The sequence below is a fragment of the Parapedobacter luteus genome, assembly GCF_900168055.1.
Lineage (GTDB): Bacteria > Bacteroidota > Bacteroidia > Sphingobacteriales > Sphingobacteriaceae > Parapedobacter > Parapedobacter luteus.
Window position 1 is genome coordinate 1 of record NZ_FUYS01000009.1, and the last position, 57671, is coordinate 57671.

Here is a 57671-nt window from a genome sequence, read left to right on the forward strand (position 1 = left end):
CAGTTGGGGCGTCAGTGCCGCCTGAGCATCTCCATCGCCGTTGACGATAAAAAAATCCTCCTGCGGGACAACGGGCACAAAGATGATTGTGGTATCTCCCCTTTGCCTCACTTTTGCGGCATCCCACAGGGGCAAGGCCCCCTTTTTATACCTGTAGCTCACACCCATGGTGTCTATCGGCTGTGGGTGTCCTTTTCTGTCGAAAAAGCCCCTTGCTTCGACTATAGGATCGGTATCCGAGGAAATATTTGGGGTTTCATCCTTATTGCAGGCGAAAGCCAATACAATGAGCGCCCAACACAACATGTTTTTCCAGTTCAGAGCGGAGTGATTCTTTTCCATAATTATCTATCGTGGTTAGTTGGATATGGGCAGTATGTTCACAAGCAAAATCGCATTTTCTTCGCAAAACGCCAAAAATTTTTCGGGAATAACGAGAATTTTTACGTAAATCCGCAAAAACAGGGGAAGATCACACATTGTCGGCAAGATGCTATGGCCGAGTTGACCAATCCGACAAGGAGTTTAAGGGATGAATAGTGAACAGTGATGGTGGCCTACCGACTATCTAAACGAACCCAAGGTTTGACGCTGCCGTCGATGTACGGTTCTTGAAATTGCTTAAGCGCCTTTAGGTACCGCTGCATTTGCTCCTCGCTGACAGCTGCATAATGTTGTTGAATTGCCAAGGGCCAAGCCAGCACGGTCTTATTACGTACTGGCTCGTGCTCCATCTTGCCCTTCCACTCGGGTGAACCGAAATAGCGCTTGACTGAATCCATATGGCTTTTCATCTTATTTTTCCATTCCGATGAATCAAAGTAAGCCCTAAGGGAATCAGCCTGGCTCCGCATTTGTGCCGTCATATCGCGCAATTGCTCGTCTGACAATTTCAGCGCCTCCATTTTCGCTTTCCATTCGGTCGAGTTGAAATAGGCCCTTATTGAATCGGTTTGCTTCCGTACCTGCGCCGTCATGTTGCGTAGCTGATCATCCGATAATTTCAGCGCTTCTATTTCCGTTTTCCATGCCGGCGAATTGAAGTAAGCTTTCAGGGAATCAGCTTGTTTCTGTACCGTTGCCGTCATGTTGTGCAGTTGCTCGTCTGACAATTTCATTTTTTCCACCTTGGCCTTCCATTCGGGTGAGTCAAAGTACGCCTTTAGCGAATCGGCTTGTATCCGTGCCTGCGCCGTCATGGTGCGTACCTGCTCGTCCGACAATTTGAACCCTTCTATTCTCGCCTTCCATTCAGGCGAATTAAAATAAGTCTTGATGGAATCGGTTTGACGGCGCATGGCCTCCACTTTTATTTTCAAGCTATCCGGGAGCTCATCGTAACTTTCGTAGGCGAATACCTCTCCATCCGTCATGACAACGTGCTGTTTTTCCCGGTTCGGCAATGTATCCCCTGCCGCTACATGCGACGCCATCGCCAGGGAATCCGTCGCAACCCCTACCTGCGTATCGATAGTAACGGATGACAACAACGATGTATCAATTGGCGCTGCATCCCGTACGAGCGGCTTCACCCAGGCAAGCGACGCGATGCAACCAAGCATCAAGGTCAGGATAGCCAGTTTGTGCTTGGCGTTCAAATAATTTTTTTCCATGTTGGTTATTCGTTGGATACGGTGTAACAATTGTTTTTTCTTATCGATGGCCTGCATAGCCAGGCTGTGGCTTGGCAGCTGCCGTTGCTCTTCCAACCACAGGAGCGTCCGTGCGTATTGTACAGGCCGCCCCATGAGCCCCACCACCACATCATCGCAGGCGTTTTCCCTTTCCACCTCCAGCATCCTGCCGATAAGCCACACAAAGGGGTTGAAGAACAGCAATGTTTCCGTTAGGGTTTTGACAAGGTTCATGAAATAATCACTCCGTTTGATGTGTGCCAGCTCGTGGATAAGTACCGCCTCCACCTGATCCATGCGCATACCCGTATAAAGCGCCATGGGAAATAAAATGATGGGTTTTAGATGCCCGATGACCATGGGGACGTCTACCAGCGTGGAAAGATGGAACGCGATAGGCCTGTGGAGCCCGAGTTGTTGTTTTGTACTGGCAAACAGCGTTTTCCACGAATCAGGCACTTCCAGCAGGCCCGCTTTCCGGATGACATGCAATTTCCGGAAGCCGTTGACGACCAATACCGATTGTAAAAACACACCGAGGATATAAAACGCGGCAACCACAGGAAAATAACGCTCCATATGTGATTGTATAGACACCGTGCTGTCGTAATCAATCAATTGGAGCAGGGCAATATCGCTGCCTGTGACCGTTATGGGCTGGCTGGACAAGATGCGATTAATCAAATCGTAAAAAAACGTTAGGCAAAAAAACGTCAACAACACCGACAGTGCCGCCGCCAGCAGTGACGCCTTTGTCTTGGCCCGCCAGTTGCTTAGCTGGAATACCAGCATCAACAAACCGTAAAGGACGGCCCCCATCCAAAGCGAATGAAAGATCGCCCACCCCAGCCCGTTAAAAATCAATGGTGCAAAATTTTCCATGACCGTTACTTTTCTAAATTATCGAGGTACTTTTTTATTTCCGCTATTTCTTCCGCACTAGCCGTATTGTTGCCCAATGCATGCATAACCAACCGCGCAGCCGATCCATTGAACACATTGGCAATCATCCTGTCAAGCAAATGTTGCTGCGTCGATTCCCGGCTCACATTGGCGCTATAGATATGCGTCCTTGCTGAACTATCCCTGTTTACCAGTCCCTTCTCGTGCATGATCTGCATCATCTTCAACGTGGTTGTATAACCCACATCTTTGTTTTTTACCAAAATTTCATGAACCTCCCGCACGCTGGCTTCACCTTTCTCCCATAGAATCTGTAAAATTTCCAACTCGCTTTCCGTTGGTTTTATATGCGCCATATTTTATATACGATTTATTTCGTATTTCAAAAGTACGAAGTTATTCGTAATATCAAAATATTTTTAATGTTTTTTGTTTCTGGCAGCGTGGCACGTTCTGTTTAGTGCTCCCTGCATGGTGAAGGCCAGCGCTTGTTTGGCGAAGATTGTTATCTTTGGGTGAAGAAAAGTGATTACCGATGGCCAGCATGCTAACGACCCACATCAAAACTGCACTTCGAAGCCTCAAACGGCGTAAATATTACACGGCCATCCACATCGTTGGTTTAGGTTTGGCCATTGCGTGCGGCCTGTTTATCTACCGGTACACCAGCTACCACCTGAGCTATGACACGCACCACCGACACGCCAACACCACGTACCGCATTGTGTACGATCTCCACCTTGAAAAAACCGAGCACTATGGCGGGGTATCCTACGCCATCTACCAGGCACTGAAAAACGACATCGCGGGGATCGACCATGCCGCATACGCCATGGTCAACCAAGATTTTACCCTCCGCGTCGGCGACCGGATTTTCGGCTCTGACAAGAAAGGTGCATTCGCTTCGTCCGATTGGTTTGGGCTTTTTGACTACCATTGGCTGGCCGGCAGTCCAGCGGGCCTTGACCAGCCCCAAACCGTAGCACTTATGGCGTCCACCGCCAAGCGGCTCTTTGGCAACGTTGATCCCATGGGAAAGACCATCCATGTGGAAAATAACGTTCCTTTGCAAGTGGTGGGTATCATTGACGACCGGCCTTCCAATACCAGCCTGAAAAGCGACTATTACATCTCCTTGCCGTCCTTAAAAACGGTTATTCCGGGAATGGAGAACCAGTTTTTCACATTCTGGGGTTACCTGAATAGTCCCAATCAAGTATACATAAGTTTAGCGGGCGGCACGCCGCCTTCGCACATTGAAGGACAGCTGCAAACGCTGACCAACGAAGCCTTCGGTCCAGCGGCGGGCAGCCAATTCCAATTCCGTTTGCAGCCGTTATCGGCGCTGCATTCCGACAGCCGCTATGGCGGCACCATGCAGCAATCCCTGCTGGCCACGTTGGGTGTCATCGGCCTGGGCATCCTACTCATGGCACTGCTCAACTATGTCAATCTCTCATTGGCCCAATATGCACGACGCAGTGCCGAAATTGGCACCCGGAAAGCCCTTGGCGGTAGCCATGGGCAGTTGTTCGGCCAATTCATGGTGGAGTCGCTCGGTACCGCTGCACTCGCCACCCTGTTTGCCATCGGCTTACTGCTTGCGGCTGTACCGTTGGCCAACAAGCACCTTTTCGTCGGTGAGCCATTGGCGCCATACCCCTGGTCGCAACTCATTCCCGTGGCAACCGCAGCTTGGCTCCTTACGGGTTTGGCTGCCGGGCTATATCCAGCTTGGATAATCGGCCGGCTGAATATCCTTAACGCGTTGAAACAACAGGTTGCCTTTGGCACATCAGGCGGGCGGAAAACCATTGTCATCATCCAGCATACACTTTCGCAATGCCTGCTCGTGGCCACCCTCGTCATCATGCTACAGGTACATTACCTGCAATCCACCGATATCGGTTTTGATAGGGATTCGGTGCTGATGATAGCTTTGCCTAAAGGCACGAAAGCCCCCAGCCCATGGAAAACCTATCTCGATGCGCAGCCCGCTGTGCTATCCTACAGCTTTTGTTTCCGCTCGCCGGCCAACCATGACCAGCGTGGCGGTACCTTACGTTTTGACGACCGCCCCGAATGGGAAACCTGGCCCGCCCGTTCCACCTTTGCCGACAGCGCCTACCTCCAGACTTTTGGCATTGATTTATTGGCCGGCCGCAACCTGCGGGCGGATGCGGCTATGGCCGAATACATCATCAACGAAACGATGGTGCGCCAACTCGGTATCGACGAACCAGCGGCGGCCGTCGGCAAGCCGCTCCTGTTTGGTGGAATGTACAGCGAAGCTCCCGGCGTCATCGTGGGCGTGGCGCGCGACTACAACACGCACTCATTACGCCAAGCCATCGAACCAACGGTTATCGGATACCACAAAGACCGCATACAGGCTATCGCCGTCAAATTGGATGGCCGGCAAATTGCTTCGTTTATCGATCACCTCGAACAGGAGTGGAAAGCCCGCTATCCTGCTGAATTGTTAGACTACCAATTCGTTGACGAACAGGTCGAGCAGTTGTACGCTGCGGAGTACGTCCAGCAGAAATTGATCTGGACCGCCTCGGCCATTGCGGTCATCATTGGCTGCCTGGGATTGCTGGGACTGGCATCGCTGAATATCGTTCAGCGCACGAAAGAAATCGGCATCCGCAAGGTGCTCGGCGCTTCCGCCGCCAACATTGTACGTTTATTGTCTGCGGATTTTGTAACACTTGTTGGCGTTGCATTCCTCATTGCCACCCCCATCACCTGGTGGTTGATGAACACCTGGTTGGATGATTTTGCCTACCGCATTACTATCCAATGGTGGGTGTTTGCGTTAGGCGGACTAATCGCCCTCACCATCGCACTGGCTACGGTCGGTTTCCAAGCCCTAAAAGCCGCGTCCGCCAATCCGACGGAAATCCTGCGGGATGAGTGACGCCATCGTTATAACAAGCGCTTATAGCCGATAACGAATTTCGAACACCGGCATATCCCGGGAGGCCATAGCTTTGCGGCAAATTTATCACATGATCGCTTACAGCTCGGCCTTGGTCATTGGCCTGATTATCGGCCTTACGGGAAGTGGGGGTGCATTGCTCGCCATTCCGTCCTTCGTGTACCTCTTTCACATCAACCCGTTGCTTGCTACTACTTATTCGCTGTTTATGGTGAGTACGACCAGTTTTATCGGCGTAGCGAGCAAATGGAAGGCACAATTGGTCGACTGGCGGATGGTCTGGGCCTTCGGCCTGCCTTCCGTAGCATCGCTATACCTGACGCGGAAGTGGCTCCTTCCCCGGATACCCGACCCCGTCATCCATATCGGCGGTTTCCCCCTTGAAAAACCAATGGGTATTCTTTTGCTGTTTGCCTCGCTGATGCTCGGGGCAGGTTTCTCCATGGTGCGCCGGAAGCCGGCTGTGCAGGCGGTCATCCCCAAATCGCTTGCAAAGACATGGCCACTATTTATCGTCGAAGGCATCATTATCGGCGCATTGGGTGGTTTGGTAGGCAATGGCGGCGGCTTTCTCATTATCCCGGCACTGATATTCCTGGGCAACCTATCTGTGCAGCAAGCCATGGGCACCACGTTGTTCATTGTGGCGGTCAACACCTTCATCGGCTTTCTGGGCAGCCTGCCCAACCCCGCTATCGAGTGGCCATTCTTGCTTACCTTCACGGCCCTCGCCACGTTGGGCGTATCGCTGGGCTTGATGGCCTCAAGCAAGGTATCGGGTCCGCAGCTTCAAAAAGGATTCGGCTGGCTGGTCATCGGCATGGCTGTGTTTATCCTGCTTCAGGAACTACGTTGAGGCTACTGGACGACGGGCTGCCGGTCACGGTCTGCTGCTTGCAGAACCGGATAAACCGCTTGGTCAGCTCAAAATCATCACCTTTTCGCCTCACAAAGAAAAAATCGCGCTCAAACGTCAGCCCGGGAATGGTAAGTTCGACCAGCTCACCGCTGGCCAGCTCCTTCGCAACGGCCCTTTGCGGCACGAAACCAATGCACCTATCGGTCAACAGGTAGTTCTTAAGCGCCTCGGTGCCGCCCAACCGCACTTGCGTATTCAGATCTGAAATAGATACGCCCGCTTTATCCAATTCCCGCTGTACCACCGCGAGGGTGCCGGAACCGTTTTCCCGCAGCGCAATGGGGGCCTTTACCAAATCATCCAAGGTAAATGTATCTTTCCGTGTTATCGGATTCAAGGGGGAGCAGACCACAATGATACGGTCGGAGGTAAAATAATCGTAGCTAAACGCACCTAGTTTATTGTCCACTTCGACAATGCCCAGATCTATCTCCTTATTCATCAGCGCATGGATGACATGCTCCATATTCCGGTTGACTACCCGGATGAATACCTTTTTAAACTCCTGCAAGAAACCGGACACCAAGGCCGGGATGATGTATAGCGAGACCGTCGTGCTGGCGCCGATCAAGAGGTTTCCCTTTGCCGCCTGCTCCGATTGCAAGGTGCTGATTTCGTAATCGATTTTCCGTTGGAGCTCCTGTGCTTCCGCCAAGTAGCTGTAAACTTTCTCGCCCACCGATGTCAGTTGGATACCATTGGCCGAACGCGCAAACAACGCGAATTTATATTGCTCTTCCAAAAGTTTGATGTGCCGGCTAACCGCAGGCTGGCTCATGAAGAGCGATTTCGCGGCCCTGGAAAAGCTGAGATGGGCGGCCACTTCCAAAAACACCCGGTGACTTGTGGATAACATAGCTATGAAATACTGGGGATAAAAATACAAAGTACTTAACAATAAATGCCATGCGGATGCACGACAATTTTCAGACCTGAGCTATTCACAGCATTTCCGGTTGTTGGCTTTTTGGCCTAGGGGCGTGAACGGAGTGAGCGTGCCAGCCAAAAAGCCAACAACTGGAAATAGAAATAAACGGATTTTCCGTACCTTAGCCTTATGGCAACGACGTTCCACGATTTATCCGCCAATACCCCACAGGGGAAAGCCATTCTGATGTCAACCTTCAAGGGTAAGGTGGTCTTAGTGGTCAACACGGCCACCCAATGTGGCCTGGCACCGCAATTTGAAGGTCTGGAAGCCCTGCATCAACGTTATAAAGACCGGGGCCTGGTCGTGCTGGGATTCCCCTGCAATCAGTTCATGGGGCAGGAGCCCGAAACCAATGACACCGTGGAGGAAACATGCAAAGTCAATCACGGGGTAACCTTCCAGCTGTTCGAGAAATGCGATGTCAATGGCAAAGACACCCATCCCGTGTTCAGGTACCTGAAAAGCCAGTTGGGCGGTTTGTTCGGCAGCCGTATCAAGTGGAATTTCACGAAGTTCGTTATCGACAAAGATGGCAGGCCCCGCAAGCGCTACGCACCCACCACCAAGCCGGAAGCCATCGAACCTGATATCTTGAAATGGCTGAATGCATGAAACATTATACTTGCGTTTTACGCACGTATTGATCGAGCCATTGCGCGATTGTTTGTAATACCGTTGGGGAGATGGTCTGGCTGATTGTTCGGTATTCCGCGGGAAGCCCGGTCTCGCTTTCCTGGAAAAGGTGGTTTAATCCCGGAAGTACTTTGATGGTTATTTCGTCATTTCCCGCTGCTTGCAGTGCTGCCGCAATTCCTGCAAGGTTTTCCTGAGCAGCGACCTGTAAATCCTTGTCGCCATTCAAGGCCAACACCGGACATTTCACGCGCGAGAGGTATTTTGCGGGGTCGAATCGCAGGAAATAGCGCATCCACGGGGTGTTGATCTGCGCTTTTTGCCGGTTGACGGCAGCAGTGGCTTCATCCGCGGTAATCGTGCTGTCGTTTATTGCTGCTTGTAATGAAGATGATAGGAACCCCTCAAGTTTACTGTCCAGCACGTCTGGGTTGTCTTCCCCAATCACCAGATCATAAAGCTGGCGGTTTAGCCGGGCATTCGCGCTAAGCTGAGCCGGCGAAAGCCCCGAAGCTGCGCCGATCATCCGGGTTTGCGTCATCAGGAGGCTATCCAAAGGGACCCCAGGCGATGCCAAGAGCACGAGAAAGGCGATATCGCTGCGCGTACCCGCCACCATGGCCGCGGCCATGCCGCCTTCGCTGTGGCCCAGCAAGCCAATACCACCTGGGTCAATGGCTGCTGCCGACCGGAGAAAATCGACTGCTGCCGAGGCGTCTGATGCAAAATCAGCGGTAGTTGCTGCCGCAAAATTACCCGTCGAAGCTCCCACCCCCCGGTCATCACAGCGCAGCACGGCATATCCGTGCCGCGTAAGGTAATCGGCGATCACCCAAAAGGGCTTGTGTCCGAATAGCTCCTCATCGCGGTTTTGCGCACCGCTGCCGCTGATAAGCACCACGGCCGGAAACGGCCCACCTCCTAATGGTCTCGTCAGCGTCCCCGCCAGGGTGATACCCGCATCTCGGTTGGACACGCTCACCTCTTCAATGTGATAAGGAAAAGGAGGCTGCGGCTCCTGTGGCCGTTCATCGGAGGTATCGCCCGCCCCGGCAGCCTGCTTCACCAGTTCGAGGGGCAGCTCCGCACCATTCTGGAATAAGGTGCCGGCGATTACCGTATCGGCTTTCAGCCTACCTTCATAACGAGCCCCGATAGCGGGTGCTTCCAGCTTCAGCACGGGGCTTGCAAAGGCGACCGATGCAACCGGAATACCTTTTGCACCCTGATCGGGGCTGTCCATCGTGGCCGTATAATCGTCTTCGGTATGTTTGATATGCAGCACCACGCGCAATTTGATCCCCGAGATATCCAGCGCTCCTTGCCAGGTACCGCTAATGTCCTGCGCCTGCAGCCTGGCTGCAAGGAAGAGAAAGAAAAGTATAAGTGTCCGCATAGGAATTAAATTTTGCTAACCAGTACAAGCATCATCTTTGAAATCACCTCACTCAGTACAATACACGCCCCGAAAATCCATTTATGCGCGGGCTTTTTACTGTTGGTGGCGGTCTTAAAGCCCTGAAACAGCCAAAAAACGAAAACGGCCATCGCCGATACGGCCGCCGCAAAAAAAGCAATGTTGGCCGCAATCGTACCCATTCCTACCGGAGTTCCTTCCATCGTGCCGGTCACCAACTGGTTGGCTGCGCCGTACATGTAACCGCCTATGTTTGCCAAGGGAAGAACATAGAATGGAATGCGTGCAACCAGCACTGCAGCCACTACGTCTATTAGCCGAGTTTTACCATTGATGGATAACCCGAAGAGATAGAGGGGCAGGGTAAGGCTCAGGATATTGATGCCATTGTCCAGCAGCGGCTGCCAGACCCTCAGTTGCTGCACGAAGTGGAGGTCCAGCACACCATCAAAACGGGCGTTGAATAACCACCCCAGTGCCGAGCCGATTGCTGTGGCCGCCAACCCGACCACGACCAGCCGTTTTTCAGCGAAGTATGCAAAAGGGTTGACTAAAGCACGTTGTTGCATAGCATCATGTTTATTTTGTCTTTTGTTGCTGCTCCAGTTGCCTGATATGGGCTATCATATCATCCAATCGATTGCGAACCGTCGGGTAACTCTTGCCCGTCTGCGCAGACATTTCCTTGAGGCTGCCGCTGCTCAGGAAAAACTGAAGAACAAACTCCTGCTCCTCGGCGGTGAGCTGCATCAGCACCGGCAGCACGTAGTTTCCAGACACCCGGGTCTCGCAGTTGCCGCAGGTGAGTTCAGTAACCGTGAGGATACCCGAGCAACTTGGACAATGAACCGGAAATTTTAACTTCATAGCTTAAATTTATCAATGCAAAACTAAATAATATTAATACAACAATTAATATTATTGAATATTTTTTATTTACCAGTCGCTTTGACGTCAGGTTACTGCATTTTGCTCGGTGGTAGAGGCTAGGCCGGAAGTGGATAGCGTAGGCGCAATAATGGAAGCCATGAGGTGATAAGCCTTTAACAAAAAAAGAGATGCGGTAAACATCTCTTTTTTTGTTTGTAGTTTAATATGCCATTACTGTTTGACAGCGACTACCGCAACACCGATTTCGATGTCTTTGCTGATTCCCCATTCAGCGGGGTCAGCCTCGGAAGTGCCAAACTTAATCCCCCAGTCGGTACGGTTAACGGTAAATTGGGCCTGCACTTCTGCTCGCCCTTCCGTCACGGTGATTTTGGCCGGGAAGGAAATATTCAGCGTGCTGTCAAGGAGCGTCAGGTTGCCACTCACCAATTTGTTTGCTTCCTCAATAGCTCCAGCTGCCGCCGTACCGTCCAACTCGGCAATCTGCGTGATCTTGAATCCGGCGGTCGGATAGGTGGTCACATTGAAGAAGTCTTCATTTTTCAGATGCGCCTCCAAATCGGTATGCTTTTTATCGCCTTCCGTCACGGACGCCGAGTCCACTTTCAAGCCTTCCATATTGATGACAAAATCACCGGCAGTGATGTTGCCATCAGCCAAGGCGATCTCTCCGGATTGAACAGGCAGTGTTCCCCAGCGCGGCGCAAAGCCTCCTTTATGGAACGCCTTCCAACTGATCGTTGATGCCGCTAAATCAACCGAGTAAATATCGCCCTGTTTTTCAGCAACCTGTTGTTCTTCACTGACCGCTGCACTGTTGGACGCATTGTTACCGCATGAAGCCGCAATCAGTGCGACAGCCGCTAAAATAAATACGTTAATTTTTTTCATATCATATCGATTTGGGCAGCAAAGAAAAGCAAAAACAAATACATGTTCAAACACGAAATGTCATCGTAGTTTAAAAAAATGAGCGGCGGATACACGGATCGGGGCTAATTATACAGTTGTTCATAATACTCCCTGGCCATACGGTCGCTGCCAAACGCAGCGCGGACATCTGCCATGCTCTGCTTCACCAAGCCCAGCCACTCGTGATGCCGCTCATAATACATCGGCAGCACCTGCTGCTCCAGCAACTCGTACAGATAATACGCATCATGATTATCCTGTTCATCAATCCCGATGTGCTGGTAGTCCGCCTCCGGTATCAAGAATCCGTTGACTCCCGGTTTAATAAACTCAGGTATCCAACCGTCGTTGGTCGAAAGGTTGAGCGCACCGTTCATGGCAGCGGTCATACCGCTGGTTCCCGATGCCTCACGCGGTATCCGCGGGTTATTGAGCCAGATGTCGGCCCCCTGCTTCAACAATTTACTCAACGCCAACTCATAGCCGGTGAGCACGGCCACATTGGGATATTGATGGCTGAGATGCACAAGCGAGTTGAACAGATCGATGGCACCTTGATCGCCCGGATAAGGCTTGCCTGCCCAGATAATCTGGATGGGATATGCGGTATTCTTTATCAATCGCTCAAATCGGTTGCGGTCGCGAAGCAGCAGGTCGGCGCGCTTATAGCCTGCAAATCGCCTTGCCCAGACAATGGTCAGCACATCTGGGCTGAACAATCGGCCCGTCTGATCGGCCACGGTAAGGAACGTCTGCCGTTTCAGGGCCTTCTTGCGTTGGGCCAGCCGGGCATCGTCTCCCTGATCTGCAGCCCCATAAAGCTCGGCATCCGCCCAATAACGATAGTGCTGGGCGTTGGTAATGTGACCAATACCACAGATATTATCATACCGGCCCCACATCTCACGGGCCACACGTCCATGCTGCTGGGACACGCCATTCGCCCTTCTGGCCAGCCGCAACGCGGCTAAGGAAAGATTGAATTGCGCATCATCAATTCCGGTAACCTCCTGTGCCTCCATCTTGGATAATCCGCTAAAGTAACCCATCGCCAGGCATAAGTCGAAGGGATGTTTCTCGTTACCGGCCTCTTCGGGCGTGTGGGTGGTAAACACCAAACGTTCCCGTAATGCTTCCCGGTCTTTGTTGAACTTTTGCAGCACATGAAACGCTACCGGCAATGCATGAGCTTCGTTCAAGTGGTACACTTCGGCGTCATATCCCAGCAAATCAAGCAATTTTCCGCCACCGATGCCCAATACCATGTACTGCGCCAGCTTTGTGGCCGTATTGCCATCATACAATCGGTGCGAAACGGTCTGGGAGATGTAATCATTTTCGGCCAAATCCGTTGTCAGCAAGTACAGGGGGGCACTCTGGAAGACATCGGGTGGCAGGTAATAGGCTTTTATCCAGACGTCCGCATCATGGATGCGAATAGTGAATGTAATGCCCGTATCTTCGAGGTAAGCATACAGCTTTTGCTGCCAATCCACGCGCAATGTCTGGTCCGCATGGCGTCCCTGATCATAGTAACCAAACTTCCACAGCATGCCTACTCCCACAAGGTGCTGCCGCAACGCGTAGGCGCTTCGCATGTGCGAGCCAGCCAAAAATCCCAGGCCACCGCTGTAAATTTTCAGTGCCTGGTCAATCGCAAACTCCATGGAGAAATACGCCACCCGTTTGGTGAACGCTTCCTGTACCGGAAAAGGAAAGGGGTAATGTGAAGCGGCCATATCGATTGTTTGATGTTCGCATTGCAAAGAAAACAAAGCAGGCCGACATATAAGCAAGATAATCGAAAAATAACCCTATTTACACATTGAAACACCAAAAACGACCAACTTCAATCAGATATTATTCGCATATAATAGGGTTTTTATAGGGATTTCATAGGGGAAAATCCGAATAAAACCCATATCAAATATTATTTAACTTTTATTTATATTTTGATTATCCAAACCAACAATGTAAATTTGATTATAAAACATTATAAAACAAGGCGATCACTCATGGCGGTATTCAAAAACGGACCAAACGGGAGCTTCAGCGGAAAAGTAGGCAGTGTGGTTGGCTACAAGTGGAAGGGCCTCGACGTCATTCGCGGATTACCACGTAAAAGCCACAAACCGAGAAGCGAGGCCCGGCTGGCTAATGAGCAGGCTATGAAGGTCATGATGGAAGCGCTCAAACCCTTGACGGTATTCATCCGCACGAGCTTCCGCAACGTAGCGGAGCCGCTAAACATGAGTGCGTTTAACCTCGCACTTTCCCTTAACAAAAAACAGGCGATTAAAGGAGAATATCCGCACCTTGAAATCGACTGGAGCCAATTCCGTACCAGTCAAGGCAACCTTCCGGGCGCCGAGGCAGTAAACGCCGAATGGACCGACGGCAGGCTTCATATCTCCTGGCAGGACAACTCCGGCGCAGAAGATGCCTATGGCTCCGATAGGCTATCCATACTCATTTATTCGCATGCGTCGGGTGTTTGGCAAAATTTCCTCAACGAAACAACCCGTGATGCTGGCGCGTGCATCCTTCCGGCATCGGCAAATTGGACAGGTACTGAAATAGAAGTCTTTCTCACGTTCATGTCGTTTGGAAGCGAACGGGTTTCCGATAGCACCCATGTCCACGTGGCGGCCGAATAGCCCAAAGATTGAATACCACAACAGCTCCTGAATCCTTAAGCCAAGGACAATGCACCGCCCAAGGCTACAAAGCACGTACATCCGTTGGTATAAAACTGAGCAATCAAGCGAAGGATCTGCTATGCGGCGATGCAATTGTCCGCAAGCGGACAGCAGGGTGTTCGATATCGAACAGTCCTAAAAACCCAAAAATTCCATAATATTGATTTTCAACTCATTAAAAAATTGGAACGATAATGAATAGTTCAGGAATAAGGATTCAACGAATAAGGAATAAGGATTAAAAACAAGGATTGCCAAAAGCTGACTGCTGAGCAACACGAAGTCCCGGAGCATTCCGGGACCAATAGCTAAGAACAACAAATAACGAACCACGCATCAGGCCGACCGCTGATAGCCGATAGCCGACTGCTGAAAGCAAAATAAACATGATTAAAATTACCGAACTACAAAAATTTTACCGCACCGAGGAGGTGGAAACGGTAGCGCTCAATAACCTGAGCATCCACGTGAAAGAAGGCGAGTTTGTAGCTGTGATGGGTCCATCCGGCTGTGGCAAGTCCACGTTGCTCAACATTGTGGGACTATTGGATGATTTGGACAACGGGAGTTACCTGTTCAACGGCATTGAAGTCGCTAAATTCAATGAGCGCAAACGCTCCGACTTGCGTAAACACAATATCGGATTTGTTTTCCAGAGCTTCAACCTGATTGACGAGCTGACGGTGTTCGAGAATGTTGAATTGCCGCTTATCTACACCAAGGTGCCCGCTGCCGAACGCAAGAAACGGGTGGAGGAAGTGTTGGAGAAAGTGCAGATCATGCATCGGCGCAATCACTTTCCGCAGCAGCTTTCCGGAGGTCAGCAGCAGCGCGTAGCGGTAGCCCGTGCGGTAGTAAACCGACCCAAGCTCATCCTTGCAGACGAACCTACGGGTAACCTCGACTCCAACAATGGTAATGAAGTCATGCAGTTGCTCACGGAGCTTAATGAAGCCGGCACCACCATCGTCATGGTAACGCACAGCGAGCATGACGCCCGCTACGCCGACCGCATCATCCGCATGCTCGATGGGCAGGTGCTGATGGAAACTGTGGGATAATGATTAAGAACTACATAAAAATCGCCTGGCGGAACCTTCAGAAAAGCAAGGGGTATTCCGTGCTGAACATTGGCGGACTCGCCCTCGGAATGGCGGCGGCAATGCTTATCCTGCTTTGGGTACAGAACGAGATGAGCTTTGATATGTTTCACGCAAAGCGGGAACAGCTCTACCTTGCGGGCAACAAATCCATGCTTGACGGTAAACTGCATACCTGGTTTTCCACACCCAAGCCCCTGGCACCTGCGCTGGAGAATGAGTTTCCCGAAATTGCCAACACCAGCCGGTATTCCCAGTTCGGAAGCATGCTTATGACCGTGGGAGACAAAAAGCTCACGGCCAGCGGTGCGTTCGTTGACTCTGCATTCCTTCAGATGTTCAGCTTCCCGCTTTTGGCCGGTGATGCCAAACGCGCACTCATCCGCCCTACCGATATCGTGATCACGGAAGCGCTGGCCGAGCGGCTATTTGGCAAAGACGAAGCGCTGGGAAAAACCATCCGCATCGACACATTGGATGTAGCCACGGTATCGGGCGTGCTAAAGAATCTGCCCGGCAATACACGGTTCAAAGGTGTGGAGTACTTCATGCCCTGGACTTATATGGAAAGACTTGGCGCTTCGGATAATTACTGGGGAAACAATTCCGTCCAAACCTACGTGGAGCTGGTGCCGAAAGCCAACCGGGACGCGGTGAATAGCAAAATCCAAGATATCACGATCCGCCACTCGGACGGAAACGAGGACAACGAAGTTTTCCTGCACGCCTTGCCGGACTGGTGGTTGCGGTCGAAATATGAAAACGGGCAGATCGCGGGCGGCCGCATCGAGATGGTCCGCCTATTTACGGTCATTGCAGGCTTTATCCTGCTGATCGCCTGCATTAACTTCATGAACCTGAGCACCGCCCGGAGTGAAAAACGGGCCAAGGAAGTGGGCATCCGAAAGGTAGCCGGCGCTTACCGCCATTCACTGATCGGGCAATTCATCAGCGAGTCCATTCTTACCGCTTTCATTGCCGGCGTAATCGCGTTGGGCCTTATACTGCTGGCACTGCCTGCCTTCAATGCGCTCGTGGAGCGCGAGCTATCCATTGACTTTGGCCACGCACGCTTCTGGTTAGCCGCCATCGGATTTATTATCTTCACCGGCTTATTGGCGGGAAGCTATCCGGCATTCTTCCTTTCATCGTTTCAGCCCGTAAAGGTCCTTAAAGGGACGTTCCGGAGGGCACAGGCCTCCTTCAGTGCAAGGAAGGTATTGGTCGTGGTGCAGTTTTCGATTGCCATTATCCTGATCGTGAGCACGCTGGTCGTACAACGCCAGATTGAGTACGGAAAAGAACGGGAAAACGGCTATAACCAAAACAACTTGATCTACGTATTTGAGCAGGGCGAGGTAGCCAAGAACAGCGCGCTCATCAAACACGAGCTGCTTAACAGCGGCGTGGCACAGTCCGTGACCCGCACCAGCTCTCCCCTCACCGAGGGATGGAGCAACAGTTGGGGGTTCCAATGGCAGGGCAAACAGCCAGGCGACAAAACTGTCTTTGACCGTTTCTGTGTGGACGAGCACATTGTGGGAACCGCTGGCTTGACGCTGGTTATGGGAAGGGATTTTGACCTATCCAAGTATCCCACTGATTCTTTGGGTGTTATCCTTAACGAATCGGCAGTGAAAGCGATGGGCTTTGCGGATCCCATCGGACAGATCATACAGGACGACGGCCGCGACTGGCACGTCATCGGGGTGATCAAGGATTTCATTATGCGTTCGCCGTTTGATCCCATCCCACCGATGATCATTGAGGGAGCGGCAGGTTGGTTCAACACCATGCACATCAAATTCAACCCGGCACTCAGCACTGCAGAAGCCCTGCGCAGAACGGGAAGCATCTTCAAACGCTATAATTCGGAATATCCGTTTGAATATACCTTTGTCGACGACGCTTATTCGAAAAAATTCGCCGAGTCCCAGCAGACGGGCACGTTGGCAGGGCTGTTCGCATTCCTGACGATCCTTATCTCGTGCCTCGGCTTATTCGGATTGGCTGCATTTATGGCCGAAAACCGGACCAAGGAAATCGGCGTCCGCAAAGTACTGGGCGCTTCGGTGTTTTCGATAACCAAGCTGTTGTCGAAAGAATTTGTGGTGCTGGTACTCGTTGCCTGCCTGGTGGCTTTTCCGATCGCATATTGGGCGATGGACAGATTTCTCCAATCCTTCGACTATCGCGTCCCGCTTGGCTGGGGAACATTCATCCTCTCCGGCGCGGGAGCACTGCTATTGGCCTTGGCAACGGTGAGCTCACAAGCGATCAAGGCAGCGATAGCCAACCCGGTATCGTCACTGAGAAACGAGTGATTTTGGCAGCAGGCTATCGCGTATTGCTTATAGCCTACGGCCAAAGCATAAACAAAAATAACGATGAAAACCCAGTTAAAAACCGCTTGGCGCAACATAGTTGGCAACAAGTTCTACAGCATCATCAATGTCTGTGGATTAGGCTTGGGATTGGCAACCGCCGTGCTGCTGTTGCTATGGGTACAGCATGAACGGAGCTACGACCGGTTCCATCGCGACCATCACCGCATATACAAAATTCTTGCCCATTTCGAGGCCAACGGGCAGGACATCGTATGGGAAGAAGTACCGGGCCCGTTATCGGTCTATGCCCAGTCCATTCCGCGTGTCGAATCCATCGTCCGCGTTTACAGTGAATATGATCAGGTATTGGCCAATGCCGACCGCAGCAAAGTGCTGGATGGTTTTGCCGCCGCCTGCGTAGACAGCACCTTCCTGACCGTGTTTGATTTTGAGCTCCTACAGGGTAGCCGAGCCACCTTGTTTCCGAATAACAACAGTGTTATCGTCACCGAATCGACGGCACGGAAGTTTTTTGGCGACGGTGATGCCATGGGCAAGGTGCTGCAATTCCGGGGCGATAATTTTACCGTTGCCGGTGTATTGCGTGACTTCCCGGACAACTCGACGCTCGCGTTCGATGCACTTTTCCCCATGGGTTATTACGCGCAGCTGTTCACCGCAAACGGCGGCAATGGCGAATGGAAAACCATCGACGCGGACTTGGGCAATTATGCGTTCCACACCTACGTCAAATTGCAGGAAGGCACGGCCCCGCAAGAAGCCGAACTCGGTTTCACAGCGGCATACGACAAAGCGCGTAACGGCAAGAGCGATACCCGCTACGGGCTGCAACCCCTTGCCAGCCTGCATTTGGTAGCGGCCGACGGCAACAACGCGCCAGCACGGATGGTACAGATTTTTCTCGTCATCGCCATCCTGGTACTGGCCATCGCCGCCATCAACTACATCAACCTCTCAACGGCACGGGCCCTGGTGCGTGCGCGGGAGGTCAGTATACGGAAAATCATCGGTGCCAATAGACGGCAACTATTCTTCCAGTTCATCGCGGAGACCTCCTTGCTGTTTTGCTTCGCGCTATTGGCCGCCTTCGGACTTATTTTCGTGCTTCTTCCCGTATACAACCTCATTGCCGGCAAACAGTTGCATTTGTCGCCTACCGATGCCGGCATTTGGACGGTAGTGGGCTATTCCGCCGTGGGTACCTTGCTGGCCACCGCCATCTATCCCGCATTGCTGCTGTCGGATTTCCATCCGTTACAGGCCATGAAGGGCAGGATTGCCTCCGGCATCGGCTCTGCCTACTTCCGTAAAATACTGGTGGTATTCCAGTTTGCTATCTCCATGGTATTGATTGTGGCTACACTGGTCATCGGCAAACAACTGGAGTATATCCGAAAACTGGATTTGGGCTACAACAAAGATTATGTCTTTACTGTACCGCTGCCCGATGCGGTAAGCGGACATATCGATGCCATAAAAAATGAACTCGGCGGCAAACCGGGAATTACCGGCGTTTCCTTGGCTGACATCTATGACCTTGCTAATTATGAGTCGTCTACCAGCGACCTTGACTGGCCGGGGAAACCGGCCAACAGCCAGGTCATCATCAACCAAGCTGTCATCGACCAGCACTTCATCCCTACCATGGGTATGCAACTGCTGGAAGGCCGTAACTTTTCGGGTACGCCTGCAGACAGCAACCTGTATATCGTCAATGAGGCGGCAATAAAAGAAATGGGGCTCGTCCCACCTTATATCGGCCAACCCATCAGCTTCCATAGCCGCGCGGGCACCATCATTGGCGTAGTGAAAGATTTCAACTTCCAACCCTTAAAAAAGAAAATCGAGCCTCTGCTGTTTTTCCGTTGGTGGAGTGGCAATATTCTGTACGTGCGTACCAACGCCCAAACGGCGCAGCAGGCCATCGCAGCGGTGGAAAAACAATACAAACAGTATGCGGGGGACATTCCTTTCCGCTTCAGTTTCTTGGATAAGCAGTTTGAGGCTAAGTACCAGACTGATCAACGGGCTGGGCTCCTGTTCAATATATTTGCCGGCATTGCCATCTTCATTTCGTGCCTTGGACTGCTGGGCCTGTCTACCTACACGGTGCGCCAACGGGTAAAGGAAATCGGTATCCGCAAGGTACTGGGGGCGAGCGTGGGCAGCATTGTGGAACTGTTGTCGCTGGGCTCCATCCGGTTGGTGCTGATATCGATTGCCGTGGGTACACCCATCGCTTGGTGGGCCACGAACACGTGGCTGGAAGATTTTGCCTACCGCATTGACGTCGAATGGTGGATGTTTGTGCTGGCCGGTGCCGTAGCGGTGGGCATTGCCCTGCTGACTGTCTGCTGGCAGGCCGTCCGCGCGGCGGTGGCCAACCCGGTCGAAGCACTAAGGGATGAGTGAGGGACAGAACGCATAAGTTATGATCAAGAACTATTTAACACTCGCCTGGCGCAATCTGAAGAAAAGCAAGGTCTTTTCCTTCATCAACATCATGGGACTCACTGTAGGGTTGACGGCCAGTTTTCTCATTTTTGTTTATGTCTGCTTTGAGCTAAGCTACGACGCATTCCATGCAAAGGCAGATCGTACTTATCGCCTGGTTGCCGATATCAAAACCCCGACGGAGACCATCAATGCCAACGGCCCGTCGTGGGCAGTACCGCCCAATGTCATCGATGAGTTCGGTGAAGTGGAAGCATTCGTCCGGTTTACGAGAGCCGACTTCGTCGTTAAAAGGGACGAAGTACAATTTCAGGAAGACGAATGCGCATTTGCGGACTCTGTTTTTCTCTCCGTATTCGATTTCCCGCTTCTTGAAGGAGATGCCAAAACGGCACTCAAAGAACCGTTCAGCATGGTGCTGTCGGAGTCATCGGCCAAGAAATACTTCGGCAGCGACAACGCCGTAGGCCAAACACTGCACGTCGGTCAGGAACAACTTCCGGTAACGGTAACCGGCATTATGAAAGATATGCCGGAGAATACACGGCTGAAAGCAGACATGGTGGTATCGATGACCACACTCACCCAGAAACTCAACGCTGGACTGGATGAACAGTGGGGAAATTATGGCTCCGAGGCTTACCTCCTGCTGAGGGCGGGCACCCAGGCCGACGGTCTTCAAGCGAAGTTCCCCGATTTTCTCGAAAAGCGAAATGGCAGCGAAATGAAGCAAAGCCAGATGTTTGTAACCCTTTTTCTGGAGCCGATCAAGGAAGTATACCTCTATTCGACACGCGACGGGTCCAATGTGGGCAATATCAATAACGTATATATTTTCTCCATTGTCGCGGTATTCATCTTGTTGATTGCCGCGTTCAATTTCATCAACTTGACCACAGCCCGTTCTGCGGAACGCGCAAAGGAGGTGGGCATACGCAAGGTGGTCGGCGCAGCTAAACCTCAGCTTATCAAACAGTTCCTGGGCGACTCCATATTGCTCTGTTTGATCGCGTTTGTCTTTGCGCTGGGGTTCACCTTCGCCTTGCTTCCCTTGTTCAACTATTTAGCAGGGAAGCAGGTTAGCATGATCCTTTTCGCTAACCCGGGCTATATAGGCATCTTATTTCTCGCCGCCATTTGCGTGGGATTGCTGGCAGGCATATACCCCGCGCTGGTCTTATCGGGTTTCCGTCCCGTAGCCGTATTGAAAGGCCGTTTTGCTTCCGGCACACGGGGAATATTTTTGCGGAAAGCGTTGGTTGTGATACAATTTACCATTTCTATCGCCCTGATATTCGGCACCGTCATTGTATACAATCAAATGCGGTATATGCGAAACCGGGACCTCGGTTTCGACAAAGAACAAACGCTGGTGATAGACACGAAGGGCAGCCCCGCCAAGGAGGCATTCAAGCAAGCGCTGGCCCATATCCCTGCGGTAAAAGCCACGGCGCTGTCCGGCAGTGTCCCGGGCGGTGGCAATCCTGGCGCTTACTCCGAAATCGAAAATAGCCATGGCGATTTGCAGATTGCTAACCTCGACCTGTATTTTGTCGATTTCGACTACCTCGACCTTTACGGCATCGATGTGGTTGCCGGACGCGGTTTTTCGCGCGACTTTGCTACGGATTCGACGCAGGCGATGGTAGTCAATGAGGCGGCGGTAAGCCTGTTTGGATACCACTCGCCAAACGAGGCGATCGGCAAGCGTTTCAAACAGTGGGGCAGAGAAGGTACGATTGTCGGTGTGGTGAAAGACTTCCACTTTAGGGGCTTGCAAGGGAAAATCAAACCGCTGACCATGCGCATTGAGCCCGGAAGCTGGAATCTGGTATCGGTCAAACTCACCGCCGGGAACCTGCCTGCCACGATGGCGGCCATCGAAAAAGAATGGAAAACGGCCGTTCCGAACCTGCCGTTTACCTATTTCTTCCTGGATGAATATTTCAATAGGCAATACCGAAGCGAGGAGCAGTTCGGCCGGTTGTTCGTCAACTTTGCGGTTTTAGCCATTTTCATCTCGTGCCTCGGACTATTTGGCCTTGCTTCATACAGCACAGCGCAACGTGTGAAGGAAATCGGCATAAGGAAGGTGCTGGGCGCATCAATTGCAGATATTGTGCAGATGCTTTCGTCTGATTTCATTAAATTGGTATTGGTTGCCATCGGCATCGCCTTACCGGTTGCCTGGTGGGCAATGCACCGCTGGCTTACCGACTTTGCTTACCACATCAACATTCAGTGGTGGGTCTTTGCTGCCGCTGGTATCACCGCTATTGCTATCGCAGTCCTTACCGTCAGTTGGCAAGCCATCCGGGCAGCAGTGGCCAATCCGGTGGATAGTTTGAGGGATGAGTGACGGGTAGGTTGCCACCCGGCATGGAAAAACCATCCATCACCACAATCACATACACGGCATTGATAGCATAGTTCCATGCTGCGTGCCTGCCCTTCGGCGTCTGATCGGCTATCAGCTTGCTCGAATAATAGAATGTCTGTGTGAGGGAAAAATGTACAATTGGAAGTGCCTTTTGTATATTCCGCCGCCCCGTACACTGCCCTAACTTTGTTCCATCAAAATCAAACATCGATTAAAGAAAGGAAACAAGTTATGAAACGCAAAGCACAAGCCGTTTGGAACGGCACTATCAAAGAAGGAAACGGACACCTGACATCCGCCAGTACCGTGCTGAACCGCACGCCCTATTCCTTCAACAGTCGGTTTGCCGATGGCGTCGGCACGAATCCCGAAGAGCTGCTGGCTGCGGCCCATGCCGGATGTTTTACCATGAAACTCAGCCTGGATCTCACACAGGCCGGCTATCCTCCCGAAGAACTGGTCACGTCAGCTACTGTAACGCTGGACAACGGTAAAATCACGCAATCGCTGCTGGAGCTGAAAGCCCATGTCCCAAAAATCAGCGAAGCCGCATTTCAGGAAATTGCCAGAAATGCCGAAAAAACCTGTCCGGTGAGTCAGGCATTCAGCTTTCAAATCATTCTCCAGGCACAGTTGGTTGCGTCATAGGCTATTCCGCCATTTTAACGCAAACAACGTGAAACACTCCACGTTTATTTAACATCACTGTTCATTAATTTTTTAGCCATGAGCACAATAGCAACAGCGCAAGAAAGACCTTACAAAGGCGAACAAGATCCACAGATTTTTACGGAAGTCCGATCATTCTTGAATGAACTCAATTCAGGCGACGGGAAACCTATTGAACAACTCAGCCCTGAAGATGCTCGCCAGGTATTGGCCGACGCACAGCAATCCGTAACGGTTGATTATTCGGGCATCGAAGAATCCGAACGCCCCATTTCTCAAAACGGCCATGAGGTAACGATCCATATCGCCAAACCCCATGGTGCAAAGGAAAATGCTCCTGTCTTCATTTTCATCCACGGCGGCGGCTGGGTACTGGGCGACTATCCTACGCACCGACGGCTGGTGCGCGACCTGGTGGTCCATAGTGGAGCGGTAGCCGTATTTCCTGACTATTCACCATCTCCTGAAGCCAAATATCCCACGGCCATCAATGAAATCTATGCCGTATTGCAATGGGTGGCGGACCACGGAGGCGAAATCGGCGTCGACGGAAAAAACCTCGCTGTAGTGGGCAACAGTGTGGGCGGCAATATGAGTGCCGTCATGGCGCTGATGGCTAAAAAGCAACATGGACCACAAATCAAACTTCAGGTGCTGCTCTGGCCGGTGACCGATGCCGACTTTGAAAACGAATCATACCACCGGTATGCCGAAGGCCGGTTCCTCACCAGAAACATGATGAAATGGTTTTGGGATAACTACCTCCCCGACACGGCCAAACGTACCGAAATCTATGCCTCCCCCCTGCAAGCCACGTTGGAAGAGCTGCGCGGACTACCCCCGGCACTGATACAGACGGCTGAAAACGATGTCCTGCGTGACGAGGGTGAAGCCTATGCCAGAAGGTTAAACGAAGCCGGCGTACCGGTGACATTGACGCGCTACGGCGGATTGATTCACGATTACGGCTTGCTCAACCCCATTGCCGATATACCTGCGGTACAGACGGCTATCCTGCAAGCTGCAGCCTTTATTAAGGCTACGCTGAAGCCGTAAAATGATGCCACCAATCCGTCTTCGGCAGTAACCGGTCTAATCGTCTAAAGTTGCGCTAAAAGATAGGGCAACTTTTTTATTGCTCATCACCTGTCCGCTATTGAACAGCAGGTGTCCGATATCGGACACCTTGACAGCAACAATCCCAATAAAATACTGACATACAGAAATTTATATTTTTGGCGCAAAATATGTCTACGTTTTCTTGCGAGGGACTAACACACCGGGTACCTGCCCCTGCGTGGGGCGGTCAATAAGGGGTGAAAACAAAAATAAAAAAGGTAAATACATGATACAAAAGTATGATTAAGAACTATTTCAAAACCGCCTGGCGAAACCTGAGAAAGAACCGGATGTTCACTACGTTGAACGTTATCGGACTCGCTCTCGGCTTAACCGGATTTATGCTGATCGCCGGATATGTACTGGACGAGTTGAGTTATGACCGCTTCCATGCTCATGCGGATCGCATCGTGCGGGCCAATACGCACATCAAAATCGGGGAGAGCAAGCTTGAAATGGCTCGTACAAGCGACATGATGGGGCCAGTTCTTCACGACGAATATCCAGAAGTGGAAGCCTTTGCTCGGCTCTACAACTCATCGGGATCAAAACTTATGAAGAAAGGCGACCGTTGGATCAACGAGGCCCGTGTAGCACATGTCGACTCTACATTTTTCCGTTTATTTTCCTATCAAGCATTGCAAGGAGACCTCGCCCATGCACTGGATGCTCCCAATAGCGTAGTCTTAACCCGGTCGGCGGCAAAACGCTACTTCAACGCCGTCGATGTCGTCGGTAAAACCTTGGAAACCGATGATGCTGGAAACACGGTATACCAAGTGACCGGCGTCATCGAAGACATGCCGAGAAACAGTCATTTTAACTATGATTTCCTGTTTTCAATGGAAAATGCCGAATACGGGGACTGGGGAGCTTTTCTCTCGCATAATTTTACTACGTACTTGTTGTTGAGAAGTGCGGCCGATCGCCCGGTCTTGGAGGAGCACTTGGCGCATTATGTTCAGAAATATTGCCTTCCCGCGGCAAAACAGTTCATGGAGTTATCCAGCATGGAAGAATTCAGGAAACAGGGGAATGTATTCTATTATGATGTGACACCGATTACTGATATTCATCTCCATTCGAATCTCATGGGAGAGCTCAGTCCCAACGGTAGTATGCAATATGTGTATATTTTCGGCGCGGTCTCTGCTTTTATCCTGCTGATCGCCTGCATAAACTTCATGAATTTGTCCACCGCCAGGTCAGCCAACCGAGCGAAGGATGTGGGCGTCCGCAAAATATTGGGGTCGTCAAGAGCCGGTGTAGCCGGGCAATTTTTAGCCGAATCCTTATTGCTGGCATTTGGGGCTACGCTGATTGCGGTAGGCATCGTCATACTGGTTACTCCCCTATTTAATGAATTATCGGGCAAAGCATTCAGGGCGAGCGATTTTTTGACCATCAAGACATTGCCTTTGATTATCCTGTTAGCATTATTCGTCGGGATATTGGCAGGCTACTATCCTGCGGCCTACCTCTCTCGGTTCAATCCGCTCGGGGCACTAAAATCCCGTGCGATTGTTTCATCCGGAAAAAGCCCATTAAGGAGCGGCTTGGTGGTTTTTCAGTTTGCCACATCCATTGTGCTGATTGTCGGTACATTGATCGTCACGGCACAGCTACGGTATATCCAGCATAAAAAACTGGGCTATGACCGTGAAAATATGGTCGTAATCGGTGATTTCAACGTGCTTGGAAATCAAGCCAAAGCGTTCCGTGAAGAAATCTTAAAATTACCGGGTGTCAAGGCGGCTACCATCAGCGGCTACCTACCTGTCTCCAGTTCGAGCCGAAGTGACAACTCGTTTTCGAGCGAATCCGTAATGTCGGCTACCAATTCGGTTTCGATGCAAACCTGGCGTGTAGATGATCAGTATCTGCCTACATTCGGTTTGGAGCTGGTATCCGGACGCAACTTTTCTGCGGCCCGGCCTGCTGATTCTGCTGCTGTCATCTTAAATGAAACCGCAGCTAAACATTTCGGCTACGGCAATGACGCCATCGGCAAGAAAATATACTTCACGTTCGGCGGTGATGTACAATCATACGATATCATCGGCGTGGTGAAAGATTTTAATTTCGAATCGCTACGCGACCCCGTGACGCCACTTGGCTTTTTCTTGGCTAATCACCCTGCGCAAGCGGCATTCAAAGTTGAGACCGCCAACCTTCCCACGCTGCTCAGCCGGATGGAAGACACCTGGAATAAGATGGCGCCAGGGTTTCCTTTCTCCTACCAGTTTCTGGACGACGCGTTTGACAACATGTACCGGGCTGAACGCCGTGTAGGCCAGTTGAGCCTGGCTTTTGCAGGGATGGCCATCGTTATTGCCTGCCTGGGTTTATTTGGCCTCGCAGCATTTATGGCTGAACAACGCACCAAGGAAATCGGCATCCGCAAGGTACTGGGGGCTTCTGTGACAGGATTAATCCGTTTGCTTTCCTTCGATTTTCTGAAATTGGTTGGAATCGCCATCATCCTGGCTATTCCGGTGGCGTGGTGGGCGATGAGCCATTGGCTGGAAGATTTTGCCTACCGCATTGAAATCAAATGGTGGATGTTTGCTGCGGCTGGGTTGGTGGCGGTGCTCATCGCCTTACTCACCGTAAGCGGACAGGCGATAAGGGCTGCACTGACCAATCCGGTGGATTCGTTGCGGGACGAGTGATGGTGAGTGGTGAGTGGTGTTTTATGCCCATTGCAGCCATGGCTGGATCCGTGGCGCTCTGCTAACGTCTCCTAGGCCCTGGCTGCAACGGGCATAAAACCGTGGAGGCTGAGGAAGGGATCCGACAGGCTCCGCTGACGTCTCCCAGGTACTCGCTGCAACGGCATAAAACAGCGGAGATGAAAGGAAGGTATGGGTGGCGAGTGACGGCAGTAGATAGCGATAAGATAAAGAAACAAGGATAAAGAGGTACGTACATTGTGTAGGTTAATCAGCAGTAACGCCAGACCACCGATCACAGAATACTCAAAGTATGATAAAGAACTATTTCAAAACCGCATTTCGCCAGCTTTGGCGCAACAAATTCTTTTCGCTATTGACCATGCTGGGGCTGTCCATCGGTATCAGTGCGGCATTGGTGATTTCCTTGATCGTTTATTATGAATTCAGCTTCGATATGTTCCTGCCGGATAAGGAACGGATTTACCGCGTGGTGATCGACGCCAACTTCAATGGCGTGGAAGGACATAGTGTAGGCGTGCCTGCACCCTTGGGAAGCGCGATATCGACCGAGCTCACCGGCGTCGAGCAAACTGTTCCTGTATTCCAGTTTCAAGGGGATGCGACTGCCTATGTACGCGTAGACGAGGACATAACTGATAAGCCCGGGGAGTTTAAAAAACAGCAACAGATTGTTTTCACCAACAACGACTACTTTCGGTTGCTCGATTACAATTGGATCGCCGGTGAACATTCAGCTGCCATCGGGCAGCCATATACCGTCGTCTTGACAGAAAGCCGCGCACGCCTTTATTTTCCAACATTGCCACCCGCTGAAGCCATCGGCAGACAGCTTACGTATAACGACCTGGCCGTGACCGTATCCGGTATTGTCCGTGATTTGGACCAACCCACGGATTTCACCGGCAAGGAATTTATTGCCGTCGCGACCATCGAGGCGTCCCCATTAAAAGATAACTTTATGATGGCAGTGTGGGACGACTGGATGGCGTATTCACAGCTGTACATCAAGCTGGAGGAAGGCCATACGGCGATAGCTATCCAAAAGCAATTAAACACGTTGTATCGGAGCCATAATACGGTATCGGGAAGAGACATCACGCTTACCCTCCAGCCCTTGCGTGATGTCCACTTCAATCCTCGCTATCCAAATATCGGCGGGCGCATCGCCGAAAAATCCACCTTATATGGGCTGATGACCGCCGCGGCCTTCTTGTTGTTATTAGGGAGCATCAATTTCATCAACCTGACCACCGCACAAGCCTCGCAACGTGCCAAAGAAATCGGTATCCGTAAAACACTAGGCAGTTCCAAAACACAGCTAATCTATCAATTTCTTGGTGAGACGGTGCTGGTAACCGTCATCTCCACCTTATTCTCGATCCTGCTGGTGCCGCTTATCCTCCGCTTGTTTGCTGCCTTCGTCCCTCCGGGGTTAAATGCTGGTTTTATGATGCAACCGGGATATCTGGCGCTTCTTGCCCTGCTCGTTTTAGTCGTGGGAGTCCTGTCAGGATGCTATCCGGCGCTGATACTTTCCCGCTATCGGCCTACGGCAATCTTAAGAAACCCGGTATCTTCCCGAACAGGGCAATCCCGGCAAGCCACCATACGCCGAATATTGACCGTATCTCAATTTGTGGTCGCTCAATTTTTTATCCTCGCCACGGTCGTTGTGACCAAACAAATCGATTATTCATTGCAGGCCGATATGGGATTCGACAAGGAAGCCGTGATCAAATTCGACACGCCGAGGGAGCAGGAGCAAAAACGGACCACATTATTGCACACCATCCAATCCATCCCGGGCGTTGAGCTGGTGAGTACCGGTTTTTTTGCGCCTGCCGATCAAGGGATGTCGTTTACCAACGTTTCCTACCACAACGGGAAAGAGGAGCTAAAGCCCACCACACAGATTCGATGGGGCGACGAAAATTACCTCGATGTTTACCGGATTGAACTGGTTGCTGGCCGTAATGTACTGCCCGGCGATTCCACCAGGGAGCTGCTCGTTAACGAGCAGTTTGTAAAAACGATCGGCTTCCAACACCCCGAAGCCGCGTTGGGTGTATCCTTGAACTGGAATGGACAGCCGGTACCTATCGTGGGTGTGATGAAAGATTTTCATCATCAATCCACCCGGGCAATGATCGGTCCGCTGCTGTTTGAAAAAAACAGCGGTTCGACTTTCCATGTCAGACTCAAACCCAACGGCGATGGCCAGTCGTGGCATGAAGCCCTGACCCAAATCCACAAGGCTTACAGGCAAGCTTACCCTGGCGAGGACTTTAACTACCAATTCGTTGATGATATGGTTGCGCAGTTTTACGAGCGGGAACAGGCCACGGCAGGTTTATTGGGCTGGGCGATGTCGCTTTCCATACTCATCAGTTGCTTGGGCTTGCTGGGGCTGGCAACGTATACAGTCAACGTACGGACGAAGGAAATCGGCATCCGCAAGGTGTTAGGTGCAACGGTAACGGGCATTGTGCGTCTTCTATCCGGAGATGTCGTAAAACTCGTATTGATTGCCATCGTCATCGCATCACCAATTGCATGGTGGGCCATGAATAATTGGCTGGAGAATTTCGCTTACCATATCGACCTCCAGTGGTGGATGTTCGCCGGAGCAGGGTTGGCTGCCATCATTTTCGCCCTGCTTACTGTAAGTGGGCAAGCCATACGGGCGGCAGTAGCAAACCCGGTTGATTCGCTGCGCGACGAGTGATGGTGAGTGGTGAGTGGTGTTTTTATGCCCATTGCAGCCATGACTGGATCCGTGGCGCTCCGCTGACGTCTCCTAGGCCCTGGCTGCAATGGGCATAAAACCGTGGAGGCGGAGGAAGGGATCCGGCAGGCTCCGCTGACGTCTCCTAGGCCCTGGCTGCAACGGGCATAAAACCGTGGAGGCGGAGGAAGGGATCCGGCAGGCTCCGCTGACGTCTCGCAGATACTCGCTGCAACGGCATAAAACAGCGGCGATGAAAGGAAGTTGTGGGGGTGAGTGACGACAGTAGACAGCGATGAGATAAAGGAACAAGGATAAAGAGGTACGTACATTTATAAAGATTGATCGGTAATAACGACCAATAACAGAACACTGAAAAAATGATAAAGAACCATTTTAAAATCGCTTGGCGCAACATTAAGCGCAATAAGTCCTACGCATCAATCAATGTGCTTGGTCTTTCGTTGGGCATCGCCAGTGCCCTGCTTATTTTCGTGATGATAAGCTACCATTTCAGTTTCGACAACTTTCATTCGCAGCCGGATCGCATTTTCCGCCTGGTCACGGAATGGCATGACGATGGTATAAACCGCTCGGCTGGGGTGCCGCGGCCATTGGGTAAAGCCTACCGCGAGGATTTCAGCTTCTCCGAATACACCGCACGGAAGGTCGATTACCGCCGCGTGATGGTTGCCGTGCCGGAGGCAGGTGATGAAAAACGGTTCGTTGAAGAAACCGGCGTCGCCTATACCGAGCCGGAATTTTTTGCCATCTTTAACTTCCCGTTGTTGCGCGGCGACAGCAGCACAATCCTCCGGCAGCCCAACGAGATTGTTCTCACCGATCGAATAGCAAAAAAATATTTTGACGAGGCCGATCCCATAGGCAAAACACTACGAATCAACAACCGGACCGACTATGTGGTGAAAGGTGTCCTTCGGGATTTCCCGGTCAATACGGACCTCAATCAGGAAATCTTTGCATCGTACCATGAGTTGCTCAGTGATGGTATGGACACCAATTGGCTGGGTGTCTATTCAGGTTCCAAATGCTATACCCGATTAAAAGATGGCGTAACCGCAGAACAGGTCACCAAAGCGTTGACCGGGCTTTCACACCGCATTTATGAGGGCCGGGATAAAGACATCTGGCAATTTAAGTTACAACCCTTAAGCGACATTCATTTCAATCCAGATTTCGATGGTTATGTCAATAAAAACTACCTATGGGCATTGCTTATCATCGGCTTGTTCCTCATCGTGACCGCGGCCATCAACTTTACCAATTTAGCCACTGCCCAGGCTATCAACCGCGCCAAGGAAATCGGCGTGCGCAAGGTATTGGGAAGCAACCGCAAGCAGCTTTTCTGGCAGTTTATCGCCGAAACGGCTATCATCACGCTGATCGCGCTGGCCTTTGCTTACGGTTTGGCGCTTGCCATCCTGCCCGGCGTCAATGGATTGCTTGGCACCGAAGTACAATTGCGCCTGTTCAGCAATTGGCAGTTGCCGCTGTTCCTGGCAACTATTGCTGTATTCGTGGTCTTCCTGTCGGGCTCCTATCCGGGATTTGTTTTGGCAGGCTTCAGACCTGTACAGGCCTTGCGCAGCAAAATTACCCAGCGCGAAATCGGTGGATTCTCGTTACGGCGGGTGCTGGTCATCGGGCAATTTGCTATCTCCCAGGTACTGATTATCGGCACACTCATCATCGCCAGCCAAATCCGCTACACGCGGGAAACCGATTTGGGATTTGATAAGGAGGCCATCGTAAACCTACCCATACCCGACGCCGGAAATGCGGCGAAGATGAAGACATTGCAGCATCGGCTTTCAGCTATCAACGGTGTGAAACATGTATCGCTCAATTTTCAGCCTCCGGCTTCCGGCTCCAACAACTCCACCGATATCCGCTACGACAACCGGCCAGACACCGAACGGTGGAGCATCAATATGAAATTTGCCGACGACAGGTACCTATCCACGTTCAACATCCCACTGGTAGCCGGCCGGAATTTCTTTCCGTCCGACACCATTAAGGAGTTTCTGGTCAACGAGACCTTTGTTAAAAACCTCAACCTCGCCTCGGCCGAGCAAGTTATCGGCAAACGCATCTCCATCAATGGCGATGAAAACCAAGGTACGATCGTGGGAGTAGTGAAGGATTTCCATAATTATTCGCTCCACAGCGAGAAAGACGCGATATGCATCATGCCGTCAACGACCAACTATTTCAATTGTTCCATTAAACTCCACGGGCAGCAGCTGGCATCTTCCATGGCTGCATTTGAACGGCTGTGGAAAGAAACGTACTCTGACTATGTATATTCTTATGGGTTTCTCGACGAATCCATTGCCGAATTTTACGAACTGGACAACATCATGCTCAACCTCATCCAAGGTTTCGCCCTTGTGGCTATCTTAATCGGTTGCCTCGGATTATATGGATTAATAGCATTCATGGCGTTGCATAAAACCAAAGAAATCGGTGTCCGGAAAGTACTGGGTGCCACAGTGCCGCAGATTCTCTGGCTCTTCGGCCGTGAGTTTGCCAAGCTGTTGGTGATTGCTTTCGTTATAGCCGCGCCGATAGCTTGGTTGGGTATGGATAGGTATTTAGCGGACTTCTCCTACCGGGTAACCGTCGGGCCGGGTATCTTTTTTACCGCCATCGGCATCACGTTGGCCATTGCAGCGCTGACCGTAGCATACCGATCGATTCGGGCCGCTGTGGCCAATCCGGTAGCAAGCTTGAGGAGCGAATGATGAGTGGTGGGTAAGAGGTGCCGCTGTCCGCAACTGGACAATAGGTGTTCGATATCGAACACCCACCAAGGCTGACTTCGGCACAACCAACTTATAATCAAACCGGTATAAGTTTGGCGCAATAACTGTTTGCGGTATGGAGAATAAATAATTTGTCTTCAATAGGCTGTAAGGCCTAAAGCCTATTGCATAAAGCGAAAGGGAAAAATGATAAAAAATTACCTTAAAACCACCCTCCGCCACCTTTGGCGCAATCGCCTCTTCACGGTATTGAATGTGTTGGGCCTCGCCATCGGCATCAGCGCATGCTGGATTGTGTACCGCATGGTGGATTACGAATTGAGCTTTGATAAAGCGCATCCCGATGCGGAGCGTGTCTATCAAATCGTGGGGCGCTTCAAGGCGGATGGGCAAGAAAGTGGCTTCGGCGGCGTTCCGCTGCCTTTGGCTCCAACGTTAACCGAAGGGATTTCGGGCGTTGAGTTGGTGGTACCGATATACAATCAATACATCGAAACGCTTACCGTACCGGCTATGGAAGGCTTACTGGAGAAAAAAGTGGAAGGCCCACAAGTCGTGGCCACACAATCCAGCTATTTCGATCTGGTACCGCACCGCTGGCTGGCGGGCAGCAAGCTGACCGCCCTCGATGCGCCGGATAAGGTGGTCCTCACCGAATCGCGCGCCACGGAATATTTTCCCGGCCTAAAGCCTGAAAACATCATCGGCAAAACGCTGATGTACGATACCGTAGTGCGCACGATAACGGGCGTGATAGCCGATCTGGACTACCCAAGCAGTTTTGAGGAAAAGGAGTTTATCGCGGTACCCGCCACCGAATGGACGTCTGATAATTGGATAGGGTCAAACTCCGACCACATCGTCTTCGTCAAGGTGGTTCAAGGAGGATCCATTCGTCCGATTGTGGATTTCGCCACGGAAACACGGCTGGAATTTGCAGGGGAAGCACAAAGGGAGTATGGGTTTGAGGCGTGGTTTGATGCCGTCCCGCTCACCGAGAAGCACTTTGCTGCCGAGTATGCCACAGGCTCCCGGTCGGCCAGCATGAACACGCTTTATGGGTTGATGGGGATCAGTTTCTTCCTATTGGTGCTGGCCTGCATCAATTACGTCAACCTGAGCACGGCTCAGATGCCGCAGCGCGCCCGGGAAATCGGCATCCGCAAGACGCTCGGCGGCACACCGCGCGCACTTATTGGCAATTTCCTTGTAGAAACATCCGCTATCGCCGTTGTTGCCCTGCTGTTGGCCATCCCGCTCACCAGTTTGTTCATGGCTGTCTTTCCTGAATTTATTCCGGAAGGCCTGGGGGATTTCAAGAACCACACCGGATTAGCGCTATTCCTGCTCACGCTGCTTGCCGCCATCACCCTTGCAGCCGGCCTTTACCCTGCCTGGCTCATCACGAAAGTACAAACCGTAAAAGTGCTGAAAGGGCAGGGAGAAAAGATGATCGTCGGCGCGCGACTTAACTTCAGGAAAGCACTCATTGTCTTTCAGTTTGTCATCGCACAGGCATTTATCGTCAGCGCGCTCATCATCGGGCAGCAACTCAATTACACACTGGATAAAGATCTCGGTTTCACGCACGACGCCGTGGTAAATATCCCGATGCCCTATCGCTCGGATCAGGGTGCGGATATCGACCCGTTCATTTATAAACGAACGCTTACCCAACGCCCCGAAATAGCGGGCATTGCCCTGGGCCATGAACCGCTGAATAACAACCATTTTGGGACAGACCTTCGTTATACGGCCGACACGGGTGAAGTGCGGGTGAACATGCCCCGCAAGTACATCGATGCAGATTACCTCGGTCTTTATCAAATGGAACTGCTGGCAGGCACCAACATCCAGCAGACCGATACGCTCCGGGATATCGTCATCAATGACGCCGCCCGCAAGGCATTCGGTTTTAAAACCCCGCAGGCTGCCATCGGCCAGATCCTAACCCTGCAGAATAAACAATACCCCATCGTGGGAGTGATCGCCGATTTCCACCAAAAGGACCTCCATGTACAAATCGAACCCATCGCCTTGGTCACCTCCAACCGGAGAAGTAACCTCCAGACGTTCCATATAAAGCTTCCGGCTGACCGCTCCCAATGGAAAAAGGCTTTCGCCGTAATGGAACAGGAATGGAAAACCATCTACCCCAATGCACCTTTTGACTACCGATTCAACGATGAACGGATAAAGGGGCTGTATGAGTCCGAATACCGGATGGCTAAACTCGTCAGACTGGCCACAGGCGTCACCGTCCTTGTCAGCTGCCTTGGCCTGTTCGGCCTCGCTACGCTTACCGCCTTCCAGCGCACCAAGGAAATCGGTATCCGCAAGGTGCTGGGAGCTACCGTAACGGGTATCGTTGGCCTGCTATCGAAAGATTTTGTCAAGCTGGTGTTTATCGCTATTGCCATCGCCTCCCCCATCGCCTGGTGGGCGATGAACAAATGGCTGGAAGATTTTGCCTACCGCATCGATATCCAGTGGTGGATGTTTGCGGTGGCCGGGCTGGCAGCGGTGGCGATTGCGCTGCTCACGGTAAGCTGGCAAGCGATACGGGCGGCGGTGGCCAATCCGGTGGAGTCGCTGCGTGACGAGTGATAGCGAGTGCTTCGCTGGCTGCAGCAAGCAAAAACAAGGAAGAAGGGACAAGGATGAAGGATAAAAATTAACTATTTTTAACGATAACAGACCGCTAAAAATGATAAAGAATTACATCAAAATCGCTTGGCGCAACCTTTGGAAAAACAAAAGCGCCACCACCATCAATCTCGTAGGGCTGATCACAGGAATGAGCTGCTGCCTGCTCATGGTGCTCTACATCCAGCATGAGTTGAGCTACGACAAATTTCAGGAGAATGGCGACCGCATAGCCCGCGTCATTATGGAATACCGCATCGGCGACACCGAGCCACGCAAGGGGAATTATACCAGTACGAAGGTGTTACCGGCCTTTAAACGGCAATTTCCGGAAGTGGAAAGCGGTGTCCGGATGTCCGGCGGCAACGCGCTGGTCAAGGTCAGCGATGATTTATACAATGAAACCCGCTTTCTTTTTGCCGATTCCACCTTTTTTTCCGTGTTTTCGTCCTTCCCGCTCAAGGAAGGGACGCCCGAAGATGTTTTGAATGCACCGAACAAGGTGGTGCTTTCAGCCGCTACGGCCAAGCGCTATTTTAAAGACGCGGATCCTGTGGGAAAGACTATTCAGGTGGGCCCCAGCCAAATGGATTACCTGGTCTCGGGCGTGGCCGAAGATTGCCCTTCTAATTCGCAGATTAAGTTTGACTTTCTGGCCTCCTTTTCCAGCCTTGGCCCGGCGCAGGAGGAAACGTATTGGAATGCCAATTATACCACTTACCTGCTCCTGAACGATCCATCGTCCTTCGTCCCGCTTCAGCAGAAGATCAGTGCATTTATGAAACAGGAGATGGCCAGCGAGACAAGCGTTTCCCTCAATTTCGAACTGGAGCCCTATACGCGCGTCCATCTCTACTCGCCACATGATGGTTTTGAACCCACTAGCAACATCATGTACTTGTATATCGCTGGCGGTGTCGTATTGCTTATTTTATTGATTGCCTGCTTTACCTACATCAACCTGAGCACAGCACGTTCGCTGGAACGGGCGAAGGAGGTCGGTATACGTAAAGTAGCCGGAGCTTACCGACACCAGCTGTTCGGCCAATTTATCGGAGAGTCTGCCTTACTGACAACCCTGGCATTGCTGCTGAGCATCGGCGTCGTAGGATTGGCTTTGCCGGCATTCAATGCGCTTGCCGGCAGAAGCCTCGCGTTTACCGCATTGTTCCAGCCTGCGATCATAGCGAGCATGGTGGCCATGGTACTTTGTATTTCGCTCTTGGCGGGAAGCTATCCGGCATTCGTGCTTTCCGGCTTCCAATCCATCCGGGTGCTGAAGGGTGCATTCCACCGTACCGGCTCAGGTGTGTGGCTCAAGCAGTCGTTGATTGTCTTCCAGTTTGTGATTTCGGTATTCCTGATTATTGCCACCCTCATCATGCAGGGACAGCTGCAGTATATTCAACAGAAAAAACTTGGCTATGACCGCGAGCATGTGGTCATCCTGCGCGCTGACCAGAAAATACTGGAGAAAATGGAGTTGGTCAAGGCCGAGCTCAAACAGCATCCCAATGTGCTGGCCACTTCGTTTGCTTACGAAACACCGGTCAACATTCGCGGAGGTTATTCCATGTACAGCGGCAACATGACGCCTGAGCAGGCCGTCGCCGTAACGGCCAACCCAATTGACGAGGAATACATACGGGCCACCGGCCTGGAGCTGATAGCCGGGGAAGACCTTACCATGCAGGATATAAAAGACGCCGCTCCGAAGGATGATTCCAAAAGTTATTTCCATTACATCCTCAATGAATCGGCCGCCCGGCAAATGGGCTGGTCGGCAGAAGAAGCCATCGGTAAGCGGCTTTTCCTCGATCCGTCCCGACCGGGGGAAGTAAAGGGCGTGGTACGGGATTTCCATTTTGCTTCGTTGCATACACCCATTGAACCGTTGGTGTTGTTTCCCGGCGGCTGGTCCAATACGCTGATCATTAAGACCACGGGCAACAACCTGGCAGGTACCCTTTCGTTTTTGGAAGCCAAGTGGCGCGAGCTTGCTCCACACCGGCCATTTAGCTATCAGTTTATGGATGAGGCATACACCAATCTTTACGCAAGCGAACTGCGTATTGGCAAGGTTTTCCAAACGTTTGCCCTCATTACGATTTTATTGGCCTGCTTGGGGCTGTTTGGGCTTTCTGCCTATACCGTGCAACAGAAGCGGAAGGAGATCGGCATCCGCAAGGTACTGGGTGCATCGGTGTCGGGCATCGTGGCACTGCTGTCCAAGGACTTCGTCAAGCTGGTATTGATAGCCGTGATCATTGCTTCGCCCATCGCGTGGTGGGCAATGAACAATTGGCTGGAGGATTTTGCCTATCGGATCGACATCGCCTGGTGGATGTTTGGCATCGCAGGGATACTGGCTGTGGGCATTGCCTTGTTTACGATTAGCTGGCAGGCGGTGCAGGCTGCAACCTCGAATCCGGTGGATAGTCTGAGGGATGAATAGTGTTTTAAGCACATTGCAGCCACGACTGGATCCGTGGCGCTTCGCTAACTCCCCCAGGCCCTGGCTGCAACGGGCTAAAACCGTAGAGGGAAAGGGAACGACGGGATCAGTGGCGCTTCCACTAACTCTCCCAGGCCCTTGCTGCAACGGGCAAAAACAGCGGGGATGGAAGGAGGAGTTTGGAACGAGTAATGTCAGTGAAGTGTTTTTCGGCAGTAAGGTACAAAGCGAAAGAAAAAAATGATAAAGAACTATTTTAAAACTGCGTGGCGAAATCTTTGGAAAAACAAGCGCTATTCCGCCACCAATATTGTCGGACTGGCAATGAGCGCAGGGTCAAAGAGATCGGTATCCGGAAGGTATTGGGCGCTTCGGTCAGCTCGATTGTTGGGCTGCTTTCTGCTTCATTCACGACGCTGGTGCTGATAGCGGCCGTGCTGGCGTTTCCGGCTGCGTGGTGGCTGATGCACAAGTGGCTGGATAATTTCGCCTACCGGATTGATGTGCCGCTGCATTTGTTTGCGTTGACGGGCCTATTCACACTATACAGCATGCTTGCCGTGGTCGGTTTCCGGGCCATCCGTGCGGCACGGGCCAACCCGGTGGAATCGTTGAGGGATGAATGAGTGGTGAGTGGCCATGCGCCGCGGTATAGCTAATGGCTAAAAAATGATAAAGAACTATTTTAAAATCGCTTGGCGAAATATCCTACGTCAACGCACAAACAGCCTCATCCACTTACTGGGTTTGTCTGTGGGAATGACTGCGGCGTTTTTCATTTTTATGTGGGTGAGCAACGAATACAGCTATGACCGCTATCACGCGGATGCCGGGTGCATTTACCGGTTGACGGCTCACGACAAGAAACACCGGACTAACGATGCGCTCACTCCTTATATCTGGGGCGATGAGGTCCTCGGACAGCTGGACGAAGTCGAAGCGTACACCCGCTTCCGCCCGTTTGTATGGCCCAACATCGCCCGCGGAGACGAACTTTTCAAAGAAAATGCCGCCGTTTATGTAGATGCACATTGGTTTGGCTTTTTTCAGTACGATTTCCTGGCTGGTAGTGCTGCCTCATTCAATGCGCAACCGCATAGCCTTATTCTTACAGCATCGGCGGCGCGCAAGTATTTGGGCACAACGGAAGCAGCGGTCGGCCAGACCTTGCTGGTCAATGACGTGCCCTACACCGTACAGGGCGTGGTAAAGGATGCGCCCACTAATTCCAGCTTCCGCTATGACCTGTACATGCCTGTGGCGGCACGGCACACCGATAGGCATTGGCGTGCATGGGATCTGGAACACCGTCGTGATGGCAACATCTATTGCACCTTTGTGAAACTATCTGCGAAGGTACCCCCCGAAAATTTGGCGCGCAAGGTAACGGCGATGGCACCGGGAACATGGGCGGAGCGATATGCATTGAGCTTGCTCCCACTGAAAGACATGCACTTTGAGGACGGGACAGGCCGCATAGAGCTACAGCAAGGCAACCGACAGATGACCAACATATTGCTTTTGCTGGGCATCGTGCTCTTGATGGTGGCAAGTATCAACTATGTGAACCTCACCACTGCCCAAGCCACCATCCGTGCCAGGGAGGTTGGCATCAAGAAAATCGTTGGGGCCGGGCGGTGGCATCTGTTTATGCAGTTCGTGGCTGAAACCTTATTGGTTGGAGGCCTCGCGCTGTTTGCTGCGCTGGTGATGACCTGGGCGCTTCTGCCTTTTTTCAATCGAATCACCGGATTGCAATTCGTTCTGTCCATCCTCGACCCGTTGCTGTGGATGCTGTATGGCGGCACCTTACTGGCCACGCTGTCAATGGCGAGCATCTATCCGGCATTGATGCTGTCAGCATTCAGGCCCCTGGCGACCCTACGGGGGAATAGTTTGGGCTCGCTGAAGGGGAACGCCTTGCGCAAGGCACTGGTTGTTGCGCAGTTTTCCATCGCTATAGCACTGATGGTGAGCACACTGGTGATCTACCAGCAAATGCGATTTATCGACAAGCAGTATGACCACTACGACAAAACGCAGGTCTTTTCCTTCCTCTTCCAAAGAGGAGGCAATATGGGGCCGTCCGAAAAATGGAGCCTCTTCGAAAACATCCGTCAGGAACTGCTTAGCCACAGCAGCATCGCGGACGCGGCCATCAGTTCGGGGAATGACATCGTGAACATGCGCAACACTTGGAGTGGCTTTGACTGGGATGGCCGGGATGAAAACCGAGTATACGACATCACATTTTTCCAAATAGGATCGACATTGGACAAGTTTTACCAATTGTCGCTAAAAGCGGGAAGATGGTTCCTTCCGGACAGTCCGGAAGATGCGCGCAACTTCGTGCTTAATGAAACCGCTGTACGCCAGTTGGGTATCAGGGAACCGATTATCGGACAGCGTTTTTCACTGGACAACGATACGGGGACAGTGATCGGCGTGGTGGCGGATTTCCACTACATGAGCGCCCGCGAAAAAATCGGTCCCGCCGTATTCGGAAACAACCCGTTCTATGCCAATGCTTTTGCGGTAAAGAGCGCTCCGGGGCGGCAGGCCGACGCTATCGCCGCGGCCGAAACGGTCTTCAAACGACACTTGCCCAACCAACCCTTTGACTACCATTTTGTAAGCGAGGAGTTTGAACAGGTATACCGGGAGGACTTCAAGGCCGCAACGTTGATCTCCGGTTTTTCACTGCTGGCTATCTTCGTATCGTGCCTTGGCCTATATGGCTTGGCACTGTTCAGTGCCGAACGGCGGCATAAAGAGATCGGCATCCGCAAGGTGCTGGGTGCATCGGTGTCAGGCATTGTGGGTCTACTGTCAAAAGACTTTGTCAAACTCGTGCTGATAGCCGTGGTCATTGCTTCGCCCATCGCGTGGTGGGCGATGAATAATTGGCTGGAAGATTTCGCCTACCGCATCGAGATGGAATGGTGGATGTTTGCGGCCGCGGGCTTGGTGGCCGTAGTCATTGCGCTACTCACGGTAAGCTGGCAAGCGATACGGGCGGCCGTGGCCAATCCGGTGGAGTCGCTGCGGGATGAGTGATCCTGCGGACGGATAAGCTACTAAGCAGGATGTACCTAACTACTAAAAAATGATAAAAACCTATCTTAAAACCGCTTGGCGCACGATGGTCAAAGACCGGATCTACGCCACCATCAACGTTTTGGGGCTCACCATCGGGCTATGCGCCTGTATGTTGGTGGGAACCGTCGTGCTGGATGACCTTTCCTATGACAAATTCTGGACGAACAAGAATGAGTTATACCGCATCATCACTGTAGATACCGCCTCGGGCATGGAAGGCAGAAATGCCTCGGCCTATGCTAATCTTGGCAATGAGCTAAAGAACAACTTCCCCGAAGTGGTGGGTGCAGCCTCCGTGAGCCCGTCGGGAACGCTCCTGCTCCGCAAGGACAAGGCAGGGGACGAGACCTTCTCCATAGACGTCATACGGGCTGACACCAACGTCTGGAACATGCTTGACTTCCAGGTGTTAGCCGGAAATCCACAGCAATACGTTGCCGGCGTAGGCAATCTCGTCATCTCCGAGCACTTCAGGGACAGCTATTTCCCCGACGAAGATCCCGTAGGAAAGACCATCTACAGCCTGAGCACGTATAGTGACGAGGCTACCCCCTACCTCATTACGGGAGTCATCGCCAACTTGCCAAACAACTCTTACCTCCGGGCGGATGGCCTCCGCATCACCAAGCCCACCAGCCACGAACTCAGCCGCGAAGGCTGGGGCTTTTACGATGAACAGATCCTTCTCATGAAACCGCATACGGACATGGCGGCATTTGCTGAGAAAGCCAACCGCTGGTATCGCGACTTCCTCACCGACGCGTCGGCAAGCACCAGGAAGCGGATTCCGGTTTATGAATTCCAATCCATCAAGGACAGCTACCTGCATTCTGATTTCGCCTTCCAGCGCGTCAAAGGCAGCTTCAGCAACATTTATATTTTTTCTATCGTAGCAGCGTTATTGCTGGCTATCGCATGCATTAATTTCGTCAACCTGAGTACGGCCCGCGCCATCCGGCGGCTCCGCGAAACAGGGGTACGAAAAGTGTTGGGCGCAGCGCGCCGCCAGCTTGTCGCGCAGTTTCTCGTTGAATCACTGCTGTTCTTCTCCCTATCGACGCTGCTGGCTTGCGGGCTGTACGCACTATCGTATCCATTATTGGAACGATTTATCGGCCATGAGCTTACGGTTGGTTTCTTGCGTAACGTAACGCTGCTGCTGCTATTGGTCGCCGCGATACTCATCGTCACTGTGATTACCGGCAGCTATCCGGCATGGGTAATGTCAGGCTCCAAAGTCAGCAACGCACTGCGCAGCAAGCTGGGAAACAAATCCATAACCAATACTTCCGGCGTGCGGAAAACACTCGTCGTTGTGCAATTCAGCATTGCACTGCTGGTGCTCGTGGGCATGGTTACCGTATGGAAACAGGTACGCTACATGGAGCAGAAAGATCTGGGGTACAGCCCCGCTAACACCGTGGCCACCCAATGGTTTTCGACAGATGGCAAAGGAGGGGCGCTTAAACAAGCCCTTGCTCAAGTACCCGGTGTGGAGCAGGTAGCCCTCGTTGGCTGGATACCCACGCAAGGTTCGGGCAACATGAAAAAACGCCTCGCCCATCCTGAACGGCCGGACGAGCGGGTTGAAGTCAGTTTCATCACCGGTGATGCCGATTTACCCCGCGTATTGGAATTCCAGCTTAAAAATGGGCGGCTGTTTGACCATCGTGAGGAGGGCTCCGGTTTTACACTGGACATGCTAAGCGAAGGTGAATCCGAAGCGGAACGACAGCAATATGCGCTGATGGCTAAATCACTGATCACGGCCAGCACGGCAAAATTATTTGGCATAACCGAAGCCGATATGGGACGTCCCAACACAACATTAGGCATCACACCGGTGGGCATTATCGCAGATTTCCACAGCATATCCCTGCACGAACCGATCACGCCAACGGTCATTGTCGCTGAAGATAACCTCCGGCAGGCAGCTTTGTTGATCAACGTGCAACAGGGACGCGAACGGGACGCCATGCAAAGCATCAGCAAAGTTTGGAAAGCTATTTACCCAAACCGACCGCCGCTGCAACCGGACTGGCTGGACGACCTGGTCGCCAAGCAATATGAAAAGGAAGCGAAACAAGGGCAGTTATTTACCTTCTTCAGCGCACTCACCCTGTTTTTGGCAACCCTGGGCGTATTTGGCCTCGTGGTGCACGCCACCGAGCAACGCGTCAAGGAAATTGGCGTCCGCAAGGTGCTGGGCGCTTCGGTGATGAGCATTGTCCGTCTGTTTTCAATAGACTACGTAAAGTTGGTAGGCGTCGCGTTACTGGTAGCCTCCCCCATCGCGTGGTGGGCCATGAATACGTGGCTGGAGGATTTCGCTTACCGAATCGAGATGGAATGGTGGATGTTTGCGGCGGCGGGCTTGGCGGCCGTGGTCATTGCCCTGCTCACGGTAAGCGGACAGGCCATCCGGGCGGCCCTGGCCAACCCGGTGGATTCGCTGCGGGATGAGTGAGGCATGACGTTTCGACGGCTATCCTCCTGATGCCACTAAAGCAAAACCTTTACGCGGCAGTGCTGTTATCCTTTCCTGTACATGAAAGGACAATACGCTCAGCAGAACATACTTCGCAACGACGTGCACGACCCGCCGACGGGCAAAGGAAAGGCCAAAATGCTCGGGCCGGGAATCATCTGGATGGTTTCGTCCATCGGCACCGGACAAATCCTTTTTACACCGCGCATCGCCGCACGGTACGAATATTCATTGCTCTGGATGTCTATCCTGGTTGCTGTAGCGCTCTTCTTCATCATCCGGGAAGTCGGGCGGTTTACCGTGGTGAGCGGCAGAAGCATTACGAATGGGCTGCAAGATCTCCCCAGGGGGAACAAATGGGGAATCTGGTTGATGAACGTGCCGCAGCTGGCCTTGGTGCCTTTGGTTGTCGCCGGAGCGGCTGCGCTGCTGGGGAGCGTATTAGCCATGATATGGGAAACGGATATCATGGTTTATGCGCTTATTTTTATCATCGGCTGCGGTCTATTGGTATTAAGCGGCTCATACTCGGCGGTAGAAAAGGGAGCGATAATCCTCGCAGCCCTGCTGATAGTCATTTCAGCAGTCACCGCCATCCGCGTATTGTCATCGCCCGGCGACTTGGCAGCCGGATTGGGCCCCTCGATCCCGGACGATTTTGAAATGACCTTCGTCATGCCGTGGGTGGGATTCTTTTTAGCCGGAGCCTCGGGCATCTTATGGTATTCTTATTGGGTAGGGGACAAAGAATTCGGGGGCACGCCCAACGACCGCTCAGAGACGGTCGAGGTCAACGAAGACGTGGATGATGACCGGGAAAAATTGGCGAAAGTAACGCTATGGATGCGATCGCTTGGCCTCACCAGCGGAACCGGGATCCTGTTGGGCACCTTGGTAAACGTCGCTTTCATGATATTGGGTGCCGAATTGCTCGCCAGCGAGGATGACCTTCCCGAAGGGGCGGATGTCGTTGAAAAACTTACGCAGTCGCTCGAAGGCGTCTGGGGCCCGGCAGGCTATTGGGCCTTTTTGGTCTGCGTTGCCATAGCGCTGGGCAGCAGCATTCTTGCCAATCAGGATGGTGGTGGAAGGATGTTTTCCGATGCAGCCCGTTTGCTTTTCCAACGGCCGAACAACTACCTTTCCAACCGTAATAACGTCAGTAAATTTTTCATTGTCACCGTCGGCATGGTGATACCTTTGCTGATTTACATCATTGAACGCGACCCGGTAAAAATCCTCTCGCTTGCCGGAATCATCTCCGCGATACAGATTCCGGTCATTGTCTTTTTCACCTTTTACCTCAACAAAAAGCTGCTTCCTAAAATCTGCCAGCCCAGTGCACTGTCATCCGGTATCCTCCTATGCGCCGGACTCTTTTACAGTGCGCTTGCCATCATCCAGGTGGTTGACTTCTTTTAGCAGCCAAACCAGCCGTATGTTCGTGTATTTTTTTATTTTAGTAAATAAAATCGGAAATACATGACCAAGCGCCGACCACTCCTATCAAAAATCACCCAACTTTGGTTAGTGAACTACGTCTTTCTCTTCATAGCCACCTCCCAATTTTCTTTTTCGTTCGGCTTTTTCGAGCGATTCATCGAATGGTTCGGGATGGCCATACTGGGGCTGGAAAAAGTCGAAAAAATACACCGTACGGGCAGTGGCGATACGCTGTACGATTATGTGGTCATCATATGCTGCGTCATTTTCTCGTTGATCATCGCTATGGCTGTGTCGGCGATCAAGCGGCGCAAGGACAATTTCGATGAACTCTACCAGTTTACGATAGTGATTGTGCGGTATTTCGTTGCGTACACCATGGTGGTTTATGGCTTTGCCAAAGTATTCGAGGGGCAATTTGCTTCGCCGGGATATTTTAGGCTTGAACAGAAAGTAGGCGACATGTCGCCCATGGGGCTCGTGTGGACATTTATGGGCGTCTCCAGGTCTTACACGGTTGTTTCCGGCCTCCTGGAGTTGACAGGAGGCGTGCTCTTGTTCTGGCGGCGGACCAAAACATTGGGCGCGCTTTTCAGCATGATCGTGATGCTGAATGTAGCGTTTTTGAACTTCTTCTATGATGTGCCGGTCAAGATTTTTTCGTCGCACATCATCTTCCTGTGTTTATTCATCTTGTCTTACGACTTGAAGCCGCTTATCGACTTTTTTGTGTTTCATAGACCAACCCGTCTCCCCTATGCGCTTTACAGACCCCAGAAGCGCTGGAAATTGGTCACCACGCGGGTCATCAAGTATGCTTTTATCTGCGGCAGCATTGTACTGAGTTGTGTGCAAATGTGGTATACGCTAAAAAAAGAGCGGGTGCCCCATGAGGGGGCTTACCTCATTGACACCTTTGTGCTGGATGGTGACTCCATCCTGCAGCACCGGCCGGAAACGGACACGCTGGGCTGGAGCAAAATACTCATTTCGTCAAACCACCACTTCAACTACCTGGACAATGCCGGCAACCGGAAATACTTGCAAATGAAAACCGACACTCTGACGAAAACCATCTCCCTATACAGGAACGGCAAACACGCGGGAGGGTTGGTATATAGCTTCCAACAGGATTCCGCCACGTTTACGGGACGTTTCGAAGGCCGGGACATTTACATTAAAAGTCTGCGGAAGCAAAAAAATGATTACTCGCTTATCAATCGCGGCTTCCATTGGATAAATGACTACCCGCCAAATTGGTAAGCCGGCCGGGAATATCAACTCGGCCAGGCCCTAACGCCGGTTAGCTGATTTTTCAGCAGCAACGCATCGCGGCAAAAAAGCAAGGCTGCTGTAGCAAACGCGTGCCGCACTGCGTTTATAGGTATATCAAACAAACGCATACCAAATGACCAAGAGAACAGCTATCTTCCTGACCATCATTGTCGGCCTTTTCCTATGTGCTTCATGCGAGAAGGGCCAAATCGAACACGAAAACCGTTTCGAACGGAGCTATGAGGCATGGTTAGCCTTCAAGACCGCATCGGGCAACACATACCGCTACGAGGTATCCGGCGGCACATGGGCGGGCTCGTCGTGGCTTACCTCCATTACCGTCAGGCAAGGCCGGGTGGTACAGCGGGATTTCCACTACACCGTTTTCAATGATGTGCGTATGCCGGAGGGTGGCTGGGCGACCATGCCCGTGGAGGAACTTCTGACCCAGTTGGGCCTATCCGCGGACGATTTCGTTGAACGGGAAGGCCAGCCATTCCATCAGGCGCTGCAGTGGACGGAAACTGAGTCTGAGCTGGGTACGCACGAACGGACACCGGCGAGCGGCATCCAGACGCTCGACGAGGTATACCACATGGCGCGGACCGAGTGGCTGAAAAAACGTGCCGATGCTTCGGTATCTTTCGAAGCGAAAAACGATGGTTTGATTTCCTCAGCAGGCTTCTGGCCAAATGGCTGCATGGATGATTGCTTCACCGGTATCTCCATCCGGTCAATTACGGCGATTGATTAGGCGGCCGCCTCAGGAAAAGTCCCTTTGAGGTTTGATTGCCGCAGAGGTATCAATCAGATATTCCACTGCATTTGCTATGTAATTCGGTTAGCTGTTTGTCCAGTTCAACATCTATTTAATCACCAGATCTTCCGGATTTTGCTTGCAAGGCCACAATGTATGGATGACAACTGCATCGTCGATGAATTCATAAAAGAGAATGTAGTCAGAAACAATCATTCCCTAACACCTTCAATAGAAGTCTTGATTCCCAGTTGTGGATGTTTGAGCAGTAAACGGGTGTTTTTAGTGAAAAGCTTATAGAGTTTTGTCGAGTAGGCTGTACTTTGGCTCCGTTCGGCATAAAACTCCATGATTTCGAAGAGTTTCCTCCGCGCCTTATGCGACCATATTATCTTCTTTTTCGCCATGCATCGTATTCGGTATCCAAGTCATCCTGGTCAACAAACCGGCCTCCCGCGATATCCTCGCGGGAAGCTTGGATTTCCTGCACCTGCGCTTGGATAAGGTTGATTGCTTGGGTTTCCGTTTTCGCATCCAAAATAGTTTTAATGGCTTCAAGAAACTGTACGTCGTCGATCTCAGCAATCCGATGAATCAACATATCCTTTAATTCCAGCGTACTCATAACGAAAAACGTTTATTACCTATCCAACACAAACTTAGATAAATTCCTTCTTATATGCAATTTAATCGCATTGCATATAAAAGGAATTTATCGGTCTCTCCTCTGCCATTGAGAGACAGCTTTTATAGAGGAAATATAGTACAAAATTGTCAAACCGTAAAATGGCTATTGTTCCATCTCATCTGCACTGGGCCCATAGCTTCCCGGTATGGGGATATCTAGGAGGCGCAAAAAAACGCCCAGTTGCGCCCGGTGGTGAATGGTTTGGGCAAAGGCGTGGCGAACCATCCCGTATTTCGTGGTATCCAGATACACGGCGTCCCCGCCACGCATCACCCAAGGTTTGTCAAGCGCAGCTTCCGGCAAGCGTTGCAGCGCGGCCTTTCCGGCTTGATAGGATTTTTCGAACAAAGCCAATAATTCGGTGGTATTGGCAATGGAGGTAGGCTGATAGGCTCCCTCATTGAAATCCAGCTCGTCCTGATCCACGGCCAGCGCATACCATGAAGGAATTTCGGCCAAATGCGTAGCCAATTGTTTCAGCGTCATGCTTTTGGAGTGCGGAGCCCAATCGAATCGATCTTCCGGCACGAGTGCCAGCATCTTGCGGGTTATCGCTCCTTCGGTTTCCAGTTCGGTCAATAGTTCTTTAATGATATCCATCTTCATACATGTTTGTTGTTATTGAGGCAAATCTACCCACCTCCACTGACAGCCCTATGGCAGCGCGAAACAGCAAATTTAAACCAGTTCGGATTATTTCAGTATCTTGCCTCCCCAAGAAGGAAAACCATGCTGACGTTAGCAAATTTTGAGGATAAGGTAACCAAAGCTGCGTTAAAAGCCGGAAGGCTGATCGCTCAACGGGATGATTTCGATGAACTGGTCGAATACGAACAGGATGCTTGGATGGCTTTGGTCCGCGACCAGGATGTTTATCAGGTGGATATTATTTTGCGGGGCGATGCCGTCGCCGTCCATGAATGCCAATGCGCCGACGGAAACAAATTGTGCAGGCATAAGGTTGCGGTATGGCTTGAGCTCCGCAGGCAAAAAGGTATCGCCGCCGGGGAACGCACCCAAAAAACCACAGCCCCCAAGAAGCGCCGGAACCTCAAAAAGCTGGTGCAGGATGTCAGCCTGGAAGAGTTCCGCCAGTTTGTGCTGGACTATGCCGCCCGCCACAAGGGGTTCAAAGCGGATTTTGAACTGTATTTCGCAGGCCGCGAAGGCAGCGTGGATGCAGGCCAGCACTACGCGGACGCAGCGAAAAAAATCGTCCAAAAATACACCCGCCGGGGGTTCATCGACTACCGGGCATCCGGCAGACTGGCCAAGGAACTGGGCAAGCTCGCCTCGGACGGGAAGCAGTTGCTGGAAAGAGGGAATATGCGCGATGCGTACGCTTTGGTATCAGGGACCCTGCCAGCGGCAATGGGTGCCATCAAGAAAAGCGATGATTCCAGCGGTTACCTCGGCACGGCTATTCACCTGTTGCTCGACTTACTGGAAAGCCTTTCGGCATCGCCCTTGGCGCCCATCGACCTCAAACAGGAGCTTTTCCGCCTGGTGAATCAGGAACTGCGCAACCCCATTTACCACGAGTACGGCGATTTCTATCCCCGGGCATTCGAGGTATTCAAACAACTGGCCTTACTGTTTGGTGAGCATGACGCTTTCCTGGGGCATGTGGACGAACAATTGCCGCTGGCTGCGGGTTACATAACGGATTACTTGCGGTCTTTCCTACTAACGGCAAAAATAGATTACCTGACGGAAATTGGCCAAGCGAGTGAGGCTGAGCGGCTGCTCAATGAACACCTGAACTTACCTGCCGTGCGGGTGAGAAAGCTCGAACGGGTACTGGCGACAAACGACTTCAAGCAAGCCAAGGCATTGATAGCCGAAGGCATCGCGTTGGCTGAGGCTGCACGGCATCCCGGTGTGACGTCTATCTGGGAAAAGCAGCTGCTCCGGGTAGCCCAATTGGAAAACGATCTGCCCGCCATCCGCCAGCAGGCCAAGAAACTCGCGCTGGACGGCCGCGGGCTATCGCCCGAGCACTACCACGCATGGAAGGCAACCTACCCGCCCGATGAGTGGACGGCGGTTATCAACGAACATATCGAAGCGGTGACCCGGAAGGCTACCGAACAGTGGATGGCCATGCCCGCGCATTACCGCACGGAAGCCCCGCTGCTGCTCATCCCGCTGGGCCGTATTTTTATTGAGGAGGAATACTGGGACCGCCTCCTGCTTGCCGTGCAGCAGGAAAACCGCCTGGATACCACCACCGAATACCATGAAGCTTTGCTGCCGTGGTATCCGGACGAGCTCTTGGAACTCTACATCCACCAATTGGAGGAGTTTGCCGACCAGGCCGGTAACCGCCGTCAATATCAGCAGTTAGTGGGTCTCATGTTGAAAGTAGCTGAAGACATCCCCGCAGGGAAGCCCCGCATAGCCGAGCTGGTGCAGGTGCTGTACCGACGTTACAGTTTCCGCAGGGCCTTGCAGGATGAACTGGTGAAACTGCTATCCGCCATCGGTTGATGAGGGACCGCCACAGACAACCCATGCGCAACGAATAGTCGATGGCGACGATGTACCACCGGTATCATGCATCACGGCATGGGCAGATCATGATGTTTACCGATTCTTGGGGTTGATGGCTTGCTCATCTATCCCGATAACGACAGAATTGACTACAAGCTGTTGGTAAATTAATTGCAGGAACTTATTGAAAAGGTGACGCGGATGAAAGAAATTGTGGAGCGGATTTGCACCGAAAAAGTCACATCAATTAGACGGTGAGTCATTTAATTTTTAGTAGCTTCGTGCTAAAGCAATGGAATATGGAGGCAATTATGATTCATCCGGAAAATGCCGAACAACTCAAGACCGTTAAATCAGTTTTGAAGGCGTTGAAGGTTCCTTTCGAACCGCAGTTCAGTACATTGCCGGATCATGTTATGGCCAGCATCGATAGAGGAATGGAGCAAGCTGCCCAAGGCAGAACCATTGGACTGGAGGCGTTCAAAAAGAAACATTTTTTGAAACGATAAGGTCAACAAGCTAGCTTGAACCAATACTAAACCAACCTAATGCAATACACACTCCGATTTACTCCCGAGGCGGAGGATACGTACGATTCACTATCATCACAATTAATTGATACACCACCCTGAATGGCCAGGGCGTTCTGTTCATTCACATCCACGTATATCGGCGTGGTAAGTGTTTAAATTTAAACAAAAGGCTCCCTGCTTGCATGAAAAATGGAAACGACAAAAACCGTGTTCACGTTGTCGTCGAACCAGTAGATGATGACAAATGGGAACTTTTTCAGCGGAGAAAAACGTAGGTTTCCATTTCCCCGTATTTGATAAGTTTAGGTTTTTTAGAATCGTATTGAATCGAGCATAACCCTCTCTCAAAAAACGGCGGGCTAATCCTTTTCGCTTTTCTTCATACCACTCACACGTTTCGTAAAGTTCGTTTTCTGCTCTTTTTAACAGTTTAAGGGTATACACGGTTTAGGTCTTTTTTAATGTCTTCCCAGTCACGGGCGGTGGTTTTGCCTGATAGGAAGTCTTGTTGAGTGCGCTCGAAATCCGCTATTTGGGCATCCGAAAAAATGTAGTCCTCTGCAGATTCCTCAATGGTATAATCTATCCCAAAGCGCTCCAAAATCTCTTTAAGCACCTTCACATCTTTTTCTTTTGATACCGTTGCTGTGATCGTTGTCATACACCCATCGAATTACCAATCTAAACAAAGATAATACAAAATTGTTAGGTTGCAAAAATGCAGTCATTGTGTCTCATTTTTTCTTTCTTTGCCAAATCCACCAACACATCCTCCAAAACTTTCTCTTCCTCCTTGCCGTGAACCCCAGTTCCCCTTACCTTCCCTTACCCTTCATTCGTTTCCTATCCGCATATTCCCCGCATATATCCCGGTAAAAGTACCCAAAAGCGGCGTTTTAGCGAAGGTATGGCGGCTATATAGCGGGACAAAGGCATATGCGGAGAGGGCTGGAATGGGGTGGAGCCATGTTGGCCCCGCTCGGAGACGGCTACGGAGCTTGATGCTAACTCCGAGCGAGCTCCTACTGGACTTGAACTGGACTCGTACTGGCGCGGCCAGTACGAGTCCAGTTCAAGTCCAGTAGGAGTGCCGTACAAGTCCAGTCTGAGCTCCGAAGCCAAGCCAAGACGTGCAGCTTCACACTTTTTAACATCTACGCATCGATTTACCGGGTAGATTTGTATGTATGATCAGGAACTACCTCATAATCGCTTGGCGAAACTTATACAAGCACAAGCTACATTCGCTCATCCATATTTAGCTGGAACACTTATCGCTACCGACTTTTTTACATCGCTTTACCCAGCGTTCGCACTGGCTGGCTACCACCCCGTAGATGTGCTGAAAGGAAACAGTGTTCGGCCGCCGGCCTTCAAAATAACTCAGCTGGATTTATCGCCAAAAACGCTTCCCATGGAATACCAGAAGCACCCACCAGCAAGACTTTATCCGGATTGACGGCTTTCCGGAATGCAGGCATACTCGTCCCTGTTTGCGTTTTACCGCTTTTAACTTCGATTCCAATCACTTTCCCACGACGTTCCAACACAAAGTCAACTTCGTGACCACCCTCCCGCCAATAATGTACGTTATAACCTCCTGAATAGGCGCTATTGATCAAATGGGTACCCACGGCCGATTCGACCATATGTCCCCATTTATCCGGAAGCTGGCGGACTTCGCCAAACTGTTCGTCCCGCTGCGCACTGATTAGGGCCGTATTGTGTACCTGGAATTTGGGGCTGGACGACCGCTTACGGATCAGTTTTGGATCAAACTTCTCCAGGCCGCCGAGCAAACCAGCCGTATTCAGCAAGTCCAAGTAGTGCGCCAAAGTAGTCGTGTTACCGGCATCGACGAGCTGCCCCAACATCTTGGAATAGGCCATAATTTTTCCGGAATACAGACATCCAAGTTCAAACAGCCGTTTCATTAAGGCGGGCTTATCCACGCGGGTCAACATCAGAATGTCCCGTGAAATGCTTGTCTCAATCAGCGAATCGTGCACATACCGTTTCCAACGATCCTCATCACCGGTCAGCACAGCAGCACCCGGATACCCCCCGAACCAGACATAGGTCGATGCATCCCAACCAAATGCATCCTGCATCTCCCCAAAAGACCAATGGCCAAGGTAAGACGTTTCAAACCTACCCGCCAACGATTCTGTCAGGCCTTGTTGTAATAAGAGCCGAGAAGACCCCAACAGGATTACCTTGATATTCCGTTGCTCACGGGTATCCGTATCCCATAGTAGTTTGACCGTCTCGCTCCAGTTTGGCACCTTCTGAATCTCATCAATGACTAATAAAAACTCGTCAGCTTCCTGTTGAAGCATCATTAACCTCGCAGCCTCCCATTGTTGCTCCAGCCAAGTGATGCCTGCAGCCGGCACCGCATCGGCCGTAACAAAATGAAAGGGGTACGTGTATCCTGTCGTCAATTGACTGACCAGTGTCGTTTTTCCTACCTGACGCGGCCCCATAATCACTTGAATAAACCTGCGCGGCTCATTTATCCTTGATTTAAGCACCTGTAAATAAGGCCTTTCAAACATATCTTTGGAATTACCTCAATATAATGAGTAAAATTACTCAATACATTGAGTAATTACAACATCCGCTGATTAAAAAACAATCCATTTATCAATCAAATAATTTCAGTAAATCTTCCTTGTTCAGCGCTTTCAGCACATTGCCGTCCGTTTGAATCAGCGAACCGGCCAACTCCCGCTTGCCGGCCTGCATATCGAGGATTTTTTCCTCGATGCTGTCTTTGCAGATCATCCGATACGCCATCACATGCTTATCCTGCCCAATGCGGTAACACCGGTCGATGGCCTGCGCTTCCGCAGCCGGATTCCACCACGGATCGAGGATATACACATAATCCGCGGCGGTGAGGTTCAGGCCTGCCCCTCCGGCCTTAAGGCTCAGCAGGAATAGTCGGCATTGCTCGTTCTCCTGGAATTCCGCCACCTGTTTTTGGCGTTCATCCCCTGTAGTTTTTCCATCGAGGTAAGCGAATCCGATGTCCGCAGACACTAACCGGTCTTTCAACAAAGCCAGCATTGCGGTGAACGCCGAGAAAACCAGTATTTTGTGCTGGCCTTGCAGTTCGCCGATCTGGTCCATCAGTTCATCCAGCTTTGCGGATGCGTTCGGATGGCCGCCATCTTTCAGCAACGCCGGTGAGTTGCAGATCTGCCGCAATTTCATCAACCCTTCTATGGCCAGAAATTTTGACCGCCCGGTATTGCTCCCTTGCAGGCTGTCGGTAAGCTTACTCTTGAAAAGCTTCCGGTATTCATCGTAAAGCCGGCGCTGTTCCGGCAGCATGTCGCAGTACAGGAGCATCTCGGATTTATCCGGCAATTCGGTGGCCACCTGTTTTTTGGTACGGCGGAGGATAAAGGGGCTGATCACCCGTTGCAATTCCGTTTTGGTTTCTGCTGTTGCCGTTCCATCTGCGATACCCGGATAGGTCCTTTTGAAATCTGCGAAGGTGCCGAAGAACCCGGGATTAACGAACGACAGTTGCGCATACAGATCGCCGATACCATTTTCTATTGGCGTACCGGTCATGGCTATCCGGTAGTATGCGTTCAGTTGTCCGGCTGCCTCGAAACGCTTTGAGTTCCGGTTTTTCACAGCCTGGGATTCGTCGAGCACGAGGTAGCTAAACTCCAAAGCGGCGAACAACTCGACATCGGCCGTCAGTGTGCCATAGGTCGTCAGCACTACCAGCCCTTCCGTACACTGCAGGGTTTGGTGGCGTTCGGCACCATGGTGGATATATAATTTGCGGTGCGGAGCAAATCTACCCAGTTCGGCCTGCCAATTGAACAATAAGGTATTGGGGACGATCACGAGACTGGCTGGCGCATCGGGCTGTTGCTGATAGTGGTGTTCCAATATGCTGATGACCTGCAGCGTTTTACCCAGTCCCATATCATCAGCCAGGATACCGCCCCACCCAAATTCCCGCAGAAAAGCCAGCCAGCTCAGTCCGGCTTCTTGGTAACGGCGGAGCGTTGCCTGCATCGGATCGGGCTTTTTTATGGGCTGCATGGAGTCCAGGTCCATCAATTTCTGCCGTTTGGTTTGAATCGCCGCTTTGATGGACGCATCGGCGATATGGCTGGTATAATTAGCCAGTGTATTGAAATGGCTGGTGGGAATACGAAGCTGCTGTCCGTTGGTTTTTCCGAATGCCAGCAGGGGCAAAAGCCGCTTTTTATCCGCATTGCTGACAAACCCAAGGCTGCCATCTTGCAGCTTGAACCAATTTTTCGACCGCCGCACCATTTCACCCAGCTCCTCCAGCGAAATCGGGGTCGACCCCATTTTAGCCCTGACATTCGCCTGGTAGTACGCCTTTCGCTCATCCGTAATGGCTAATTGCCAGTCTAACATGCGGGGGAAATAGTTACTCCCTTCTTCGACGCCGGTAAGATCGAGCATAACTCCGGCGTTACGCAAGGTGGTCACGCTATCCGGCAACCAGGTTGATTTCTCGATGACTGCCACCGGCAGCGAAAGGTAGTCCTTCTGCCGTTGCTCACGAAATAACGGATGAAGCCCCTGTAGCATTGTCCTGAATTCACGCTCCCGGTCTTTATCCCGCAGAAGCACATAAAGGTTGTCCGCCCGTTGGCGCATCACCAGATTTGCGTCGTGCACGGGGTTCACGGTAAACCCAACGGGATAGTATGTCGTTGGATAGAAAAATAGCCGGCCGTCGCGTTCCTCGATTTTCAGTCGATGGTTGCCGTTCTCCAATTCGCGTTGCGAAAAAACACTGTCCTGTGGCAGGGTCTGCAGGTCAATCGGATGGCGCATACTGATCGGCAGGACAATCTGCTCGAAAAACTTCGGGAAATCCTGCGACAAGGCGGTGATGGTATAACCGCATGTCCTGAATTTGTGGATAATCGCTTCATCCTGCGCATCGGCTACGAAGTGTACCGTCCCGTCATCTTCCGCTGCGATAAAGCAGGAAAAGGATTGCCCATGGAATTTCGGGTCGGGAACGTGTTTGCCGTTGACCATCAATTTCAGCGTTAGTTGGAACGATGAAAGGTGTTCTTTGAGCTCAAACATCAATTGTATCGTTGCTGCGCCTAATTTTTTAAAATGCCGCGAACCGGAAGACGGTTTGGTTGACTCGCGGGAGGACTGGTAGCCGTCGAAGAAAAGGAGCTGGATGCTTTCATGCAGCGTTGGGATAAACTCCGCCCAGTAATCAAACAATTGTTGCCGTCTTTGCAGTTTATCGTCGTCCGACGGAGCCGGTGATTCAACCAATACCTGCATCCTTCGGCAGGCGGCTTCCACGGCCTGTTCATGGATCGTGAGACTCTCCGGCTCACCCTCACCTGTTAGGAGATAACTGCGCTCAAAAGACGCATACGGATTGGCTTTAGCGGTTTTCGTTCCGGTTTTGGTCAGGTATGGAATCAATACCGGATCCCGGAAATAATAAGAACCCGTGGGTATACCGAACACCAGCTTGGCCTCTCTTACTTTCGGAACGAGCGGTTCCATCAGTTGGACGGGGTCGCTGAATGATTCCTTCGTGTAATCATGGTTATTTACGTAACGGTAGATGCGACCGTACTCCGGATGGGTTTTAAACGGCGCTTTACCGTTATTATGATAATAGCTTCCCAGATTAAAGTTGAACAGTCGCTGCTGTTCAGGCGGCAAGGCGACGACGTCGGGCAAATAAAACTGCTCGAAGTATTTCTTATTCGACTTCACCTTGTACATCAGCGCTGAGCACGCATGCTTGCACAATTGATCAACGGGCCTGTTGCAGGAGCAGGTTATTTCGAGGCCTCCGGGGAGAATTTTCACCGAAAGCTCTTTCCCGTGCATGTTTTCTCCGTGCAATTCCATGATGAGGTTGTTGCCTATCAGTGCTTTATTGGATCCCCAGAAGGGATGGCTGTTTAGATTGGCCGTACCGGTGTAAAAGGAGCGCACATAGGTTTCGCTGAGTGCAAAAGGCTCCCCCTCCTCCCAGGGGATCTGGAACGGTTCTGACGCACGGCGCTTTTTGGTTTCTTCTTTGTTTTCTGCTGGCTCGTCGACGAGAAGGTCGTCGTTAGGCTGTGGTGTAGCTGAATTCATTGTATGGTGGTTTTGTAAATGGGTTGATGGTTTGATGATGTCGTCTTGTATTCTTTCTATTCCTTCCTTGTTTCCATAAAATTTTGTATTTTCGTGATGTTGAGTAGACTATATTGTTATGCGTAGTACGACCATACGTGAAAAATTATATGATTATATCCGCTTTGCGGATGACAAAAAGGTAAAAGCCATTTATACCATGGTGGAAGAAGAGATCACTGCAAAAGGCAACCCTTGGGATGACCCTGCGTTTATATCCGAACTCGACCGTAGGCTTGCTGAATATGAAAGTGGGAAAATCAATACGTCCACTTGGGAAGAAGTAAAAGCGAAAGCCCGCATATTAAAAACCTAATGCCTTATACCGTAGTTTTACATCCTGAAGCCGAAAAAGAATACTTGACTTCATTTCTTTGGTATGAAGAACGCTCTCCCGGTTTGGGTGAGCGGTTTGAACAGGCTGTAGAAAGTAAAATCCGGTCCATAGCAAATAACCCGCTTCATTACCCAACGAAGAAAAAGAACTATCGAGAGGCGCTTGTGAGTGTTTTTCCATTTCTAATTGTCTATAAAATCTATCCTGAGAAGAAAGAAATTTTTATTGCTTCGATATTTCATACTAGCCGCAGATCTGGCAAAAAATATCGAAGATGATTTAAATTCCCACTTTCATTTCGCTTGCCGACCGGATATGAATCAAATGTGCTGCCTCGATGACAATAGTCGTACGGGGTGTGGTTAGCAAAGGGCATAGTCGTTTCGATTTTAGTGCTGCTTATCGTTTGATTGGTCCTTTTCCTCCATCACCTCCTTAATCCGGTCTTCCAAAACGGCTTGGTGCCATTCGTCCACCATCTTTTGTGCAAGGTCTTTCGCATCTTTTGGATTAGCTAATGCCGCGTTAACAAGCTTCTCAGCAAACTTGCCGTATTTAACCATAATTTCTTCCGACTCCACCTGCGCGATGACGTATTCAAATACAAACGTGTTGGCCCACCGGTTAAGTGAGTAGGGATCGCACAGGTAATCCGCTATTGACACGTTGTCAATGAAATCCTGAACGACTTGTTCGGGACTTAACTTAAAGATGTCGCACACCTGTTGAAATTCGTGCGTGATGGTGATTTTCTCCAGATTAGTCATAATCTTCATTTAAATAGGGGTTTTTAATACGCTGATAATTTTCTTCAAGCCGTTCGCGGTACATGTAAATCCGGTCCTCAAGATTACGGTAGAAAAAGTACCGAGCCCGGAACTCCTGCAGGTCCATCAGGAATATTTTGAATGCTTCCGATTCCAGATATGTTTCATCACGTATACCGCCGTAGCCCTCCATCACCCGGGTAAAAAACACCATCGCCGGGTTGTAATCCTCCTGTTTCAAGTGAACCCGTGCGCCAAGTTCTGCATAAGAGATTCGCTTCATTATGGCATTGAGCAACTCAATGGGTGTGCGTTGGTGAAGCAGCGTCATCAGCAAAAAATCCTTGCTCAGCTGT

General features: G+C 51.3%; 42 protein-coding genes (1 of these 42 running past the window's edge). 25 read left to right on the plus strand and 17 right to left on the minus strand.

Annotated features, from left to right (window positions below; all coding sequences use genetic code 11):
- The 3 genes from B5X72_RS15580 to B5X72_RS15590 form a co-directional block, all read right to left on the minus strand.
- A partial coding sequence (locus B5X72_RS15580) for a hypothetical protein (protein WP_139378731.1) occupies positions 1–342 on the minus strand: 342 nt, incomplete at its 3' end.
- A gap of 215 nt (positions 343–557) precedes the next feature.
- Positions 558–2516 (minus strand): M56 family metallopeptidase, encoded by a 1959-nt coding sequence (locus tag B5X72_RS15585; RefSeq protein ID WP_079717852.1) that lies wholly within the window; start codon positions 2514–2516, stop codon positions 558–560.
- Between the two features lie 5 nt (positions 2517–2521).
- Complete coding sequence (locus B5X72_RS15590) at positions 2522–2893, minus strand: BlaI/MecI/CopY family transcriptional regulator (RefSeq protein WP_079717853.1); 372 nt, start codon at positions 2891–2893, stop codon at positions 2522–2524.
- Between the two features lie 188 nt (positions 2894–3081).
- Between B5X72_RS15590 and B5X72_RS15595 the strand changes: the two genes are divergently transcribed.
- A complete protein-coding gene (locus B5X72_RS15595) occupies positions 3082–5460 on the plus strand; it encodes an FtsX-like permease family protein (protein ID WP_176146236.1) in 2379 nt (792 codons plus the stop codon).
- 91 nt (positions 5461–5551) lie between these two features.
- Complete coding sequence (locus B5X72_RS15600) at positions 5552–6337, plus strand: sulfite exporter TauE/SafE family protein (RefSeq protein ID WP_079717855.1); 786 nt, start codon at positions 5552–5554, stop codon at positions 6335–6337.
- Here B5X72_RS15600 and B5X72_RS15605 read toward each other — a convergent pair.
- On the minus strand, positions 6312–7256 hold the full coding sequence (locus B5X72_RS15605) for a LysR family transcriptional regulator (RefSeq protein ID WP_079717856.1): 945 nt from the start codon (positions 7254–7256) through the stop codon (positions 6312–6314). The genes B5X72_RS15600 and B5X72_RS15605 overlap by 26 nt on opposite strands.
- 201 nt (positions 7257–7457) lie before the next feature.
- Here B5X72_RS15605 and B5X72_RS15610 point away from each other — a divergent pair, with 201 nt between their 5' ends.
- Positions 7458–7943 carry a glutathione peroxidase gene (locus B5X72_RS15610; RefSeq protein ID WP_079717857.1) on the plus strand — a complete coding sequence of 162 codons (486 nt, stop codon included), beginning with the start codon at positions 7458–7460 and terminating at the stop codon, positions 7941–7943.
- Positions 7944–7947: 4 nt separating this feature from the next.
- Here the strand turns inward: B5X72_RS15610 and B5X72_RS15615 are convergent, their stop codons facing one another.
- The 5 genes from B5X72_RS15615 to glgP all read right to left on the minus strand — a co-directional run bounded on the left by B5X72_RS15615 (position 7948) and on the right by glgP (position 12923).
- Entirely contained in the window at positions 7948–9360 is a 1413-nt protein-coding gene (locus B5X72_RS15615; RefSeq protein ID WP_079717858.1) for an alpha/beta hydrolase family protein, read from the minus strand.
- A gap of 5 nt (positions 9361–9365) precedes the next feature.
- Positions 9366–9950, minus strand: a complete 585-nt coding sequence (locus tag B5X72_RS15620; RefSeq protein WP_079717859.1) for a hypothetical protein — start codon at positions 9948–9950, stop codon at positions 9366–9368.
- A gap of 10 nt (positions 9951–9960) precedes the next feature.
- Entirely contained in the window at positions 9961–10248 is a 288-nt protein-coding gene (locus B5X72_RS15625; RefSeq protein ID WP_079717860.1) for a DUF2089 family protein, read from the minus strand.
- Positions 10249–10482: 234 nt separating this feature from the next.
- Entirely contained in the window at positions 10483–11163 is a 681-nt protein-coding gene (locus tag B5X72_RS15630) for a YceI family protein (protein WP_079717861.1), read from the minus strand.
- A 104-nt stretch (positions 11164–11267) separates the two neighbouring features.
- A complete protein-coding gene (glgP, locus tag B5X72_RS15635; RefSeq protein ID WP_079717862.1) occupies positions 11268–12923 on the minus strand; it encodes an alpha-glucan family phosphorylase in 1656 nt (551 codons plus the stop codon).
- Positions 12924–13199: 276 nt separating this feature from the next.
- On the opposite strand from glgP, the gene B5X72_RS15640 reads away from it, so the two are divergent.
- The 5 genes from B5X72_RS15640 to B5X72_RS15660 all read left to right on the plus strand — a co-directional run bounded on the left by B5X72_RS15640 (position 13200) and on the right by B5X72_RS15660 (position 22144).
- Positions 13200–13841, plus strand: a complete 642-nt coding sequence (locus B5X72_RS15640; RefSeq protein WP_139378732.1) for a DUF6266 family protein — start codon at positions 13200–13202, stop codon at positions 13839–13841.
- A 428-nt stretch (positions 13842–14269) separates the two neighbouring features.
- Entirely contained in the window at positions 14270–14944 is a 675-nt protein-coding gene (locus B5X72_RS15645; protein ID WP_079717864.1) for an ABC transporter ATP-binding protein, read from the plus strand.
- Entirely contained in the window at positions 14944–17307 is a 2364-nt protein-coding gene (locus tag B5X72_RS15650) for an ABC transporter permease (RefSeq protein ID WP_079717865.1), read from the plus strand. The genes B5X72_RS15645 and B5X72_RS15650 overlap by 1 nt, the downstream gene beginning before the upstream one ends.
- Before the next feature lie 63 nt (positions 17308–17370).
- Complete coding sequence (locus tag B5X72_RS15655) at positions 17371–19743, plus strand: ABC transporter permease (RefSeq protein ID WP_079717866.1); 2373 nt, start codon at positions 17371–17373, stop codon at positions 19741–19743.
- A 19-nt stretch (positions 19744–19762) separates the two neighbouring features.
- Entirely contained in the window at positions 19763–22144 is a 2382-nt protein-coding gene (locus B5X72_RS15660) for an ABC transporter permease (RefSeq protein ID WP_079717867.1), read from the plus strand.
- On the opposite strand, the gene B5X72_RS20635 is transcribed toward B5X72_RS15660, so the two are convergent.
- Complete coding sequence (locus B5X72_RS20635; RefSeq protein WP_139378733.1) at positions 22083–22373, minus strand: hypothetical protein; 291 nt, start codon at positions 22371–22373, stop codon at positions 22083–22085. The genes B5X72_RS15660 and B5X72_RS20635 overlap by 62 nt on opposite strands.
- Before the next feature lie 23 nt (positions 22374–22396).
- Between B5X72_RS20635 and B5X72_RS15665 the strand changes: the two genes are divergently transcribed.
- From B5X72_RS15665 to B5X72_RS15725, 13 genes are all read left to right on the plus strand, one after another.
- Entirely contained in the window at positions 22397–22813 is a 417-nt protein-coding gene (locus B5X72_RS15665; protein WP_079717984.1) for an OsmC family protein, read from the plus strand.
- 78 nt (positions 22814–22891) lie between these two features.
- Positions 22892–23890: an alpha/beta hydrolase gene (locus tag B5X72_RS15670; protein WP_079717868.1), complete on the plus strand. Its 999-nt coding sequence runs from the start codon at positions 22892–22894 to the stop codon at positions 23888–23890.
- A 302-nt stretch (positions 23891–24192) separates the two neighbouring features.
- Positions 24193–26625, plus strand: coding sequence for an ABC transporter permease (locus B5X72_RS15675; protein ID WP_079717869.1), 2433 nt, complete (start codon positions 24193–24195; stop codon positions 26623–26625).
- A gap of 313 nt (positions 26626–26938) precedes the next feature.
- Positions 26939–29374: an ABC transporter permease gene (locus B5X72_RS15680; protein WP_079717870.1), complete on the plus strand. Its 2436-nt coding sequence runs from the start codon at positions 26939–26941 to the stop codon at positions 29372–29374.
- Positions 29375–29754: 380 nt separating this feature from the next.
- The gene (locus B5X72_RS15685) at positions 29755–32139 is read left to right on the plus strand and encodes an ABC transporter permease (protein WP_079717871.1); all 2385 of its coding nucleotides are present in this window, start codon (positions 29755–29757) and stop codon (positions 32137–32139) included.
- Positions 32140–32346: 207 nt separating this feature from the next.
- On the plus strand, positions 32347–34767 hold the full coding sequence (locus tag B5X72_RS15690; RefSeq protein WP_079717872.1) for an ABC transporter permease: 2421 nt from the start codon (positions 32347–32349) through the stop codon (positions 34765–34767).
- Between the two features lie 100 nt (positions 34768–34867).
- Positions 34868–37261, plus strand: a complete 2394-nt coding sequence (locus tag B5X72_RS15695; protein WP_079717873.1) for an ABC transporter permease — start codon at positions 34868–34870, stop codon at positions 37259–37261.
- 266 nt (positions 37262–37527) lie between these two features.
- Positions 37528–37887, plus strand: a complete 360-nt coding sequence (locus tag B5X72_RS15700) for an ABC transporter permease (protein ID WP_079717874.1) — start codon at positions 37528–37530, stop codon at positions 37885–37887.
- Positions 37888–37930: 43 nt separating this feature from the next.
- Complete coding sequence (locus tag B5X72_RS15705) at positions 37931–40318, plus strand: ABC transporter permease (RefSeq protein WP_079717875.1); 2388 nt, start codon at positions 37931–37933, stop codon at positions 40316–40318.
- A gap of 49 nt (positions 40319–40367) precedes the next feature.
- Positions 40368–42827 carry an FtsX-like permease family protein gene (locus B5X72_RS15710; RefSeq protein ID WP_079717876.1) on the plus strand — a complete coding sequence of 820 codons (2460 nt, stop codon included), beginning with the start codon at positions 40368–40370 and terminating at the stop codon, positions 42825–42827.
- 81 nt (positions 42828–42908) lie between these two features.
- Complete coding sequence (locus B5X72_RS15715) at positions 42909–44270, plus strand: Nramp family divalent metal transporter (RefSeq protein WP_079717877.1); 1362 nt, start codon at positions 42909–42911, stop codon at positions 44268–44270.
- Between the two features lie 60 nt (positions 44271–44330).
- On the plus strand, positions 44331–45554 hold the full coding sequence (locus B5X72_RS15720; protein WP_079717878.1) for a hypothetical protein: 1224 nt from the start codon (positions 44331–44333) through the stop codon (positions 45552–45554).
- 145 nt (positions 45555–45699) lie between these two features.
- Positions 45700–46320, plus strand: coding sequence for a hypothetical protein (locus B5X72_RS15725; protein WP_079717879.1), 621 nt, complete (start codon positions 45700–45702; stop codon positions 46318–46320).
- Between the two features lie 391 nt (positions 46321–46711).
- On the opposite strand, the gene B5X72_RS15735 is transcribed toward B5X72_RS15725, so the two are convergent.
- Complete coding sequence (locus B5X72_RS15735) at positions 46712–46948, minus strand: hypothetical protein (RefSeq protein WP_079717881.1); 237 nt, start codon at positions 46946–46948, stop codon at positions 46712–46714.
- Between the two features lie 165 nt (positions 46949–47113).
- Entirely contained in the window at positions 47114–47617 is a 504-nt protein-coding gene (locus tag B5X72_RS15740; RefSeq protein ID WP_317043119.1) for a DinB family protein, read from the minus strand.
- 123 nt (positions 47618–47740) lie between these two features.
- On the opposite strand from B5X72_RS15740, the gene B5X72_RS15745 reads away from it, so the two are divergent.
- Together B5X72_RS15745 and B5X72_RS15750 are read left to right on the plus strand one after the other, a co-directional pair.
- A complete protein-coding gene (locus B5X72_RS15745; RefSeq protein ID WP_079717882.1) occupies positions 47741–49501 on the plus strand; it encodes an SWIM zinc finger family protein in 1761 nt (586 codons plus the stop codon).
- 302 nt (positions 49502–49803) lie between these two features.
- Positions 49804–50013 carry a DUF2683 family protein gene (locus B5X72_RS15750; RefSeq protein ID WP_079717883.1) on the plus strand — a complete coding sequence of 70 codons (210 nt, stop codon included), beginning with the start codon at positions 49804–49806 and terminating at the stop codon, positions 50011–50013.
- Between the two features lie 454 nt (positions 50014–50467).
- On the opposite strand, the gene B5X72_RS15755 is transcribed toward B5X72_RS15750, so the two are convergent.
- The 3 genes from B5X72_RS15755 to B5X72_RS15765 form a co-directional block, all read right to left on the minus strand.
- The gene (locus tag B5X72_RS15755; RefSeq protein WP_079717884.1) at positions 50468–50698 is read right to left on the minus strand and encodes a hypothetical protein; all 231 of its coding nucleotides are present in this window, start codon (positions 50696–50698) and stop codon (positions 50468–50470) included.
- Between the two features lie 712 nt (positions 50699–51410).
- Entirely contained in the window at positions 51411–52523 is a 1113-nt protein-coding gene (locus tag B5X72_RS15760) for an ATP-binding protein (RefSeq protein WP_245826957.1), read from the minus strand.
- Positions 52524–52683: 160 nt separating this feature from the next.
- Positions 52684–56172, minus strand: a complete 3489-nt coding sequence (locus tag B5X72_RS15765) for a DEAD/DEAH box helicase (RefSeq protein ID WP_079717886.1) — start codon at positions 56170–56172, stop codon at positions 52684–52686.
- A gap of 118 nt (positions 56173–56290) precedes the next feature.
- Here B5X72_RS15765 and B5X72_RS15770 point away from each other — a divergent pair, with 118 nt between their 5' ends.
- Both B5X72_RS15770 and B5X72_RS15775 read left to right on the plus strand, forming a co-directional pair.
- Positions 56291–56527, plus strand: coding sequence for an addiction module protein (locus tag B5X72_RS15770; RefSeq protein ID WP_079717887.1), 237 nt, complete (start codon positions 56291–56293; stop codon positions 56525–56527).
- Positions 56527–56826: a type II toxin-antitoxin system RelE/ParE family toxin gene (locus B5X72_RS15775; RefSeq protein ID WP_079717888.1), complete on the plus strand. Its 300-nt coding sequence runs from the start codon at positions 56527–56529 to the stop codon at positions 56824–56826. The genes B5X72_RS15770 and B5X72_RS15775 overlap by 1 nt, the downstream gene beginning before the upstream one ends.
- Before the next feature lie 111 nt (positions 56827–56937).
- Here the strand turns inward: B5X72_RS15775 and B5X72_RS15780 are convergent, their stop codons facing one another.
- Together B5X72_RS15780 and B5X72_RS15785 are read right to left on the minus strand one after the other, a co-directional pair.
- Entirely contained in the window at positions 56938–57324 is a 387-nt protein-coding gene (locus B5X72_RS15780) for a hypothetical protein (protein ID WP_079717889.1), read from the minus strand.
- Positions 57308–57671: the 3' portion of a hypothetical protein gene (locus tag B5X72_RS15785; RefSeq protein ID WP_079717890.1), read on the minus strand. It continues 413 nt past the right edge of the window; the window shows 364 of its 777 coding nt (coding positions 414–777); the start codon falls outside the window, past its right edge; its stop codon occupies positions 57308–57310. Before B5X72_RS15785 ends, B5X72_RS15780 begins: the two co-directional genes overlap by 17 nt.

Excerpts from the sequence above, each read along its gene's own strand:
- B5X72_RS15620 (WP_079717859.1), bottom strand. The coding sequence starts at position 9,950 with ATGCAACAACGTGCTTTAGTCAACCCTTTTGCATACTTCGCTGAAAAA.
- B5X72_RS15660 (WP_079717867.1), top strand. The coding sequence starts at position 19,763 with ATGATCAAGAACTATTTAACACTCGCCTGGCGCAATCTGAAGAAAAGC.
- glgP (WP_079717862.1), bottom strand. The coding sequence starts at position 12,923 with ATGGCCGCTTCACATTACCCCTTTCCTTTTCCGGTACAGGAAGCGTTC.
- B5X72_RS15665 (WP_079717984.1), top strand. The coding sequence starts at position 22,397 with ATGAAACGCAAAGCACAAGCCGTTTGGAACGGCACTATCAAAGAAGGA.
- B5X72_RS15670 (WP_079717868.1), top strand. The coding sequence starts at position 22,892 with ATGAGCACAATAGCAACAGCGCAAGAAAGACCTTACAAAGGCGAACAA.
- B5X72_RS15780 (WP_079717889.1), bottom strand. The coding sequence starts at position 57,324 with ATGAAGATTATGACTAATCTGGAGAAAATCACCATCACGCACGAATTT.
- B5X72_RS15600 (WP_079717855.1), top strand. The coding sequence starts at position 5,552 with ATGATCGCTTACAGCTCGGCCTTGGTCATTGGCCTGATTATCGGCCTT.
- B5X72_RS15715 (WP_079717877.1), top strand. The coding sequence starts at position 42,909 with ATGAAAGGACAATACGCTCAGCAGAACATACTTCGCAACGACGTGCAC.
- B5X72_RS15645 (WP_079717864.1), top strand. The coding sequence starts at position 14,270 with ATGATTAAAATTACCGAACTACAAAAATTTTACCGCACCGAGGAGGTG.
- B5X72_RS15640 (WP_139378732.1), top strand. The coding sequence starts at position 13,200 with ATGGCGGTATTCAAAAACGGACCAAACGGGAGCTTCAGCGGAAAAGTA.
- B5X72_RS15650 (WP_079717865.1), top strand. The coding sequence starts at position 14,944 with ATGATTAAGAACTACATAAAAATCGCCTGGCGGAACCTTCAGAAAAGC.
- B5X72_RS15695 (WP_079717873.1), top strand. The coding sequence starts at position 34,868 with ATGATAAAGAATTACATCAAAATCGCTTGGCGCAACCTTTGGAAAAAC.
- B5X72_RS15615 (WP_079717858.1), bottom strand. The coding sequence starts at position 9,360 with ATGCGGACACTTATACTTTTCTTTCTCTTCCTTGCAGCCAGGCTGCAG.
- B5X72_RS15750 (WP_079717883.1), top strand. The coding sequence starts at position 49,804 with ATGGAGGCAATTATGATTCATCCGGAAAATGCCGAACAACTCAAGACC.
- B5X72_RS15725 (WP_079717879.1), top strand. The coding sequence starts at position 45,700 with ATGACCAAGAGAACAGCTATCTTCCTGACCATCATTGTCGGCCTTTTC.
- B5X72_RS15595 (WP_176146236.1), top strand. The coding sequence starts at position 3,082 with ATGCTAACGACCCACATCAAAACTGCACTTCGAAGCCTCAAACGGCGT.
- B5X72_RS15705 (WP_079717875.1), top strand. The coding sequence starts at position 37,931 with ATGATAAAGAACTATTTTAAAATCGCTTGGCGAAATATCCTACGTCAA.
- B5X72_RS15720 (WP_079717878.1), top strand. The coding sequence starts at position 44,331 with ATGACCAAGCGCCGACCACTCCTATCAAAAATCACCCAACTTTGGTTA.
- B5X72_RS15775 (WP_079717888.1), top strand. The coding sequence starts at position 56,527 with ATGCCTTATACCGTAGTTTTACATCCTGAAGCCGAAAAAGAATACTTG.
- B5X72_RS15770 (WP_079717887.1), top strand. The coding sequence starts at position 56,291 with ATGCGTAGTACGACCATACGTGAAAAATTATATGATTATATCCGCTTT.
- B5X72_RS15680 (WP_079717870.1), top strand. The coding sequence starts at position 26,939 with ATGATAAAGAACTATTTCAAAACCGCATTTCGCCAGCTTTGGCGCAAC.
- B5X72_RS15710 (WP_079717876.1), top strand. The coding sequence starts at position 40,368 with ATGATAAAAACCTATCTTAAAACCGCTTGGCGCACGATGGTCAAAGAC.
- B5X72_RS15655 (WP_079717866.1), top strand. The coding sequence starts at position 17,371 with ATGAAAACCCAGTTAAAAACCGCTTGGCGCAACATAGTTGGCAACAAG.
- B5X72_RS15610 (WP_079717857.1), top strand. The coding sequence starts at position 7,458 with ATGGCAACGACGTTCCACGATTTATCCGCCAATACCCCACAGGGGAAA.
- B5X72_RS15735 (WP_079717881.1), bottom strand. The coding sequence starts at position 46,948 with ATGAGTACGCTGGAATTAAAGGATATGTTGATTCATCGGATTGCTGAG.
- B5X72_RS15755 (WP_079717884.1), bottom strand. The coding sequence starts at position 50,698 with ATGACAACGATCACAGCAACGGTATCAAAAGAAAAAGATGTGAAGGTG.
- B5X72_RS15605 (WP_079717856.1), bottom strand. The coding sequence starts at position 7,256 with ATGTTATCCACAAGTCACCGGGTGTTTTTGGAAGTGGCCGCCCATCTC.
- B5X72_RS15690 (WP_079717872.1), top strand. The coding sequence starts at position 32,347 with ATGATAAAAAATTACCTTAAAACCACCCTCCGCCACCTTTGGCGCAAT.
- B5X72_RS15760 (WP_245826957.1), bottom strand. The coding sequence starts at position 52,523 with ATGGGGCCGCGTCAGGTAGGAAAAACGACACTGGTCAGTCAATTGACG.
- B5X72_RS15625 (WP_079717860.1), bottom strand. The coding sequence starts at position 10,248 with ATGAAGTTAAAATTTCCGGTTCATTGTCCAAGTTGCTCGGGTATCCTC.
- B5X72_RS15765 (WP_079717886.1), bottom strand. The coding sequence starts at position 56,172 with ATGAATTCAGCTACACCACAGCCTAACGACGACCTTCTCGTCGACGAG.
- B5X72_RS15585 (WP_079717852.1), bottom strand. The coding sequence starts at position 2,516 with ATGGAAAATTTTGCACCATTGATTTTTAACGGGCTGGGGTGGGCGATC.
- B5X72_RS15675 (WP_079717869.1), top strand. The coding sequence starts at position 24,193 with ATGATTAAGAACTATTTCAAAACCGCCTGGCGAAACCTGAGAAAGAAC.
- B5X72_RS15745 (WP_079717882.1), top strand. The coding sequence starts at position 47,741 with ATGCTGACGTTAGCAAATTTTGAGGATAAGGTAACCAAAGCTGCGTTA.
- B5X72_RS15630 (WP_079717861.1), bottom strand. The coding sequence starts at position 11,163 with ATGAAAAAAATTAACGTATTTATTTTAGCGGCTGTCGCACTGATTGCG.
- B5X72_RS15740 (WP_317043119.1), bottom strand. The coding sequence starts at position 47,617 with ATGAAGATGGATATCATTAAAGAACTATTGACCGAACTGGAAACCGAA.
- B5X72_RS20635 (WP_139378733.1), bottom strand. The coding sequence starts at position 22,373 with ATGTTTGATTTTGATGGAACAAAGTTAGGGCAGTGTACGGGGCGGCGG.
- B5X72_RS15685 (WP_079717871.1), top strand. The coding sequence starts at position 29,755 with ATGATAAAGAACCATTTTAAAATCGCTTGGCGCAACATTAAGCGCAAT.
- B5X72_RS15590 (WP_079717853.1), bottom strand. The coding sequence starts at position 2,893 with ATGGCGCATATAAAACCAACGGAAAGCGAGTTGGAAATTTTACAGATT.